The sequence below is a fragment of the Dactylosporangium darangshiense genome, assembly GCF_039537565.1.
Lineage (GTDB): Bacteria > Actinomycetota > Actinomycetes > Mycobacteriales > Micromonosporaceae > Dactylosporangium > Dactylosporangium darangshiense.
Map to the genome: position 1 here is coordinate 114,615 of NZ_BAABAT010000004.1, position 54,274 is coordinate 168,888.

64 protein-coding genes and 1 pseudogene (2 of these 65 only partly in view) are annotated in these 54,274 nt (G+C 71.9%); 30 read left to right on the plus strand and 35 right to left on the minus strand.

The features are described from left to right. On the plus strand, positions 1–860 hold the 3' portion of the coding sequence (locus tag ABD901_RS10315; RefSeq protein WP_345123808.1) for a PrsW family intramembrane metalloprotease. The gene continues 517 nt to the left of window position 1, outside the view; only the last 860 of its 1,377 coding nucleotides appear in the window; its start codon lies beyond the left edge, outside the window; the stop codon is at positions 858–860. A gap of 11 nt (positions 861–871) precedes the next feature. On the opposite strand, the gene ABD901_RS10320 is transcribed toward ABD901_RS10315, so the two are convergent. Further along, positions 872–1,180, minus strand: coding sequence for a GroES family chaperonin (locus ABD901_RS10320; RefSeq protein WP_345124581.1), 309 nt, complete (start codon positions 1,178–1,180; stop codon positions 872–874). Positions 1,181–1,354: 174 nt separating this feature from the next. Here ABD901_RS10320 and ABD901_RS10325 point away from each other — a divergent pair, with 174 nt between their 5' ends. Further along, on the plus strand, positions 1,355–2,611 hold the full coding sequence (locus ABD901_RS10325; protein ID WP_345123810.1) for an AI-2E family transporter: 1,257 nt from the start codon (positions 1,355–1,357) through the stop codon (positions 2,609–2,611). Positions 2,612–2,633: 22 nt separating this feature from the next. Here ABD901_RS10325 and ABD901_RS10330 read toward each other — a convergent pair whose 3' ends face one another. The 13 genes from ABD901_RS10330 to mtfM form a co-directional block, all read right to left on the minus strand. Further along, positions 2,634–3,371 carry an alanyl-tRNA editing protein gene (locus ABD901_RS10330; RefSeq protein WP_345123812.1) on the minus strand — a complete coding sequence of 246 codons (738 nt, stop codon included), beginning with the start codon at positions 3,369–3,371 and terminating at the stop codon, positions 2,634–2,636. A gap of 91 nt (positions 3,372–3,462) precedes the next feature. Continuing rightward, entirely contained in the window at positions 3,463–3,912 is a 450-nt protein-coding gene (locus ABD901_RS10335; protein WP_345123814.1) for a hypothetical protein, read from the minus strand. Then, positions 3,909–4,496: an RNA polymerase sigma factor gene (locus ABD901_RS10340; protein ID WP_345123816.1), complete on the minus strand. Its 588-nt coding sequence runs from the start codon at positions 4,494–4,496 to the stop codon at positions 3,909–3,911. The genes ABD901_RS10335 and ABD901_RS10340 overlap by 4 nt, the downstream gene beginning before the upstream one ends. A gap of 64 nt (positions 4,497–4,560) precedes the next feature. After that, positions 4,561–5,451: an alpha/beta fold hydrolase gene (locus tag ABD901_RS10345; RefSeq protein WP_345124582.1), complete on the minus strand. Its 891-nt coding sequence runs from the start codon at positions 5,449–5,451 to the stop codon at positions 4,561–4,563. A gap of 1 nt (position 5,452) precedes the next feature. Further along, a complete protein-coding gene (locus tag ABD901_RS10350; RefSeq protein WP_345123817.1) occupies positions 5,453–5,779 on the minus strand; it encodes a DUF2516 family protein in 327 nt (108 codons plus the stop codon). Positions 5,780–5,847: 68 nt separating this feature from the next. Beyond that, complete coding sequence (locus ABD901_RS10355) at positions 5,848–6,318, minus strand: hypothetical protein (protein ID WP_345123818.1); 471 nt, start codon at positions 6,316–6,318, stop codon at positions 5,848–5,850. Beyond that, entirely contained in the window at positions 6,315–6,734 is a 420-nt protein-coding gene (locus tag ABD901_RS10360) for a helix-turn-helix domain-containing protein (RefSeq protein ID WP_380137087.1), read from the minus strand. The genes ABD901_RS10355 and ABD901_RS10360 overlap by 4 nt, the downstream gene beginning before the upstream one ends. A gap of 70 nt (positions 6,735–6,804) precedes the next feature. Beyond that, the gene (locus tag ABD901_RS10365) at positions 6,805–7,758 is read right to left on the minus strand and encodes an asparaginase (RefSeq protein WP_345123819.1); all 954 of its coding nucleotides are present in this window, start codon (positions 7,756–7,758) and stop codon (positions 6,805–6,807) included. Continuing rightward, positions 7,751–8,584 (minus strand): beta-keto acid cleavage family enzyme, encoded by an 834-nt coding sequence (locus ABD901_RS10370; RefSeq protein WP_345123821.1) that lies wholly within the window; start codon positions 8,582–8,584, stop codon positions 7,751–7,753. The genes ABD901_RS10365 and ABD901_RS10370 overlap by 8 nt, the downstream gene beginning before the upstream one ends. A gap of 31 nt (positions 8,585–8,615) precedes the next feature. Beyond that, positions 8,616–9,680, minus strand: a complete 1,065-nt coding sequence (ygfZ, locus tag ABD901_RS10375) for a CAF17-like 4Fe-4S cluster assembly/insertion protein YgfZ (protein ID WP_345123824.1) — start codon at positions 9,678–9,680, stop codon at positions 8,616–8,618. Positions 9,681–9,688: 8 nt separating this feature from the next. Then, positions 9,689–10,099 carry a Fur family transcriptional regulator gene (locus ABD901_RS10380; RefSeq protein WP_345123827.1) on the minus strand — a complete coding sequence of 137 codons (411 nt, stop codon included), beginning with the start codon at positions 10,097–10,099 and terminating at the stop codon, positions 9,689–9,691. Between the two features lie 10 nt (positions 10,100–10,109). Next, on the minus strand, positions 10,110–10,697 hold the full coding sequence (locus tag ABD901_RS10385; RefSeq protein WP_345123829.1) for a heme-binding beta-barrel domain-containing protein: 588 nt from the start codon (positions 10,695–10,697) through the stop codon (positions 10,110–10,112). Then, positions 10,694–10,798, minus strand: coding sequence for a small membrane protein MtfM (mtfM, locus tag ABD901_RS10390; RefSeq protein WP_033363477.1), 105 nt, complete (start codon positions 10,796–10,798; stop codon positions 10,694–10,696). The genes ABD901_RS10385 and mtfM overlap by 4 nt, the downstream gene beginning before the upstream one ends. Before the next feature lie 12 nt (positions 10,799–10,810). Between mtfM and ABD901_RS10395 the strand changes: the two genes are divergently transcribed. Next, positions 10,811–11,185 (plus strand): DsrE family protein, encoded by a 375-nt coding sequence (locus ABD901_RS10395; protein ID WP_345123831.1) that lies wholly within the window; start codon positions 10,811–10,813, stop codon positions 11,183–11,185. Between the two features lie 94 nt (positions 11,186–11,279). On the opposite strand, the gene ABD901_RS10400 is transcribed toward ABD901_RS10395, so the two are convergent. From ABD901_RS10400 to ABD901_RS10420, 6 genes are all read right to left on the minus strand, one after another. Continuing rightward, entirely contained in the window at positions 11,280–12,065 is a 786-nt protein-coding gene (locus tag ABD901_RS10400) for a hypothetical protein (RefSeq protein WP_345123833.1), read from the minus strand. A 195-nt stretch (positions 12,066–12,260) separates the two neighbouring features. Beyond that, positions 12,261–12,572, minus strand: a complete 312-nt coding sequence (locus tag ABD901_RS10405; RefSeq protein ID WP_345123835.1) for a DUF1416 domain-containing protein — start codon at positions 12,570–12,572, stop codon at positions 12,261–12,263. A 20-nt stretch (positions 12,573–12,592) separates the two neighbouring features. Then, positions 12,593–13,444 carry a sulfurtransferase gene (locus ABD901_RS10410; protein ID WP_345123837.1) on the minus strand — a complete coding sequence of 284 codons (852 nt, stop codon included), beginning with the start codon at positions 13,442–13,444 and terminating at the stop codon, positions 12,593–12,595. Positions 13,445–13,653: 209 nt separating this feature from the next. Then, a complete protein-coding gene (locus ABD901_RS59000; RefSeq protein ID WP_425556675.1) occupies positions 13,654–13,746 on the minus strand; it encodes an Ms5788A family Cys-rich leader peptide in 93 nt (30 codons plus the stop codon). A gap of 31 nt (positions 13,747–13,777) precedes the next feature. Next, on the minus strand, positions 13,778–14,548 hold the full coding sequence (locus tag ABD901_RS10415; RefSeq protein ID WP_345123838.1) for an LmeA family phospholipid-binding protein: 771 nt from the start codon (positions 14,546–14,548) through the stop codon (positions 13,778–13,780). Between the two features lie 354 nt (positions 14,549–14,902). Further along, positions 14,903–15,952: a hypothetical protein gene (locus ABD901_RS10420; protein WP_345123840.1), complete on the minus strand. Its 1,050-nt coding sequence runs from the start codon at positions 15,950–15,952 to the stop codon at positions 14,903–14,905. Positions 15,953–16,266: 314 nt separating this feature from the next. Here ABD901_RS10420 and ABD901_RS10425 point away from each other — a divergent pair, with 314 nt between their 5' ends. The 6 genes from ABD901_RS10425 (at position 16,267) to pstB (ending at position 22,211) form a co-directional block, all read left to right on the plus strand. Next, positions 16,267–16,968 carry a winged helix-turn-helix transcriptional regulator gene (locus tag ABD901_RS10425; protein WP_345123842.1) on the plus strand — a complete coding sequence of 234 codons (702 nt, stop codon included), beginning with the start codon at positions 16,267–16,269 and terminating at the stop codon, positions 16,966–16,968. A 42-nt stretch (positions 16,969–17,010) separates the two neighbouring features. Then, positions 17,011–17,973 carry a mycothiol synthase gene (gene mshD / locus ABD901_RS10430; RefSeq protein WP_345123844.1) on the plus strand — a complete coding sequence of 321 codons (963 nt, stop codon included), beginning with the start codon at positions 17,011–17,013 and terminating at the stop codon, positions 17,971–17,973. Between the two features lie 241 nt (positions 17,974–18,214). Beyond that, a complete protein-coding gene (pstS, locus tag ABD901_RS10435) occupies positions 18,215–19,330 on the plus strand; it encodes a phosphate ABC transporter substrate-binding protein PstS (RefSeq protein WP_345123846.1) in 1,116 nt (371 codons plus the stop codon). A 99-nt stretch (positions 19,331–19,429) separates the two neighbouring features. Next, complete coding sequence (gene pstC / locus ABD901_RS10440) at positions 19,430–20,335, plus strand: phosphate ABC transporter permease subunit PstC (protein WP_345124583.1); 906 nt, start codon at positions 19,430–19,432, stop codon at positions 20,333–20,335. Further along, complete coding sequence (gene pstA / locus ABD901_RS10445) at positions 20,335–21,417, plus strand: phosphate ABC transporter permease PstA (protein WP_345123848.1); 1,083 nt, start codon at positions 20,335–20,337, stop codon at positions 21,415–21,417. The genes pstC and pstA overlap by 1 nt, the downstream gene beginning before the upstream one ends. 17 nt (positions 21,418–21,434) lie before the next feature. Next, positions 21,435–22,211, plus strand: coding sequence for a phosphate ABC transporter ATP-binding protein PstB (gene pstB, locus ABD901_RS10450; RefSeq protein WP_345123850.1), 777 nt, complete (start codon positions 21,435–21,437; stop codon positions 22,209–22,211). A 7-nt stretch (positions 22,212–22,218) separates the two neighbouring features. Here the strand turns inward: pstB and ABD901_RS10455 are convergent, their stop codons facing one another. Together ABD901_RS10455 and ABD901_RS10460 are read right to left on the minus strand one after the other, a co-directional pair. Continuing rightward, a complete protein-coding gene (locus ABD901_RS10455) occupies positions 22,219–22,983 on the minus strand; it encodes an NUDIX hydrolase (RefSeq protein ID WP_345123852.1) in 765 nt (254 codons plus the stop codon). Positions 22,984–22,992: 9 nt separating this feature from the next. Then, positions 22,993–23,433: a hypothetical protein gene (locus ABD901_RS10460; protein WP_345123854.1), complete on the minus strand. Its 441-nt coding sequence runs from the start codon at positions 23,431–23,433 to the stop codon at positions 22,993–22,995. Between the two features lie 18 nt (positions 23,434–23,451). On the opposite strand from ABD901_RS10460, the gene ABD901_RS10465 reads away from it, so the two are divergent. The 3 genes from ABD901_RS10465 to ABD901_RS10475 are packed head-to-tail and all read left to right on the plus strand — an operon-like array spanning position 23,452 to position 26,661. Then, entirely contained in the window at positions 23,452–24,429 is a 978-nt protein-coding gene (locus ABD901_RS10465; protein ID WP_345123856.1) for a Gfo/Idh/MocA family protein, read from the plus strand. A 49-nt stretch (positions 24,430–24,478) separates the two neighbouring features. After that, positions 24,479–24,805, plus strand: coding sequence for a type VII secretion target (locus ABD901_RS10470; RefSeq protein ID WP_345123858.1), 327 nt, complete (start codon positions 24,479–24,481; stop codon positions 24,803–24,805). Then, positions 24,802–26,661, plus strand: a complete 1,860-nt coding sequence (locus ABD901_RS10475; RefSeq protein WP_345123861.1) for a M91 family zinc metallopeptidase — start codon at positions 24,802–24,804, stop codon at positions 26,659–26,661. The genes ABD901_RS10470 and ABD901_RS10475 overlap by 4 nt, the downstream gene beginning before the upstream one ends. 6 nt (positions 26,662–26,667) lie before the next feature. On the opposite strand, the gene ABD901_RS10480 is transcribed toward ABD901_RS10475, so the two are convergent. Then, positions 26,668–28,821 (minus strand): ATP-dependent DNA helicase, encoded by a 2,154-nt coding sequence (locus ABD901_RS10480; protein ID WP_425556676.1) that lies wholly within the window; start codon positions 28,819–28,821, stop codon positions 26,668–26,670. Here ABD901_RS10480 and ABD901_RS10485 point away from each other — a divergent pair. After that, positions 28,774–29,274: a DUF402 domain-containing protein gene (locus ABD901_RS10485; protein WP_345123863.1), complete on the plus strand. Its 501-nt coding sequence runs from the start codon at positions 28,774–28,776 to the stop codon at positions 29,272–29,274. The two genes, ABD901_RS10480 and ABD901_RS10485, sit on opposite strands and share 48 nt — an antisense overlap. On the opposite strand, the gene sigJ is transcribed toward ABD901_RS10485, so the two are convergent. After that, positions 29,257–30,126: an RNA polymerase sigma factor SigJ gene (gene sigJ / locus ABD901_RS10490; RefSeq protein ID WP_345123865.1), complete on the minus strand. Its 870-nt coding sequence runs from the start codon at positions 30,124–30,126 to the stop codon at positions 29,257–29,259. The genes ABD901_RS10485 and sigJ overlap by 18 nt on opposite strands. Positions 30,127–30,529: 403 nt before the next feature. Here sigJ and ABD901_RS10495 point away from each other — a divergent pair, with 403 nt between their 5' ends. Next, entirely contained in the window at positions 30,530–31,156 is a 627-nt protein-coding gene (locus tag ABD901_RS10495; protein WP_345123867.1) for a DUF47 domain-containing protein, read from the plus strand. Between the two features lie 2 nt (positions 31,157–31,158). Next, the gene (locus ABD901_RS10500; protein ID WP_345124586.1) at positions 31,159–32,175 is read left to right on the plus strand and encodes an inorganic phosphate transporter; all 1,017 of its coding nucleotides are present in this window, start codon (positions 31,159–31,161) and stop codon (positions 32,173–32,175) included. Here the strand turns inward: ABD901_RS10500 and ABD901_RS10505 are convergent. Next, positions 32,149–32,523: a hypothetical protein gene (locus ABD901_RS10505; protein WP_345123869.1), complete on the minus strand. Its 375-nt coding sequence runs from the start codon at positions 32,521–32,523 to the stop codon at positions 32,149–32,151. The genes ABD901_RS10500 and ABD901_RS10505 overlap by 27 nt on opposite strands. A 111-nt stretch (positions 32,524–32,634) precedes the next feature. Here ABD901_RS10505 and ABD901_RS10510 point away from each other — a divergent pair, with 111 nt between their 5' ends. Genes ABD901_RS10510 through ABD901_RS10520 form a run of 3 tightly spaced genes read left to right on the plus strand, consistent with a single transcriptional unit; the run spans position 32,635 to position 35,326 of the window. Continuing rightward, a complete protein-coding gene (locus tag ABD901_RS10510; RefSeq protein ID WP_345123871.1) occupies positions 32,635–33,834 on the plus strand; it encodes a sensor histidine kinase in 1,200 nt (399 codons plus the stop codon). After that, positions 33,834–34,490, plus strand: a complete 657-nt coding sequence (locus ABD901_RS10515; protein ID WP_345123873.1) for a response regulator — start codon at positions 33,834–33,836, stop codon at positions 34,488–34,490. Before ABD901_RS10510 ends, ABD901_RS10515 begins: the two co-directional genes overlap by 1 nt. Positions 34,491–34,501: 11 nt before the next feature. Further along, the gene (locus ABD901_RS10520; RefSeq protein WP_345123875.1) at positions 34,502–35,326 is read left to right on the plus strand and encodes an EI24 domain-containing protein; all 825 of its coding nucleotides are present in this window, start codon (positions 34,502–34,504) and stop codon (positions 35,324–35,326) included. Here ABD901_RS10520 and ABD901_RS10525 read toward each other — a convergent pair. The 3 genes from ABD901_RS10525 to ABD901_RS10535 are packed head-to-tail and all read right to left on the minus strand — an operon-like array spanning position 35,286 to position 37,615. Continuing rightward, positions 35,286–36,044, minus strand: coding sequence for a maleylpyruvate isomerase family mycothiol-dependent enzyme (locus ABD901_RS10525; protein WP_345123878.1), 759 nt, complete (start codon positions 36,042–36,044; stop codon positions 35,286–35,288). The two genes, ABD901_RS10520 and ABD901_RS10525, sit on opposite strands and share 41 nt — an antisense overlap. Positions 36,045–36,103: 59 nt before the next feature. Continuing rightward, a complete protein-coding gene (locus ABD901_RS10530) occupies positions 36,104–36,853 on the minus strand; it encodes a class I SAM-dependent methyltransferase (RefSeq protein WP_345123879.1) in 750 nt (249 codons plus the stop codon). Between the two features lie 6 nt (positions 36,854–36,859). Further along, the gene (locus ABD901_RS10535; RefSeq protein WP_345123881.1) at positions 36,860–37,615 is read right to left on the minus strand and encodes an SDR family oxidoreductase; all 756 of its coding nucleotides are present in this window, start codon (positions 37,613–37,615) and stop codon (positions 36,860–36,862) included. 125 nt (positions 37,616–37,740) lie between these two features. On the opposite strand from ABD901_RS10535, the gene mshA reads away from it, so the two are divergent. The 4 genes from mshA to ABD901_RS10555 all read left to right on the plus strand — a co-directional run bounded on the left by mshA (position 37,741) and on the right by ABD901_RS10555 (position 42,331). Further along, positions 37,741–39,042: a D-inositol-3-phosphate glycosyltransferase gene (gene mshA / locus ABD901_RS10540; RefSeq protein WP_345123883.1), complete on the plus strand. Its 1,302-nt coding sequence runs from the start codon at positions 37,741–37,743 to the stop codon at positions 39,040–39,042. Continuing rightward, positions 39,039–39,536: a type III secretion system chaperone family protein gene (locus ABD901_RS10545; RefSeq protein ID WP_345123885.1), complete on the plus strand. Its 498-nt coding sequence runs from the start codon at positions 39,039–39,041 to the stop codon at positions 39,534–39,536. The genes mshA and ABD901_RS10545 overlap by 4 nt, the downstream gene beginning before the upstream one ends. 15 nt (positions 39,537–39,551) lie before the next feature. Beyond that, a complete protein-coding gene (locus ABD901_RS10550) occupies positions 39,552–41,030 on the plus strand; it encodes a glycosyltransferase family 39 protein (RefSeq protein WP_345123887.1) in 1,479 nt (492 codons plus the stop codon). A 296-nt stretch (positions 41,031–41,326) separates the two neighbouring features. Further along, the gene (locus ABD901_RS10555; protein WP_345123890.1) at positions 41,327–42,331 is read left to right on the plus strand and encodes an alpha/beta hydrolase family protein; all 1,005 of its coding nucleotides are present in this window, start codon (positions 41,327–41,329) and stop codon (positions 42,329–42,331) included. Here ABD901_RS10555 and ABD901_RS10560 read toward each other — a convergent pair. The 3 genes from ABD901_RS10560 to ABD901_RS10570 are packed head-to-tail and all read right to left on the minus strand — an operon-like array spanning position 42,328 to position 45,172. After that, on the minus strand, positions 42,328–42,651 hold the full coding sequence (locus ABD901_RS10560; protein ID WP_345123892.1) for an STAS domain-containing protein: 324 nt from the start codon (positions 42,649–42,651) through the stop codon (positions 42,328–42,330). The genes ABD901_RS10555 and ABD901_RS10560 overlap by 4 nt on opposite strands. A 33-nt stretch (positions 42,652–42,684) precedes the next feature. Then, entirely contained in the window at positions 42,685–43,914 is a 1,230-nt protein-coding gene (locus ABD901_RS10565; protein ID WP_345123894.1) for an MDR family MFS transporter, read from the minus strand. Between the two features lie 31 nt (positions 43,915–43,945). Next, a complete protein-coding gene (locus ABD901_RS10570) occupies positions 43,946–45,172 on the minus strand; it encodes an MDR family MFS transporter (protein ID WP_345123897.1) in 1,227 nt (408 codons plus the stop codon). 64 nt (positions 45,173–45,236) lie between these two features. On the opposite strand from ABD901_RS10570, the gene ABD901_RS10575 reads away from it, so the two are divergent. Further along, complete coding sequence (locus tag ABD901_RS10575; protein ID WP_345123899.1) at positions 45,237–45,989, plus strand: phosphoglyceromutase; 753 nt, start codon at positions 45,237–45,239, stop codon at positions 45,987–45,989. Positions 45,990–46,027: 38 nt separating this feature from the next. Here the strand turns inward: ABD901_RS10575 and phoU are convergent, their stop codons facing one another. Beyond that, complete coding sequence (gene phoU / locus ABD901_RS10580) at positions 46,028–46,684, minus strand: phosphate signaling complex protein PhoU (RefSeq protein ID WP_345123901.1); 657 nt, start codon at positions 46,682–46,684, stop codon at positions 46,028–46,030. Positions 46,685–46,890: 206 nt separating this feature from the next. On the opposite strand from phoU, the pseudogene ABD901_RS10585 reads away from it, so the two are divergent. From ABD901_RS10585 to ABD901_RS10595, 3 genes and pseudogenes are all read left to right on the plus strand, one after another. After that, a pseudogene (locus tag ABD901_RS10585) lies at positions 46,891–47,934 on the plus strand (ATP-binding protein); the annotation flags it as partial. A 77-nt stretch (positions 47,935–48,011) separates the two neighbouring features. Next, a complete protein-coding gene (locus tag ABD901_RS10590; RefSeq protein ID WP_345123903.1) occupies positions 48,012–48,695 on the plus strand; it encodes a winged helix-turn-helix domain-containing protein in 684 nt (227 codons plus the stop codon). 140 nt (positions 48,696–48,835) lie between these two features. Continuing rightward, positions 48,836–49,084 carry a hypothetical protein gene (locus tag ABD901_RS10595; RefSeq protein ID WP_345123904.1) on the plus strand — a complete coding sequence of 83 codons (249 nt, stop codon included), beginning with the start codon at positions 48,836–48,838 and terminating at the stop codon, positions 49,082–49,084. Here the strand turns inward: ABD901_RS10595 and ABD901_RS10600 are convergent. Further along, positions 49,055–49,900, minus strand: a complete 846-nt coding sequence (locus tag ABD901_RS10600; RefSeq protein WP_345123905.1) for a DUF3109 family protein — start codon at positions 49,898–49,900, stop codon at positions 49,055–49,057. The two genes, ABD901_RS10595 and ABD901_RS10600, sit on opposite strands and share 30 nt — an antisense overlap. A gap of 61 nt (positions 49,901–49,961) precedes the next feature. Here ABD901_RS10600 and ABD901_RS10605 point away from each other — a divergent pair, with 61 nt between their 5' ends. Both ABD901_RS10605 and ABD901_RS10610 read left to right on the plus strand, forming a co-directional pair. Next, complete coding sequence (locus tag ABD901_RS10605) at positions 49,962–50,891, plus strand: Ppx/GppA phosphatase family protein (protein ID WP_345123908.1); 930 nt, start codon at positions 49,962–49,964, stop codon at positions 50,889–50,891. Between the two features lie 40 nt (positions 50,892–50,931). Continuing rightward, positions 50,932–51,735: a sugar phosphate isomerase/epimerase family protein gene (locus ABD901_RS10610; RefSeq protein WP_345123911.1), complete on the plus strand. Its 804-nt coding sequence runs from the start codon at positions 50,932–50,934 to the stop codon at positions 51,733–51,735. Positions 51,736–51,976: 241 nt separating this feature from the next. Here ABD901_RS10610 and ABD901_RS10615 read toward each other — a convergent pair whose 3' ends face one another. Beyond that, complete coding sequence (locus tag ABD901_RS10615; protein ID WP_345123913.1) at positions 51,977–52,177, minus strand: cold-shock protein; 201 nt, start codon at positions 52,175–52,177, stop codon at positions 51,977–51,979. Positions 52,178–52,362: 185 nt separating this feature from the next. Continuing rightward, complete coding sequence (locus tag ABD901_RS10620; RefSeq protein ID WP_345123915.1) at positions 52,363–52,956, minus strand: CGNR zinc finger domain-containing protein; 594 nt, start codon at positions 52,954–52,956, stop codon at positions 52,363–52,365. Between the two features lie 78 nt (positions 52,957–53,034). Here ABD901_RS10620 and ABD901_RS10625 point away from each other — a divergent pair, with 78 nt between their 5' ends. Together ABD901_RS10625 and ABD901_RS10630 are read left to right on the plus strand one after the other, a co-directional pair. Beyond that, positions 53,035–53,955, plus strand: coding sequence for a proline dehydrogenase family protein (locus tag ABD901_RS10625; RefSeq protein ID WP_345123917.1), 921 nt, complete (start codon positions 53,035–53,037; stop codon positions 53,953–53,955). A gap of 108 nt (positions 53,956–54,063) precedes the next feature. Next, positions 54,064–54,274, plus strand: the 5' end (the start) of a protein-coding gene (locus tag ABD901_RS10630) for a basic secretory protein-like protein (protein WP_345124587.1). 1,205 nt of this gene lie beyond the right edge of the window; 211 of the gene's 1,416 nt are visible here — the first part of the coding sequence; it begins with the start codon at positions 54,064–54,066; its stop codon lies off the right edge, out of view.

Genomic DNA, 54,274 nt, shown 5'->3' on the forward strand with positions numbered 1-54,274 from the left:
TGTCGGCGACCGGCTTCGCGATGGTGGAGAACATCCTGTACCTCGGCTTCAAGGGGTACGGCGAGACGGCCGACAAGACCGGGCCGGTCTCGGGCGCGGCCGCGCTCGTCGCCATCTTCATCGTGCGGATCCTGATGACCGGCTTCGCCCACCCGCTGTTCACGTCGATGACCGGCATCGGGCTGGGCGTCGCGTCGCGCTCGTCCACCAAGGCGGTGCGCTTCCTCGCGCCGCTCGCCGGCCTGCTGGTCGCGATGATGCTGCACGGCTCGTGGAACTTCATGTCGGTCACCGCGTCGACGAGCGCCTGGGTGCTGCTCTACGGCTACTTCACGGTGATGATGCCGATCTTCCTGTGCATGGTCGGGTTCGCCCTGTGGCTGCGCGCCAACGAGGGCCGGCTCACCGAGCGGGTGCTGGGCGAGTACGCGCGGGCCGGCTGGTTCTCCCCGCCGGAGGTCGCCGCGCTCGGCACCCTCGGCCGCAGGATCTCCGCGCGCCGCTGGGCCAAGCGCGTGGCCGGCGACGCGGGCGCCAAGGCGATGCGGGCCTTCCAGTTCGACGCCACCCGGCTCGCTCTGCTGCGCGACGGGCTGCACCGCGGCCTGGACAAGGAGCCCAAGCGGCGGATGGAGGCGCTGGCCGAGGAGCGGCAGCTGCTCATCGCGCTGGACGCCTACCGTCAGGTGTTCGTCGGGCGGGACCCGCAGTCGCCGCGGGCGGTGTGGGACGGGGCGCGCTATCACATCACGTTCCCCGACGGCGTGGTGCGCGTGCTCGACGCGCCGCCCACTCCGGTCGTCCCGGTCCCGGTGACCCTGGCGGCGCCCCCACCCATGTTCCCGGCCTACTACCGGTAGCGGCCGGTTCCTTACAGGTAGAGGCCCGTGGAGTCCGGCTCGACCCGGCGGGCCGCGACCGCGTGCACGTCCCGCTCGCGCAGCAGCACGTAGTCGCGGCCCTGCAGCTCCACCTCGGAGCGGTCCTCGGGGTCGAACAGCACCCGGTCCCCGGACACGATCGAGCGCACGTTGGGCCCGACGCCGACCGCGGTGGCCCACGACAGCCGCTTGCCGACCGACGCAGTGGCCGGAATCACGATCCCCGACACGTGCCGGCGCTCGCCCTCGGCGCCCTCGAGCCGGACGAGGACCCGGTCGTGCAGAAGCCTGATCGGCAAGGCTTCCTCGGACGCAGCGGCGGACGTCTGGGCGGTGGATGACGGGTAGCCGGCCGCGGGTTGTGCTGTCACGCTTGCGACGCTACCGCCTGGGTGCGTGCCAACGCCGCGCGACCCGGACTACGGTGGGGTCCTGGCAGGTGGCGGGGTTGCGTGTCAAGGGAGGTTCGTTACGTGGGCCGGTTCGATACGGTGCGGGCGGGCCTGCGCCGCGCATACCTGCAGCGCCTGGAGGCCGCCAAGGCCGAGCGCGAGGCCGCCGCGGCCGCCGCGGAGCAGGCCGCCGTGCCGGATCCGCCCCCCGAGCCCGAGCCGGACCTGAGCCACACCACGACGACGAGCCGGGACGACGCCGAGGTGCCGCACGGCCTGCGCATCGCCGCCGCCTGGTCCTGGCGCCTGCTCATCCTGATCGCCGCCGGCGCGGTGCTGCTGTGGCTGGTCGGCCGCCTCAAGACCGTGCTGATCCCGCTGAGCATCTCGCTGCTGCTGTCGGCCCTGCTGGCCCCCGTGATGGGCGTGCTGCGCCGCCGCGTGAAGCTCCCGCCGTCGCTGGCCGCGTTCGTCGTGCTGATCGCCGGCCTGGCCACCGTGGCCGGCGTGCTGACCCTGGTCATCAGCGAGTTCGTCGACGGCTTTCCGGCCCTGTCCGACAAGGCGTCGATCGGCGTGCAGCAGATCCAGACGTGGCTGACGACGGGCCCGCTGCACCTGAGCGGCCGCCAGCTGGACGCCACCTTCGACGCCGCCACGACCTGGCTCAGCGACAACCGGGGCAGCCTGACCGACAGCGCCGTCAACACCGCGACGGCCACGGTCGAGTTCCTGGCCCTGATGCTGCTGATCCTCTTCGTCACGTTCTTCTTCATGCGCGACGGCAAGCGCATCTGGTACTTCCTGACCGGCATCCTGCCCACGCCGGCCCGCGACCCGATCCGCCGCGCCGGCGAGGCCTCCTGGCACACCCTGGTCGCCTACGTCCGCGCCACGGTGCTGGTCGCCTTCATCGACGCTCTCGGCATCGGCCTGCTGCTCTTCTTCCTGAACGTCGACTTCTGGTTCCCCCTGGCCACCCTGGTCTTCCTGGGCGCCTTCGTCCCGATCGTCGGCGCGACGGTCTCCGGCGCCGTGGCGGTCCTGGTGGCCCTGGTGGACGAGGGCGCCATCACCGCCCTGGTCGTCCTGATCGGCGTGATCGCCGTGCAACAGCTCGAGGGCCACGTGCTGCAGCCGCTGATCATGGGCCGCGCGGTCTCGGTCCACCCACTGGCGGTCATCGTGGCGATCGCGACGGGCGTGGTGCTGGCCGGCATCATCGGCGCGCTGGTCGCGGTGCCGCTGGTGGCGGTGCTGAACACCGGCATCCGCCACCTGGTCGAACACCGCCGCGAGCCCCCTCCGGACGCGGTGATCATCTCGTCGGACCCGTGATCGGGGGCTCGCGGGCCTGAGGTCAGTCGCTCAGGCGGACGCGGACGCGGCGGTTGGCCTTGCCCTTGCTCTCCACCTTCACCACCTGCAGGCGGCCGATCTGGGCCGTCGACGCGACGTGCGTGCCGCCGTCCGCCTGCGTGTCCAGGCCGATGATGTCGACGATGCGGATCTCCGACTCGTCGGCGGGGATCAGGTTGGACTGCGTCCGGATGATGTCGGGCAGGGCCAGGGCCTCGTCGCGGCCGAGCACCTTCGTCACCACCTTGCGGTCGGCGACGACCTCGGCGTTGACCAGCTCCTCGAGGCGGGCCTTGAAGTCCGGCGGCACCTCCGGCAGGTTGAAGTCCATCCTGGCCTCCGCCGGCTCCATCGAGCCGCCGGTCACCAGGGCGCCGAAGTCGCGGAAGACCACGCCGCACAGGACGTGCAGGCCGGAGTGGGTGCGCATGAGCTTGGTGCGGCGATCGTCCTCGACGGCGCCGGTCACCTCGGTGCCGGACGGTGGGAGCGGGTCGCCCTCGGCGGGCTGCAGGTACAGGTCGTCGGCCTTGCGAGTGCCGACGATGCGGGTCTGGACGCCCTGCCAGAGCAACACGCCGTGGTCCGGGGGCTGGCCGCCCCCGCCGGGGTAGAACGCCGAACGATCGAGCACGATGCCGTCCTCGGCCGACGAGTGCAGCACCGTGCAGGTCCACTCGCGAAGCGTCGGGTCGGCCAGGTCCAGCCGGTAGGTCCGGCCGTGATGTGTGACACCCATGAAAGCCGACTATATGCGGCGGGTCGGGCCTGCCCAGCATGGCGAAGAAGTCATGCAATACAGATTCCGTCAGCCCCGGTTCTGATACGAGTCAGAGGGTCACCCATTCGGTCACTACTGGCGAGCCGTTCGCGGGGTGGAGGTACAGCCGGAACATCCCCCGCGGCAGAGGGCGCAGCGCGAACCAGCCGAGATCGTCGACCTCGGCCTCGATCCGGGAGCCGTGGCGGGAGCGCAGCTCGATGCGGCCGGGCCCCGGCGGCACGACCTGGCCGACGAGGGCGTCCTCGCCGACCTCGACCTCGATGGTGAGGCGGCGGGCGGCGAACGTGAACGAGCGCAGCCGGGCGGCGCCGGGCTCGTCGCCGGCGGCGCGGACCGTGGCGGTCTCGGCGGCGGCGAACGTGGCGAGCTCCTCGTCCACGGTCCGCCAGGCGAAGGCGGCGCGCCCGGCCGCGAGGAAGGACTCCGGGACGGCGGCGGCCTCCCGGACCGCGGCCCCGAGGTCGCCGAGCAGGCGGTCATCGTCGCGGTCGCTCACGGCGTCACCTCCGAGCGGGCGTCCAGGAGCGGGGCCATCGCGGGATCGCGGCGCAGGCGGGACAGGCAGCGCTGGCGGTTGGGGCCGATCGCTCCGACGGCGATGCCGATCTCGGCGCTGATCTCGGCGTACGGCATGGGCGGGTCGGCGAAGAGCAGCGCCAGCAGGCGGCGGCAGCGCTGCGACAGGGCGGCGAACGCCTCGCGCAGCGCGATCGCGCGCTCCTGGGCCAGCAGCCACGCGTCGAACCCGGGGTCGTCGTCGGGGCGGCGCTCGTCGGGGGCGGCGGGGACCGTGCGCCGGTGCGCGCGCAGCACCCGCAGGCACTCGTTGCGCGTCGTGGTGGTGATCCAGCCGGGCATGGCGGCCGGCTCGCGGATCGTGGCCAGCCGCTCGACCAGCCGCAGCCAGACGGCGGCGCCGACGTCCTCGGTGTCGGCGTCCTGCAGGCGGTACCGCCGGCAGATCCCGTAGACCAGGGGCGCATAGCGGGCCACGAGCGCGTCCCAGGCGGCCTGCTCGCCGGCGCGCGCCCGCGCGACCAGAGCCACCAGCGTCGGGTCGTCGCGCATGGTCTCAATCATGCATGTCATGACGCCCAGACGGATGCGCGGAGCGGCGCCCTGATGCAATCAGGCGTTCGTCAAGTCAGGCATTGAGGAAGCTCGAGATGCGCGAGCGCAGGTCGGCCCGCTGGGTCCACAGGACGCCGGGACGGTCGTAGATGTGCAGCTGCACCTTCGGCAGCGCCGCGGCGAGCTGCTCGGCGACGGCGGCCGGGTGCAGGTCGTCGCCCCGGGCGCCGATCACGAGGCAGTCCGCGGTGACGGCGGAGAGGTCGGCCCGGTCGCCGATCGCGGCCTGCTCCGGCAGGCTCGCCAGGCCCGCGGCCAGGCCGTCGCGCATGAGCTGGTCGAGGCGCTGGCGCAGGAACGCCCAGACCGAGGGCGTGTTGCGCATCTGGGCCGGGACCTCCTGCGAGATCACGTCGGCCACCGCCGCGGCGTCGCCGGCCTCGATCGCCTCGAGCAGGGCGCCGAGGCGCTCCTGTGCGGCGACCGGCCGCGGCGCGTCGAGCACGGCGGGCAGGAAGAACACGGCGCGCTCGAACCGGCCGGGGTTGTCGGCCAGCAGCCGGGTCAGCGCGCCGGCGCCCAGGCTGACGCCGAGCGCCCGGGTGGCGCCGGAGAGGTCGGCGATGGCGCGAAGGTCGCGGGCCAGGTCCGTGTAGGTCCACACGCCGCCCGGCGCCGCCGACTGCCCGTGCCCGCGGAACTGGAAGAACACCTTCCGGCCGTGCACCGCGCTGCCCAGCGGGCGGGTCTCGGCGATGCCGCTGCCGAGGCCGTGCGCGAACACGGTCACCGGGGCGCCCTCGCCGGTGACCAGCTGCTCGAGCTCGACCCCGTGCGGGGTCGCGACGAGCTCGGTCGGCGGCGTGGGCAGGGTCGGCCGGCCGGTCTGCGGCCCCCGGGTCACGGGCGGGCGGAACCGATCGGGGCGCCCGTCCGGCGGGGGCGGCCAGCGGAAGTCCATCAGCTCACCAGGAGCCGTGGCCGTCGACCGCGTCGCGCAGGGCGGGGCGGATGTCGAGCAGGTACACCGCGAAGATCCCGGTCGCGATGAGCGAGAAGATGCCCAGGAAGCCCAGCCCCAGGTTGGGCGAGATCGCGGTGAGCAGCTCGCCGCCGCCGATGAGCGCGAGCCAGATGGACTTGGACATGGTGCCGATCGCCGGGAACGCGTCGTTGCGCTGCACCACGCAGTGCAGGAAGGCCGCGGCACCGAGCACGAGGCAGAAGATCCACACGGTGATCGAGATGTAGTTCTCGACCTGTGAGTAGAAGATCGGGACGGCACTCACCATGCAACGAGCTTATGCCGAAGCCCTCCGGCCCGTGCGAGACGGTGCCGGAGGGCTCCCGAGAAACACCGTTACTTCTTGGGGTCGGCCTTGGGCGCGGCCTTCTTGGCGACGGTCTTCTTCGCCGGCGGCGCGGCCGGCTCGGCCTGCGCGGTGGCGGTGGCGGTCACGGCCTTCTTGGCCGGCTCCAGCTCGACCTTCGCCCCGGCCTCGGCGCCGCGGGCGGTGCTCACCACGCGCTCGCCGCGGGCGACGAGGTCGGTGTAGACGGCCACGGCACGGTCCTGCGCCACCTGGGCGCCCGCCTGCGCGTTCGCCAGGAGGTTGGCGGCGTTGCGGCGGGCCACGCCGCGCAGCCGGTTGAGGTCGCCGCGGAGGTTGGCGTCCGCGACGTTGGGGCGCAGCTCCTCGGCGCGGGCGCGCAGCTGGGCGACCTGCTCGGGCAGCTTGCGCAGCTGCTGGTAGGCGAGGTCACCGGCGCCGGCGACCGCATACAGCGGAGTGGGGATCTTGCGAGTGGTGGTCTTCGTGGTGGTGGTCACTGCGACTCCTCGTGGGAACGTGTCGGCTCCGGTTCGGGCTCCGCCGCGGCGGCGTCCCCGCCGTCGTCGGGGGCCACGGCGTTCCGCGCGTTTTCCCGGCGGAACGTCTCGTAGATCTGGGTGAGCGACTGCTTCTGGGCGACCGTGAGGTCACCGTCCGCGGCGATCGCGGCGAGCACGTCGTGCCCCTCGCGCTCGAGCAGCCCGGCCCGCAGGTACATCAGCGGGGTCGACACCCGCAGTGCACTCGCGAGCTGAGCCAGCACCTCGGCGCTGGGTTTGCGCAGGCCGCGCTCGATCTGGCTCAGGTACGGGTTGCTCACTCCGGCCTGCTCAGCGAGCTGGCGGAGCGAGATGCGCGCGTTACGGCGCAGGTCACGGATGAACCCACCCAGGTCGCGCGGCTCTTCTGTCACGCTTACCGACGGTAGCGCGGCCTGCTAACTCTTGCAAGCGAAACGCTAGCCAGAGCTAGCGTGAACCGCCTCACCACCCCGAGCGAACCACGCCGACCTCGAGCCCGCCGCCGAACAGCGGAACTTCCACCCGGCCCGGCAGCGACACACCCAGGCGCGCGAACCCGGCGGCGAGCACCGGCAGCCGGGCCCGCATCCCGCCGTCGTCGATCTTCAGCGCGACCGCGCCGACGCCGGGCAGGGCGGCCGCCGCGACGCCCTCCGCGCCGCTCTTGAGCAGCAGGCCCGGCAGCGCGCGCATGAGCCGGGTGTCGTCCTCGCCCGGGTCGTCGCCGGAGACCAGGTGCGGGTGCGCCCGCATCGCGTCGGCGACGGACCGCTCGGGCGAGCCGGCCGGCGCGCCGACGAGCCGCAGGAACGCGCCGGCCAGGCCGCGCAGCGAGACGGCGAGCAGCGGCGCGCCGCAGCCGTCGACCCCGGTCGCGCGCACCGGCTCGCCGGTCAGCTCCTCGACCGCGGCGGTCAGCCCTAGCTGGAGGGGGTGCGCCGGGTCCAGGTAGGTCGCGAGGGGCCAGCCGTTGGCCTGCGCGGTGCGCAGCATCCCGGCGTGCTTGCCGGAGCAGTTCATGAACACCGGCTCGCGGCCGTGCCCGGCGCGGACCACGGCGTCGCGGGCGTCCTCGGACAGCGGGTAGTCCGGCGGGCACCGCAGCGCGTCAACCGGGATGCCCGATTCGTCCAACATGCGGCGGACGGCCGAAATGTGCACCTCATGCCCTCGATGGCTGGCCGCGACCAGCGCGAGGTCCGCCGCGTCCACCGTCAACCCCGCGCGCAGCAGGCCGACCGCCTGCAGGGGCTTGCTCGAGGAGCGCGGGAAGAAGCCGCCGAGCACGTCGCCGGCCCAGGCCGCGACCTCGCCGTCGGCGTCGAGCACGACGACCGAGCCGTGGTGGCGGCTCTCGACCACACCGCTGCGGACCACCTCGGCGACGAGCTCGCCGCCGGCGTACAGGTCAGACATGCTTGATCCCCAGCAGTGCGCGGGCGTCGTCGGCGGTCATCGGCGGGCGCTGTGCCAGGCGGGCGAAACCGCTGGCCCGGGCCACGAGCTGGGCGTTGCTCTCCACCGGCTGCCCCTTGGCGTAGGTGACCGTGTCCTCCATGCCGACGCGCAGGTGCCCGCCGGCGGCGAGCGAGGCCAGCAGCACCGGCAGCGAGGCCCGCCCGATGCCGGTCGCCGAGAACGTGGTGCCCTCGGGCAGGTCCCGCAGCGCCGCCTCGCATGCCGCGAGCGCGGCGACGGTGCCCGGCATGCCACCCGGCACCCCCATCACGAGGTCGACGTGGACGTGCCCGCCGGCCGGCAGCCCGTGCCGGTCCAGCAGGCGGCGCAGAGTTGCCAGCTGCCCGAGGTCGAAGATCTCGTACTCGGGCACGATCCCGCGATCCTGCATGCGCGTGTGCAGCTCCACGACGAAGGCCCAGCGGTTGAGGAACACGTCGTCGCCGAAGTTGACGGTGCCCATCGTGCACGAGGCCATGTCGGGCCCGGCCTCGAGCACGCGCAGCCGGTCCTCCTCGGGATCGGTGACCGCGCCGCCGCTGGAGAGCTGGACGATCAGCCCGGTCTCGGCGCGCAGCGCGGCGACGGCCTCCGTGAGCCGGCCGAGGTCGAGCGTGGGCTCCGCGGCGTCGTCGCGGAGGTGGACGTGGATCACGCTCGCGCCCACCGCCTCGCAGTCCCGGGCGGTGCGCACCAGCTCCTCGAGCGTCACGGGCAGCGCGGGAACGTCCGATTTGCGCGATTCAGCGCCGGTGGGGGCCACCGTGATCAACGTCGTTGTCATCACGGTGCCGATCCTGCCACGTGCCGCCTGGCTAATGCTCCGGGTCCATGGCGGCGGTGGAGAGGCCCACTCGCAGTACCGAATCCGGGGTCAGGTTCTGCTTCACCACCGCCAGGGCGATCATCCCCAGCTCGTAGTGGCGCACGGCAGTGCCCACGAAGCCGACCGGCCGTTCGCCGCCTTCCAGCATGACCGGGGTGTGCCGGGCCGGCAGCTCGTCGGTCGCGATGCCGTCGAGGTGCAGCAGCGCCAGCTTGCGCGGCGGGCGGCCCAGGTGATGCACCCGGGCGATGGTCTCCTGGCCGCGGTAGCAGCCCTTCTCCAGGTGCACGGCGGGTGCGGTCCAGCCGACCTCGGCCGGCAGCGTCTTGTGGTCGGTCTCGAAGCCGGCGCGCGGGCGCCGGGCGGCCACCCGCATCGCCTCGAAGGCCCAGACGCCGGCGAGCGGCACGCCGGCGGCCTCGACGACGTCGGGCACGGCCGGGCGCGGCACCAGCAGGTCGGCGCCGTAGGGCATCCGGCGGGCCCAGCCGCCGAACTGCAGCGCCGCCGCCGAGTACACGGCGGTGGGGCGCGGCGGCACCGAGCCGGTCGCGAACTTGGCGTCGGGCACGGCGAGCAGGTCGGGCGGCAGCAGCGGCCCGACGCCGAGCGCGATGAGGGCCTCGTCGGTCTGCGGCCCGACGATCGACAGCAGCGCCCAGTCGGCGCTCACCTCGGCCGGCTCGACCCGCATGAGGAAGCGCATCCGCTCCAGGAACGTCAGCAGGCCGGGCGCGTCGCCGGTGTCGAGCCAGGTGGCGTCGCCGTCGTCGGTCAGCACCGCGTGGTGCTCGACGTGGCCGTGCGGCGAGAGGACCAGCAGCTCGGAGCCGGTCATCGGGGCGAGGTCGCTCAGGTGCTGGGTGGTGAGGCTGTGCAGCCAGCCCAGCCGGTCGGCGCCGGGGATCGCCAGCACGCCCCGGTGCGAGCGGTCGACCAGACCCGCGGCGTTGTCCAGCAGGCGCTGCTCGCGGGCCGGGTCGCCGTAGTGTGCGACGGCGCCGGCATCGGGGTCGGTCGGGTCCAGGGCGGCAACGGGTACTGCGGTGGGCATGGTTCTCCTCAGCTGGGACCGCACTGGTCGCAGAGCCCGAACAGCGCGACGTGCCCGATGTCGAGGCGGAAACCCCGGCTGGCCCGTAGCTCGCCGGCGAGCCCGTCCAGCACCGGCGACGGCAGCTCCTGCACCGAGCCGCAGCCCCGGCACACCAGGTGGGCGTGCTGGTGCTCGTCGACCGCGTGATAGGTGGGCGCGCCGTGTGTCAGGTGGGCGTGCGTGATCAGCTCGAGCTCCTCGAGGAGCTCGAGCGTGCGGTACACGGTGGTGATGTTGACCCCGGCGGCCTTCTCGGCGACCTCGGCATGGATCTGCTCCGGCGTGGCGTGGCGCAGCCGGTAGACCGCCTCGAGCACGAGCTGCCGAGGCGCTGTCAGCCTCAGCCCGCGCGATCGGAGCATGTCCGCGAGGTCCATGGATACAAATCTAGCCCGCGACCCGCTCCAGGCGCGCCGAGAGGTGGACCTGCAGCGGCTGGCCCATCGCGGCCATGTCGAACGTGTACAGCAGCGCGCCCTCGACGATGCCGTAGAGCCGCTGGCCGCCGCGCACCTCCTTGGCCGTCGCGGTGCGCCCGACGCCGTCGGTGGCCATCTGCCACTGGGTGGTGCCGCGGGCCTGTCCGGCGTACAGCTCGACGATCCCGTTGGGCGCCGACAGCAGCACCTCGAGGTCGTCGGTCGCCTTGCCGTCGACCATCACCGGGCGCCACCAGCCGACCTCACGCTGTGCCGGGCGGATCGGGTTGGCGTCGGCGTCGATGATCCAGGAGCGCGACTCGTAGAACAGGAACGGCCGCCCGTCGTGGCTGAAGCGGACCTCCTGGCCGTAGTGGAAGCCCTCGATCGTCGGGTAGTCGCCCTGACCGCGCCCGCGCCACACGCCCACCAGCGGCAGCAGCCCGAGCAGCGCCGGATGCAGGTCCGGCCCCGAGCGCAGGTCATGCGTCTCCTCGAACGGATATTCCCCGACCGGAGCCAACCCCGCCCACGGCGGCGGCTGCACGTCAGTCACCAACGCCCCCTCGACACCCGAACCGCAAGGTAGATCAGGCCGCCGGCCAGCGCACCCATGCCGGCGACGAGCAGGCTCACGAACCCGATCTCCGTAACCATCACCGGAATCCTATGCTGCGAGACATGGCTCGTACTCTCGTCGTCAAGGCAACCGCCGGACTGGACGCCCCGGAACGCTGTTCGCAGGCCTTCACCGTGGCCGCGACCGCAGTAGCGGGCGGCGTCGCGACCTCGCTGTGGCTCACCGGCGAGTCGGTGTGGTTCGCGCTGCCCGGCCGGGCCGCCGAGTTCGAACTGCCGCACGCGGCGGCGCTGTCGGACCTGCTCGAGGCGATCCTGGCCGGCGGCAGCGTCACGGTCTGCACCCAGTGCGCCGCGCGGCGTGACATCGGCCCCGAGGATGTCATCCCCGGGATCCGGATCGCCGGAGCGGCGGCGTTCGTCGAGGAAGCGCTCCAGGACGAAGCTCAGGCGCTTGTGTATTGATATCTACTCGGGTCCGTGCAACTGACGACCGTTGTTCCCACCAGACACCGGTCGATGCTGGCGCATCTCCCTGCCATCTCCGCGGTGCCAAGGGCTAACAACCCGCGGTCGAGCTCACCACCAGGGAGTCGTCCTCGGCGCGCAGGGCCACGCCGGCCACGCCCGCGCGGAAGGCGAAGGACTTCGGCTCGTCGTGGACGACCGCCGAGGCGGGCACCGTGGCCTTGGCCTTGGCGGCGTCGCCGGACGTGACCGCCTCCACGGTCCACAGCGCGCCGCCGCCGGGGCAGGTGAGCCGGTGCGTGCGCCACTGCGAGGCGGGCTTGCCCAGCGTGTCCAGCACGGCCTGCACCGGCGCCCGGTTCGCGTTCTGCGACGCCGGCGTGGCCTCGACCACGGCCGCGTCCTGCACCCGGCAGCCGGTGTCCGCGGTGAACCGCAGCACGCCGGCCCCGGCTGTGCTGCCGCGCACCGACACGAAGTTGCCGGCGTCGGCGGTCAGCAGGTGCAGGTCGCCGCCGTGCGCGACGGCGGCCTTGTACTGCGCCGGCAGGGCGCCCTTGACGCGGTCCAGCGTGTCGGCCTCGGCGCCCTTCTTGACGTACACCATGAGATCCCGCGCAAACCGCGTGCCCTCGCGGGCCGTCGTCACCCGGCAGCTCATCTCCGTGCGGCGGTACGCGCCGAGCGCCGCCACCGACGCCTGCTGGTCGAGGCCGGCGTAGACGTGCCCCAGCGCGGCGTCGACGGTCGGCAGGGCGTCGGCGATCGTGGTCTGCTCGCGGGCGGTCGGGCGATCGTTGGAGTACGAGTACAGCGCGAGCCCGGCCACGACCACGGCCCACGCGACGACTCCGGTGACGATCCAGCGACGCTTCACGCCGGCAATCCTTGCAGCCGCAACGCGTGACGCCGCCCGCCGGGGTTGGGCCCGGCGAGCGGCGTCACGTTGTTTCTCGTGCTGTCTTGGGCTAAACGGGCGTTCAGCCGCTTGGCCGATCTGCCTGGTTCAGCCGATGGGTTGCTCCGGCCGATTGGGTTAGCCCGGCCGATTGGGTTGGTCCGGCCGATCTGCTCAGCCGACGGAGACGGCGACCTCGTTGATGCCGCGGTTCGCGGCCAGGGAGGCGTCGCCGTTGCCGGCGCGGGACAGGGCGCGCAGCGTCCAGTTGCCCGGGGCGGCGAAGAAGCGGAACTGCCCCGCCGGCGAGGTGACGACCTCGGCGGTGAACTCGCCGGTCGAGTCGAGCAGGCGCACGTACGCGCCGCCCACCGGGCCGTCGCCGGAGCTCACGACCCCGGTGATGACGGTTTCCTTCTCGACGTCGACGCTCGCGGGGAGCGGGGTGCTCTGGTCGGGCGCGGCGCAGCTGTCAGCGGTGCTCATCGTGTGTCTCCCTCTCCCTCTCAGGCCTGACCGGGCTCGTCGCCCAGCGCCACCGGCACGCCGACCAGCGAGCCGTACTCGGTCCACGAACCGTCGTAGTTGCGCACGTCGGCGTGGCCCAGGATCTCCTTGAGCACGAACCAGGTGTGCGAGGAGCGCTCGCCGATGCGGCAGTACGCGATCGTCGGCTTGCCGTTGTCGAGCCCGGCGGCGGCGTAGATCTCGGCCAGGTCGGCGTCGGACTTGAAGGTGCCGTCCTCGTTGGCGGCCTTGCTCCACGGCACCGAGATCGCGGTCGGGATGTGACCCGGGCGCTGCGCCTGCTCCTGCGGGAGGTGGGCCGGGGCGAGGAGGCGGCCGGCGAACTCGTCGGGGGAGCGGACGTCAACGAGGTTGGACACGCCGATCGCCTGGACGGCGTCGTCGCGGAAGGCGCGGATCGACAGGTCCTGGTCGTGCACGGCGACGTAGGTCGTGGCCGGGCGGGCGACGTCCTCCTTGTTCAGCGGGCGGGCGTCGAGCTCCCACTTCTTGCGGCCGCCGTCGAGCAGCTTGACGTCGCCGTGGCCGTACAGCTTGAAGTACCAGTACGCGTAGGCCGCGAACCAGTTGTTGTTGCCGCCGTAGAGCACGACCTTGTCGTCGTTGCCGATGCCCTTGGCCGACAGCAGCGCCTCGAACTGCGCCTTGTTGACGAAGTCCCGGCGGACCTGGTCCTGCAGCTCGGTCTTCCAGTTGATCCGGACGGCGCCGGGGATGTGCCCGCCGTCGTAGGCCGTGGTGTCCTCGTCGACCTCGACGAACACGACGCCGGGCGTCTCGATGTTCTGCTCGGCCCAGTCGGCCGTGACCAGGGCGGATTCGCGACTCATGGGTGTTCTCTCTCCCAGGAACGTTGGTTTGGGTTCGAGTCGCCACACGGGCATGAAGCCGCGCGCGACCCGAGGGGGACGGATCACGGTTTCGGCGATGAGTCTGTTGCCATTGCCAGGCGGACGATGAGCTTCTCGCCGGCCAGACCCATCGGTCTGGGGCGCCGCTGCCTCGAGCCGTTATCAGAGCACGCTGCAGGGCCGCACCATCAAGGGCGGCAACACAGGCAGGTGGCCACGCGGCACAGGTCGACCGCGCGCCTACGGGTGAGCAGCATGCTCATGGTCTGGGAGCCTAGCATCGCGGACCGTGCGGGCCCAGGGTCCGCTCGGTCACTGCCCCGTGAGCTTGACGTCGGCGGCCGAGGCGGTGACCAGCAGCCCGGCGTCGGTGGTCTGCACCGAATTGACGACCAGGTTGTAGGGCAGCCCGGGCAGCTTGACGGTGACCTGCAGCCGGTTCTGGTAGGTCTTGATGAGGTTGTTGACCTGCGCCGGCAGGCTGCCCTGGTCGGTGCTGACCGACTCGAGCTTGAGGCGCACCTTGCCCGCCTCCACGATCATGCTCCCCTTGGCGATGATCGTCGCGTTGAACCCCTGGAACGAGATCGGCACCCGCATCTCGATCTTGTTGTTGACGACCTTCAGGTCGACCTGCGAGGGATCGGTTGCGGCGGGCATCCCCGCCACCTCCAGCAGCGGCCGCACGTTGTCCCAGCTCATGGAGGCGTTACCGGTCACGATCCCGGCCGTGACGTCCCCCTTGCCGTTCATGAGGTCCTGGGCATCCGCCTTGATGGACTTGGCCTCGACGGTGAGCGTGTCCAGCTTGACGTTGTTCACCTGCGGCCGGTCGAGCTCGATCGTGATCTTCTGGTACTCCCCGGCGATGACCTGCGTCAGGAACGGAAAGCCATTGATCTTGACGTGCGGATCGCCTTCGTACGTCACCTCGTTGGCGGCCAGCTGCGCCTTCGTCTCGTCGGTGATCCGATTCTCGGCCACCCCCGCCGCGACACGGTCCACGATGGCGAGCACCCCGACCAGAATGATCAGCAGAACAACCAGCGTGATGCCGACCTTGGCCCGTCGTCTCGCCGCCACGGCACTCCCTCCGTCTTGTGGTCCCAGCCGTTCGTACCCACACACGAGGATTTCGTACCGGACCTACTCCGGCGACCCTCGCCACTCACTTTTGGCGCGAATCCACGAGCTCCACCGGTGATCTACACCGTTTCGCCACGATCGCGCTGCGCCAATGATGCCGCCCAAGCCTGGACACTCCCTGCAAGCCCCGCGCCGACGCGCGCACGCCTTTTCGCCAACCCGTTGACCGCGGGCACACTGGATACCCTACTTTTTCGCCTTTCGGGTGATAAATCGGGCATGGTGGCGCATTGAATGCTGTGGACTGGTTCGCCGGACCCGTGGAGCGTGCGGCTTGTTATAAGCGGCTTGTTATAAGAGGAGCAGGGTGCTGGCGACGTACGCGGCCGGGGCGGCGAAGGCGATCGCGCCGATCGGGCCCTGGATGTGGCGGGCCAGCCACAGCGTCGGCTCGTCGCCGTCGATGATGCGGCTCGCCTCGGCGTAACCGACCGACAGGTCGACCATGACCGCGACGATCGCCGTCGCCAGGCCGGCCAGGGCGCTCGGCAGCGGGCTCAGACCGTCCAGGTAGTTGCCGATCGCGCCCGCGGCCGCGGTGCCGACCATCGCGCCGAGCACCACGCCGGCGCCGCCGCGCGGGATCTGCGGAGCGATCCGCGGCAGGGGTGCGATCGCGTCGGCGAAGCGGGCGATGAAGAGGGCCAGGCCGGCCGAGGCCAGGCAGGCGACGATCGCCTGCGTGCCGTGTGCGTTGCGGCCGAGCACGACGAGACTCGCGAAGGAGACCACGCCCAGCGTGACCACGAGCGACGAGCCCAGCGACTCGGTGACGCGCTGGCGGCCCGCCGGGCGGGTGAGCTGGCCGACCACCCCGATGATGAAGCCGGCCGCGGTGACGTAGGCCAGCGGCGCCAGGGACGCGGGGCGGGTCAGGACGGAGGCCACGTCGGTGCCGATGGCGACGGCGATGCCCACGGCGCCGACCACACCGGGAGCGGGCGGGCGGCTCGCGATCGTCCAGACGCCGACGAACAGGGCCTGCACGCCGAAGACGATCACCGCGTAGGACTCGTGGGAGGTCTGTGCGCCGACGATCAGGGAGATCGCCACCAGCGCGGCGAAGCCGGCCACGCCGAGTGACACCAGGCGGCGGACCCTGGGCAGCGCGGCGTCGTCCTCGGGGGACTCGTCGTCCGGCTCGCCGGGCGGCTGGTCGTCCGCCTCCGCCGGGGCTCGCCGCTCACGGGCGGGGCGCTCCCGGCCGGACCGCGCCGGACCGCCACGGCCGGCGCTGCCGCCGTCGGGGCCGGGCTCGTCGCGGCGACGGCGACGGGAGGCCGACCCGGCGGCGGGGGGCCAGGCGCCGAAGTCCTCGGCGGGTGACGGGGTTGCGGGCACGCACCGATCGTGCCAGAACGGGCCGGATCCGGGCGCGGCGGGATGACGGGCGGGATGACGGGCGGGGTGCCGGGCGCACGAAATGCAACTCGCGCGCGCATACCATGTTGGCGCAAATGGTGGGATGTGGCTCAGCCGACTGTCTCGAACTGCGGTTCGACGGGTCTCAAAACGTGAGTACTCAGATATTCTCGTTCGGGATAGACCGACTATCGCCCGTCAGAGTTGCCGGGACGGAAACGAGCCGCCGCCCTGTGCCAGGGGCGCCACAGCGCCCGAGGGAAATCAGTGCGCCGCGGCCACGGAGGTGACTCGTGGAGATTCTGCTGCTGACCGCGGCGCCCGCGGGCCAGGTGGTGCTGCCGGGCCTGGACCTGCTGCCCCACACGGTGCGCACCGCCCCCCGTGATGTCCGCACGCTCGTGAGCGGGCCCAGCCCGGACGCCGTCGTGGTCGACGCGCGCACCGAGCTCGCCGACGCCCGCGCCACCTGCCGGATGCTGCACGCCACCGGGCTCGGCGTGCCGCTGCTGGCCGTCGTCACCGAGGCCGGCCTCGTCGCGCTGCACGCCGACTGGGGGGTCGACGACGTCATCCTGGCCTCGGCCGGGCCCGCCGAGATCGAGGCGCGGCTGCGCCTGGCGGTCGGGCGGCTCAACTCCGCCGCGGCCGCGTCCGGCGGCATGATCAAGGCCGGCGAGCTGTCCATCGACCCGGACACCTACGCCGCGAAGCTCAAGGGGCGCCCGCTCGACCTGACGTACAAGGAGTTCGAGCTGCTGAAGTTCCTGGCGCAGCACCCGGGCCGGGTGTTCACCCGCGACCAGCTGCTGCGCGAGGTCTGGGGCTACGACTACTTCGGCGGTACCCGCACGGTCGACGTGCACGTGCGGCGGCTGCGGGCGAAGCTCGGCTCGGAGTACGAGTCGATGATCGGCACGGTGCGCCAGGTGGGCTACAAGTTCGTCGTCCCGCCCGCGCGCCCGCTGCACGACGGTGAGCCGGTAAGGGTCTAAGGCCTTTCCATAAGTTACGGGGCGAGGGCATACCCTGAAGCGATGATCCCATCGCCCACGGTCAAGCGCGTCGAGCACCTCTCATCCGAGCAGGTCGAGCAGGTCCTGGCCCTGATGAAAGCGGCGGGCGACACCGACGGCGCGCTGCCGCTGTCCGAGCATGTCGTGCTGCACCTCCGGCACGGTGGCGAGGCTCCTGCGGTACACCTGCTGGCCCTCGATGAGACGGCCGGCCAGATCGTCGGCTATGCACACGTCGACACCACCGACGCCGTCGAGGGCGCCTCGGCGGAGCTGGTCGTGCACCCGCTGCAACGCCGGCGGGGGCTCGGGCGCGCCCTGGTCAGCGCGGCCATGGCCGTCGCCGACGAGCGCGCCGACGGCCGGCTGCGGCTGTGGGCGCACGGCGACCACCCGTCGGCCTCGGCGCTGGCGATCCGGCTCGGCTTCGACCGTGCCCGGGTGCTGCTGCAGCTGCGCCGCTCGCTGTTCGCGCCGCTGGAGGAGGTCGCGCTCCCCGCGGACGTGACGCTGCGCGCGTTCCGGCCGGGCGAGGACGACGAGGCGTGGCTGGCGCTGAACAACGCCGCGTTCGCCGACCACCCCGAGCAGGGCAAGTGGACGCTGGACGACCTGCACGTGCGGATCCGGGAGCCGTGGTTCGAGGCGGCCGGGTTCCTGCTGGCGCAGGCCGAGGACGGCCGGCTGCTGGGCTTCCACTGGACCAAGGTCCACGGCGAGGAGCACACGCACCCGCATGATGGCGAGGAGCCGCATGCACATGAGCCGATCGGCGAGGTGTACGTTTTGGGCGTGGCGCCCGACGCGCACGGCGCCGGGCTGGGCAAGGCGCTGACCCTCGCCGGGCTGTGGCACCTTCGCGGCCGCGGGCTTGCGCAGGTCATGCTGTACGTGGACGAGAGCAACACGCGGGCCCTGGCGCTGTACACGCGGCTGGGGTTCGTCCGGTGGTCGAACGACGTGTCGTTCCAGCGCTCGCTGTGACGGACGTCGCGCCGCAAAACGGACAGCCCGCATCACCGTTGGGCAGTTCACCCAATGGACAACTCGCCTCCGACCAGGCGTCATCTGCGGCCCGGCACCTGTTCACCCCACGTTCACCCTTCTCCAGAGGCGTGGTTACCTCGCCCTCTTAGCGTCCCTTCCAGTCGACGACCCGCGTCGGCCTTCCGGGCACCTCCCCAGGAAACGGAAGTCTCGGTACATTCCCGACGAAGGGACCGCAGTGAACCTCAAGCGGCACGGCCTCATCGCCGGCATCGCGATCACCGCGACGCTCGCGCTCGCCGCGTGCGGCTCGGACAACGAACCCACCCCCGCCGCCACCAACGGTGGCAGCGCCCCGGCCGGCAGCACCGTTGCGTGTGCCACCGGCTCTCTTACGGCTCAGGGCTCGACCGCGCAGAAGAACGCGATGGACGAGTGGATCAAGGGTTACCAGTCCAAGTGCTCGGGTGCCAAGGTCGACTACCAGGGCACCGGCTCCGGCGCCGGCATCACCGCCTTCTCGGGCGGCACGGCCGACTTCGCGGGCTCGGACTCGGCGCTGAAGGACGGCGACGAGGCGACCAAGGCCGCCGCTCGCTGCGGTGGCGCCCCGGCCCTCAACCTCCCGATGGTGACCGGTCCGATCGCGATCGCGTACAACGTCGACGGCGTCAAGGACCTCCAGCTCAAGCCGGAGACCCTGGCCAAGATCTTCAGCGGCGCCATCAAGACCTGGGACGACGCGGCCATCAAGGGCGACAACCCGAGCGCCACGCTCCCGTCGACCCCGATCCTCGCCGTGCACCGCTCGGACTCCTCGGGCACCACCGACAACTTCACCGGTTACCTGACCTCGGTCGCCCCGAGCGCGTGGACCGCCGGCAAGGACAAGGTATGGAAGGCCCAGGGCGGCCAGGCCGAGAAGGGCTCCGACGGTATCGCCGCGGCCCTGAAGAAGTCGGCCGGCTCGATCGGCTACGTCGAGTGGTCGTTCGCCAAGGCCAACTCGCTGAGCACCGCCAAGATCTACAACGGCTCGGGCGAGTACGCCTCGCTGACCGCCGACGCGGCCGGCAAGACCATCGCGGGCGCCAAGGTCACCGGCACCGGTGACGACCTGAAGCTCTCGATCGACTACGCCACCAAGGAGGCCGGGGCCTACCCGATCGTCCTGGTGACCTACGAGATCGTCTGCAGCAAGGGCAGCGCCACCGACAAGCTCGCGCTGATCAAGGGCTTCCTCGGCTACACGGTCAGCGCCGAAGGCCAGGGCTCGCTGGAGAAGCTGGGCTACGCCCCGCTGCCGGAGACGGTCCGCGCCAAGGTCGAGTCCTCGATCAAGAACCTGGCCTGACAGGAAGACTCGTTGAGCCAGCAGACTCTGCCCTCCACCTCCGCCGGTTCGCCCGGCGGAGGTGGTGGTCTTCCGCCGCGCAAGCGGTTCAGCGGTGACATGTTCTTCCGCGGGACCGCGACGGCCGCCGGCTCGATGGTGCTCGTCATCATCGCGGCGATCGCCGTCTTCCTGGTCGTCAAGGCCATCCCAGCCATCAACAAGGACACGGTCAACTTCTTCACCTACAAGGAGTGGTTCACCGACGGCGACCAGCCGAAGTTCGGCATCGCCGCCACGGTGTTCGGCACGGTCCTGACCGCTGCCCTGGCGCTGCTGATCTCGGTGCCGGTGGCACTGGGCATCGCACTGTGCCTGTCGCACTACGCGCACCGGCGGGTGGCCACCACGCTCGGCTTCGTCATCGACCTGCTCGCCGCCGTGCCCAGCGTCGTGTTCGGCCTCTGGGGCCGCGACTACTTCTACGAGCCCATCACGGACCTGTCGAAGTGGCTGCACGACGTGTTCGGCTGGCTGCCGATCTTCGGCAGCGGCGGCCCCTACGGCAAGTCGGTGCTGCTCGGCTCGGTCGTCCTGGCGATCATGATCCTCCCGATCGTCACGTCCCTGTCCCGCGAGGTCTTCCTGCAGACCCCGCCGGAGAACCAGGAGGCCGCGCTCGCACTGGGCTCGACCAAGTGGGAGATGATCCGCACGGCCGTCCTGCCGTACGGCCGCGCCGGCATCATCGCCTCGGTCATGCTCGGCCTGGGCCGCGCCCTCGGCGAGACCATCGCCCTCGCACTCACGCTGGGCAGCGTCTTCGCCGTGAACTTCGACTTCCTGGGCCCCGGCGGCATCACGATCGCCTCGAACATCGCCAACCGGTTCGGTGAGGCCAACGACCTCGGTCGCGGCGCCCTCATCGCCTCCGGTCTCGTGCTGTTCGTGATCACCCTGATCGTCAACATGGGCGCTCGCGCGATCGTCTACCGGCGCCGTGAGTTCGTCGGAGGGTCTGCGTAATGGCCGTCGAGTCCCCCTCCCGCCTGAGCGTGACCGACGCGCGCCAGCTGCGGACCAAGTCCCTTCCGGCGTGGACGGCGGCCGTGGTGGTCGTCGCGGCGATCGCCGTGTCGTTCGTGCTGATCAACCTCACCGGCGCGGGCGGCATGGTGCTGACCGGCGTCGTGGCGGCGATCCTGTTCGTGGCCTTCATGGGCATCGCGGCGACCATCGTGGAGGGCAGCCGTTCGGCGCGCAACCGCATGGCCACCGTGCTGATCTACGGCGCGTTCGTCCTGGCCCTGCTGCCGCTGCTCTCCGTGGTCTGGACGCTGATCACCAAGGGCAGCAAGCGCCTGGACGGGAACTTCTTCCAGACGTCGATGAACAACATCGGCGCCTTCGACGAGAAGGGCGGCGCCTACCACGCCATCGTCGGCACCCTGGAGCAGGCGGGCATCGCCACGCTCATCACGGTGCCGCTGGGCATCCTCGGCGCCATCTACATCGTCGAGTACGGCCGCGGCTTCCTGGCCAACGCGATCCGCTTCTTCGTCGACGTCATGACGGGCATCCCGTCGATCGTGGCCGGCCTCTTCGTCCTGTCGTTCTGGGTGTTCACCATCACCCCGCTCTGGAACGACGGCAAGGCCGCCTACTCGGGCTTCGCCGCCGCGCTGTCGCTCAGCGTGCTCATGCTGCCGACCGTGGTGCGCTCCACCGAGGAGATGCTGCGGCTGGTGCCGGGTGCGCTGCGCGAGGGTTCCTACGCGCTCGGCGTGCCCAAGTGGAAGACGATCACGAGCATCGTGCTCCCGACGGCGTTGCCGGGCATCGTCACCGGTGTCATGCTCGCGGTAGCGCGTGCCGCGGGGGAGACGGCGCCGGTCCTGCTGGTCGCCGGTGGTCTCAACTCGATCAACTTCAATGTGTTCAGCGGCAACCAGTCCTCGCTGTCCCTGTTCATCTTCGAGCAGGCCGGCGTCGCCTCGGAGTTCGCTCCCGGGCGGGCCTGGACGGCGGCCCTCACCCTGGTCGTGCTCGTCCTGGTACTGACCGTCGCGGCGAAGCTGCTCGCCCGCCGTAACAAGCTCGCCCGATAATCACTGGAGCGCCCCCCATGGCAAAAAGGATCGAAGCTCACGGCGTCACGTCGTACTACGGGTCGTTCAAGGCGATCGACTCCGTCTCGATGACGATCGAGCCCAAGTCGGTCACCGCGCTGATCGGGCCGTCGGGCTGCGGCAAGTCCACCTTCCTGCGGTCCATTAACCGGATGCACGAGGTCCTGCCCAACGCGCGCATCGAGGGCCAGCTCCTCATCGACGGGCAGAACATCTACGACCGTGACGTCGACGTCACGGCCGTGCGCCGCATGATCGGCATGGTGTTCCAGCGGCCCAACCCCTTCCCGACGATGTCGATCTTCGAGAACGTCGTCGCCGGCCTGCGCCTCAACGGCGTGCGCAAGAAGTCGGTGCTGGAGGAGACGGCGGAGAAGGCGCTGCGCAGCGCCAACCTCTGGAACGAGGTCAAGGACCGGCTGGGTCGCCCCGGCGCGGGCCTGTCCGGCGGTCAGCAGCAGCGCCTGTGCATCGCCCGGACGATCGCGGTCGAGCCGCAGGTCGTGCTGATGGACGAGCCCTGCTCGGCCCTCGACCCGATCTCGACGCTCGCGATCGAGGACCTGATCACCGAGCTGAAGAACCAGTACACGATCGTGATCGTCACGCACAACATGCAGCAGGCGGCCCGTGTGTCGGACCGCACCGGCTTCTTCTCGATCGACAAGACCGGGGAGCCGGGCCGGCTCATCGAGTACGACGACACGGCGAAGATCTTCACCAACCCCTCGGTGAAGAAGACCGAGGACTACATCACGGGCCGCTTCGGCTGATCGCCGATCACGCGGTGGGGCGGATGGCGTCGGCCGGGTTCCGGGCCGGCGCCGCCGCCAGAACCGCGTCGATGCCGCCCGCACCGGCGAGCTCCAGCAATGTGTACTGCGTGGGCGGCAGCATCGTGTAACGCCCGTCGGCGGCCTCTCCCGGCGCGCACCACACGGTGTCGTCGGCCTCGCCGCCCACGTCGCGCGGCACCTGCCCCTTCGGCAGCACGGCCACGAAGAAGTACGTGTCGAAGCGCCGGGGCTCGAACTCCGGCGTGATCCAGCGCGACCACGGCACCAGCAGGTCGCTGCGCAGCACCAGGCCGTTGCGGTCGAGGAACTCGGCGAAGCCCAGCTCCCGCGCGATGAGCGCCAGCCGCGCCTCCTCCCAGTCCGGCCCGCTCACGTCGCCGACCACGGTGTCCGGGTCGGGGCCGGCCAGCAGGACGCCGGACTCCTCGAAGACCTCGCGCACCGCCGCGCACACGACCGAGCGGGCGACCGACTCCTCGAGCCGCAGCCGCGCCGCCCAGTCCCGCGGCGCCGGCCCGGCCCAGCCCGGGTGGACCGCGGCGTCGCGCGGATCGACGCCGCCGCCCGGGAAGACGTACATCGACGCCGCGAACGTCATCGTCGCCACCCGGCGGATCAGGTAGGCCTCGAACGGCTCCCGCAGCAGCACCACGGTGCTGGCCAGGCGCGGCTCCACGGGCACGCCGCCGCGCTCGGCGAAGCGCCGGGCCTGCTCGGCGAGGGCGGGCGGAAGCTGAAACTCGACCATCAGCCCAACTTACGGCGTCGCCTCGTGCCCCGGACGGCCGTGGGTGCGCCGGCGCTCCTTCATCTCCGCCTCGTACAGGTGCCGCCGCCCGCCGACGAGCTGCTCGCGGGCGGTGCGGTCCAGCTCGCGGAACAGCGCGTAGTACCCGTCGTCGAACTCCTCGACGAGCTGGAACGTCCAGCGGCCCTCGATGACGTTGCGCCCGAGGAGCTCGGTGCCGACCCGCTCGGCCAGGTCGTCGTGCCCGGCCGCGCGCAACAGGTCCACCGCCTCGTCGAGCATGAAGTCGGCGTGGCCGATCAGCTGGTGCAGGTCGTACAGGCGGCCGCGGGCCCGCTCCACCGTCTCCAGGGCCTCGCTGAGCTTGCCCAGGGCCTCGACGGTCTTGTCGGAGACGCCGGCGGGGCGGCGATGAGCCTCGCCCGGGCCATCGGTTGCTGATCTGCTCACCTGCCTAAGCTACGTCGCATGAGCGATCGCATCCGCTGGGGCATCCTGTCGACCGGCTCCATTGCCGCCACGTTCGCCGAGGACCTCCGGCTGTTGCCGGATGCGGAGCTGGCGGCGGTCGGCTCTCGCAGTACCGAATCCGCGGAAAGGTTCGCCCGGGAACACGGCGCGGCCAGGGCGCACGGCTCGTGGCAGGCCCTTGTCGAGGACCCGGGCGTGGACGCGATCTACGTCGCCACGCCGCACAGCGCGCACTACGAGGCCACCATGCTGGCACTGCGGGCCGGCAAGGCGGTGCTGTGCGAGAAGCCGTTCACGCTCGCGGTCGCCGAGACCGAGGAGATGATCGAGACCGCGCGGGCCGGCGGCGTGTTCCTCATGGAGGCCATGTGGATGCGCTGCATCCCGGCGATCCGCAAGATGGTCGAGCTGGTGCGCGACGGCGCGATCGGCGAGCCGGTGTCGGTGCACGCCGACTTCGGCATGCACGGCCCGTTTCCGGAGACCTCCCGGCTGCGCGACAGGCGCCTCGGTGGCGGCGCCCTCTACGACGTGGGCATCTACCCGGTGACGTTTGCGCACCTCTTCCTCGGCACGCCGGCGACGGTCCAGGCCTGGGCGCGGATGAGCGACGGCGGCGTCGACGAGAACACCGGGATGCTGTTCGGCTACGACGGCGGCGCGGTCGCGGCGCTGACCTGCTCGCTGTTCGGCGACACCCCGCGGCGCGGCGCGGTCACCGGCACGCTCGGGCGCATCGAGGTCGAGCGCGACTTCTTCCACCCGGCCTCCTTCACGCTGTGGCGCGACGGCGCGGCCGAGGTGTTCGAGCTGCCCTACGAGGGCCGCGGCTACCAGTTCGAGGCCGCCGAGGTGCACAGCTGCCTGCGCTCGGGCCTGCTCGAGAGCCCGCTGGTCCCGCTGTCGGAGACGCTGGGCATTCTGCGCGTACTTGACGACATTTCCGGAATTATCGGACTTGACTATTCCAACTGAAGGCTGAACGGGGCGGACGCAGCGTCCCGGCGTCGCTACCGTCCGCCGTATGTCTGACGAAGTCCGGGCCGAGCCCGACGCGCTGATCGGGCTCGCCGACGCCTGCCTGACCGCCGCCGACGACCTCGGCGCCCACTACCGCTCCGGCCTGCGCGACCTGGTCCCGGCCGCCGCCGCCTTCGGCAACACACGCGCGTCGGACGCGACGGCCCGGACCGCGCGGGAGGCGCGCGCGGCCGCCGAGACGGCCGTGCGCGACCACGTGGACATCCTGGAGGGCGACGCCGACCGCCTGCTGCAGGCGGCGTTCGCCTACCGCGCGGCCGACGAGCGGTCCGGCCGCCGGCTCGACGGCTCGCGGCGGGCGCCCGCATGAGGGCCGCCGACCAGATCGACGTGGCCGACGTCTGGGACCTCGCGGCACGGCCCGAGGCGTTCGGCCGGGCCGCGCTGGCGTGGCGGGGGATCGGGGCCGATGCGCGGTCGGCTGGCGAGACCCTCGATCGCGCCGCGGCGCCCGTCGTCGGTGGCGCGTGGCAGGGAGCGGCGGCCGAGGGGTACCGGGCGCAGTACCGCCACCTCGCCGAGAGCCTCGAGGAGCTGACCCGGGCGGCCGAGGACACCGCGGCCGCCTTGGCCGGGGCGGGGGCTCTGCTGCGCGGCGGCCAGGAGCAGCTCGACCGGGCCTGGGAGCGGGTGGCCGGCGCGGTGGCGCATCGCCGCGGCGGCGGGACCGTGACGTTCCGGCCGGCCGACGAGGGGCAGGCCGCCGCCGTCCGGGCGGCGATCGACGCCGCCGGCGCGGTGCGGGCCGACGTGGAGCGGGGCCTGGCAGACCAGGACGCCGCGCTCGCCCGCGCCAGGGCCGCCTGGCGGATGCTCGGCGACGAATGGACACTGCGGCTGACCGGGGTGATACCGGTGTGGACGCCGCCAACGGAGACGGGCCTGGACTGGCAGCGCGTCGGGGACCTGTTCGTCGTGCAGACCGGCGCCGAGGCCGACTCCGTGATCGTCGAGGACGGCTACGTGGTCCTGGGCCGCGAGCGGGTGGCGATCCCGGCCGGCACCCGGCTCGTGCTGCGCACCGGCGCGGGCGCCGACACCGTGTCGGTGACCTCGCGGGCGGGCGCGACGGTGCTCGGCGGGGACGGCGACGACCGGCTGGACGGCGGCGACGGCGACGACCGGATCATCGCCGGCCAGGGCGCGGACCTGGTCCGGGCCGGCGCCGGCGACGACCGGGTCAGCCTGGGCCCGCTCGACCCGCACGGGGCCGCGCGCAAGGACACCGAGGAGGGTGCCGACCTCGGCGCCGGCGACGACCTGCTCTGGGGCAGCCACGGCAACGAGTCGGACCGCGGCGGCGAGGGCGCCGACGTCCTGCTGGGCGGCGACGGCAACGACTACCTCGACGGCGGCGCGGGCGGCGACACGATCACCGGCGGCTCCGGCGGCGACACGCTCTACGGCCTCGGCGGCGACGACGCCCTGCTCGGCGACGACGGTGCCGACTACCTGGAGGGCGGCGCCGGCGCCGACCGCCTCGACGGCGGCGCGGGCCGCGACGTGCTCTCCGGCGGCTCCGGCGACGACCTGCTGGACGGCGGGGAGGGCGCGGACGCGCTGTACACGGGGGAGGGCCGCGACACCGTCGACGGTGACGGTGACGGCGACACGGTCTACGGGCAGGGCGAGGACGCATCCGGCTGCGCCGAGCGGCTCGTCGCCACCCCGACCGGCGGCGACCTCGTCGACTGGGTGCGGATCGGCGGCGACGAGGAGTACCGGCAGCGGGTGCGCGCCGACCTGGAGCTGCTGGCCGCCTCGCCGGACGGCCGCGCGATGCTGGCCGCGCTGCACGACAGCGGCGCGCCGCTGAGCATCGAGCCGACCACCGACCACAACGGCTACGCGCCGGTCCCTGTCGACAGCCGCACGGTCATCCAGTACAACCCGGCCTTCCAGGACCTGCCCAGCGGACTGCGCATGCCACCCGTGGTGGTGCTGTTTCACGAGATGGCCCACGTCTACGACTACGACCACGGCACCGACGACTGGAGCGACTACCGCAACTCCAAGGCGCCCGACGACACGAAGGTCGTCGAGCGCCAGGCGGTGGGGCTGCCGATCGACGAGCAGGACCGGCTCGACCCGCGGCACCCGCTCGAATACACCGAGAACGGCCTGCGCGCCGAGATGGGCCTGCCCCGTCGCGACTCGTACCGTTAGCCGCCGCTACGAGGTGGCCAGGCGCTGCAGGGCGCCGCGGACGACGTCGGGCTTCGTGGTGTACCAGAAAGGGGGGAGCGACTTGCGCAGGAACGGGCCGTAGCTCGGCGCGTGCTCCAGCCGCGAGTCGAGGACCGCCACGACGCCCTTGTCGGCCCGCGAGCGGATCAGGCGGCCGACGCCCTGCGCCAGGCGCACGGCGGCGATCGGGACGCTCACCGCGGCGAAGCCGGAGCCGCCGGCGGCCTGCACGGCGTCGGAGCGGGCCGCGGACAGCGGCTCGTCGGGGCGCGGGAACGGCAGGCGGTCGATGATGACGAGCTGGCAGGCGTCGCCGGGCACGTCCACGCCCTGCCACAGCGACATGACCCCGAGCAGGCAACTGTTGCGGTCCTGGCGGAACTTGCGGACCAGGATCGGCAGCGCCTCCTCGCCCTGCAGCAGGATCGTGATGCCGGGCGTGCGGGCGCGCAGCACCTCCGCGGCGCGCTCGGCCGCCTTGCGCGAGGAGAACAGGCCCAGTGCCCGCCCGCCGAGCGCCTGCACGAGCTCGACCATCTCGTTGGCGGCGGGCTCGGACAGGCCCGACGTCTGCGGCTTCGGCAGGTGCGCCGCGACATAGAGGATGCCCTGCTTGGCGTAGTCGAACGGCGAGCCGACGTCCAGCGACGTCCAGGCGAGCCCGGCGGTGTCGCGGGCCTCGTCGGCCCGCACGACGGCCGCGCGGGCCTCCTCGGCCGGCGTGGGGGCCTCGACGGGGCGCTCCACGGCGACGGGCAGGCCGAGGGCGCGGGCCACGGTCTCGAACTGCCCGCCGAGGGCCAGCGTCGCCGAGGTGGCCACGACCGTGCGCTCGCTGAACAGGTGGGTGCTCAGCGTGCCGGCGACCGACAGCGGCGCGATGACGACGGCGCGCCGGCCGCGCTCGTCGCGCTCGACCCAGGTCACGTCGTGCTCGGCGTTGGCGATCATGCGCTGCGCGATCTTCGTCAGGTCGGCGACCATGGTGCGGGCCTGCTGCTTACGGACCGGGTCGGCGTCGTCGGCGCGCACCTCGCCGATCGCCTCGACGGTCTTGCGCCCGCCGCCGTCGAGCAGCGTCAGCGCCTCCAGCAGCACATCGGGCAGGGCGCCGACGACCCGGCCGGCGGGCACCTCGGCCAGCGCAACGGTGAGCACGTCGCCGGCCTCCATGAGCCGGTCGGCGACCTCGTCGTCGACATAGGGCCGGCACCGTCGGGCGGCCCGCTCCAGCAGCTCCGGCGTCAGCTCGGCCTGCGAGGCGGAGCTGACCCGGTCGGCAAGCTCGTGCGCCTCGTCGACGACGAGCAGCTCGTGCGGAGGGATGATCTGCCGGCCGGTGAGCATGTCGACGGCGAGCAGGCTGTGGTTGGTGACGACGATGTCGGCCTCGCGGGCCCGGGCGCGGCTGGCCTCGGCGAAGCACTCGGCGCCGTAGGGGCAGCGCTGTGCGCCGACGCACTCGCGGGCCGGCATGGAGACAAGCTTCCACGCCCCGTCGTCGACGCCGGGGTCGAGCTCGTCGCGGTCGCCGGTCTCGGTCTCCATCGCCCAGTCGCGCAGCCGGTCGATCTGCTTGCCGAGCCGGCCCGCCTCCCCGAGCCACTTCGTCGGCTTGGCCTCGCCGACGTCGAACAGCCCGTCGTCGGGCTCCTCGGCCGACGTGCCCTCCAGGCGGGCCAGGCAGACGTAGTGGTGGCGGCCCTTGAGCACGGCGAAGGTCGGGCGCCGGCCCAGCATCGGCTCGACGGCGTCGGCGAGGCGCGGCAGGTCGTGGTCGACGAGCTGCGACTGCAGGGCGAGTGTGGCGGTCGACACGACCACCGGCCCCTCGACGAGCAGCGAGGGCACCAGATAGGCCAGCGACTTGCCGGTGCCTGTGCCTGCCTGGACCAGCAGGTGCTCCTCCCGCTCGACCGCCGTCTCGATCGCCTTGGCCATCGTCTGCTGTCCGGGGCGCTCGGCGCCGTCGGGCACCGCGCCGACGGCGGCGCCGAGCAGGTCGATCACTTCCGGTCGGGCGCGACGGGTCTGAGGGGAGGCTGTCACGTTCGAGCACGCTACCCCCTGCGTACGACAGAATCTTTTCCCATGAAGCGTGTCCGGGTGGTCTGGCGCAAGTTCGACGGATCGTTGCATTGGAACTACGAGACCGACCTGCTCGGCGAGGACGAGCACGGCATCTGGCTCGGCGCGGGCACGGGCACCCCGGTGCACCGCGGCACCACCTCGACGGGCCCGGTCGAGTCCCCGCACGTGCTGCTCTTCCCCCGCGACGCGTGGTGGACGGCGTGCTTCAACGCCGAGCCGCACCGCGTCGACATCTACTGCGACATCACGACGGTCGCGCACTGGCCGAGCGAGACCGAGGTCACCGCGATCGACCTCGACCTCGACGTGATCCGCCGCCGCAGCGGCGAGGTGATCCTGGCCGACGAGGACGAGTTCGCCGCGCACCAGATCCGCTACTCCTACCCGGCCGACGTCATCGCCGAGGCCCGGGCCAGCGCCGACTGGCTGATGTCGGCCGTCGCCGACCGCCGCGAGCCCTTCGGCACGGCGTGCCACCGCTGGCTAAAGCTCGTCGGGTAGCTTCTGCGGGTTGAGCTGGTTGTAGACGCCGGTGATCCGCCCGTCGGGGTCCACCGCGAGCGTGGTCGCGGCGATCAGGGCGCCGCCGCCGCGGACCAGCAGGCCCAGGTCGCCGTTGACCAGCACCGGCTCGATCGTCCAGCCGTCGCGTTCGGCGCGGCGGAAGAGCCCGGCGACGAGCCGGGCGACCGCGTCCGCGCCGAGCACCGGCCGCCGGGCCGCCGAGGCCAGGCCGCCGCCGTCGCCGAGCGCCACGACGTCCGGCGCGAGCACCTTGACCAGCGCGTCGAGGTCGCCGTCGCGCGCCGCGGCGGTGAAGGCGGCGAGCGCCTCGGCCTGGCGGGCCCGGTCGGTGGTGTGCCGCCGCTCGCCCGCCGCGACCGCCCGACGGCCGCGCGAGGCCAGCTGCCGTGCATTTTCCGCGGTGGTACCAAGGGTGCTCGCCACATCGGCGAAGGGCACCCCGAAGACGTCGTGCAGCACGAACGCGACCCGCTGCTCCGGGCCCAGCGCGTCGAGGACGAGCAGCAGCGCGAAGCTGACGCTCTCGGCCAGCGCCACCGTCTCCGCGGGGTCGGCGCCCTCGTCCGGCATCCGCTCGATGATCGGCTCGGGCAGCCACGGCCCGACGTAGGCCTCCCGCCGCACCCGCGCCGAGCGCAGCTGGTCCAGGCAGAGCCGGCCGACGACGGTGGTCAGCCAGGCGCGCAGGTCCTCGACGGCGGAGGTGTCCGCGGCCTGGTAGCGCAGCCACGCCTCCTGCACCGCGTCCTCGGCGTCGGCCCGCCGGCCCAGCATCCGGTACGCGACGCCGAAAAGGTGCCCGCGGTGCTCGAAAAACGCGTCCGTCACACACCCAATTCAACCAGCGTGCGAAATGCGCGTTAAATGCCATTTTGGCCACGCACGACGCCTTGGCCTCCGCTGCCGCCGGAATCGTGGGCCTCACGGCGAGCGGGTTGCCGGCGCCGACGTCCGGCCGGACGGTGCTGACCCGCCGGCCACGCGTGTCGCCGGCAACCCGCTCGCTGGAGCCCGGTTCCTGTGCCGCCCGGCGCGGCGGACCTACGAGCACCGTGCGGCACCGGTCCGGTACGCAACGGAACGGGCGACCCCGGTGGAGTTGAATCATGGGTGAACGTAAGATGAACCGCCAACCGGCGAGGGGCCGCGGTGCGGCAATCACGCGCAAGGAGACTTAGCATTCTCGGTTCAAGCGTTTCCCGGGCTTCCTGCTGATGTTTCGAGGTTTACTGTGCGGTTCAGGCTGCGTCCCAGCGACGATTCGTTCTACGAGTTCTTCAGCCGCGCTGCGCAAAACCTCGTGAAGGGCACGGACCTGCTCTCCGAGCTCGCGCTGCCCGGTGTGGACGTCGCGTCGGTGAGCGAGCGCCTGGTCGAGGTCGAGCACGACAGCGACGCGATCACCCACGAGCTCTACAAGAAGATCAACTCGAGCTTCATCACGCCGTTCGACCGGGAGGACATCTACCGGCTCGGCTCGCAGCTCGACGACGTGATGGACCACCTCGAGGCGGTCGGCAGCCTGCTGTATCTCTACGGCCTCACCAAGCTGCCCGCCCTGCCGCGCGAGATCCACGAGATCGTCAAGGTGCTCGACCAGCAGTCCCGCCTCACCGCCGAGGCGATCCCGCGGCTGAAGTCGATGAAGGATCTCGAGCAGTACTGGGTGGAGTGCAACCGCCTGGAGAACGAGGGCGACAGCGCCTACCGCATGGCACTCGTGCGCCTGTTCTCCGGCGAGTACGACGCGCTGACGGTGCTGAAGATGAAGGAGGTCGTCGACGAGCTCGAGGCGGCCTGCGACGCCTTCGAGCACGTGGCGAACACCATTGAGACCATCGTGGTCAAGGAGTCCTGACCATCGGCTCGCAGTTTGCCGCCGTCCTCGCCGTCGTCGTGGTGGCGCTCATCTTCGACTACACCAACGGCTTCCACGACGCCGCCAACGCCATCGCCACGTCCGTGTCGACCCGGGCCCTCAGCCCGCGAGCCGGGCTCATCATGGCCGCGCTCGGCAACTTCATCGGCGCACATCTGGGCGGCCACGTCGCCAAGACGGTCGGCGGCGGGATCATCGCCCCGCCGAGCGGCCTGACCGGTCTCGGCGTCGTCTTCGCCGGCGTCGTCGGGGGCATCGCCTGGAACCTCATCACGTGGTACTACGGGCTGCCGTCCTCCTCCACGCACGCGCTCTTCGGCGGCCTCGTCGGCGCCGCGCTCTGCGCCGCCTGGCTGGGCGCCGACGCGAAGGTGCTGTGGTCCGGCATCTTCGACAAGGTCATCGTGCCGATGGTCGCCTCGCCGCTGACCGGCTTCGTGCTCGGCGCCGTGTTCATGGTGGCCCTCGCGTGGCTGTTCCGGCGCGGCAACCCGCGCCGGCTCAACCGCGGCTTCCGCCGGGCGCAGACCGTCTCGGCCGCCGCGATGGCCGTCGGTCACGGCATGCAGGACGCGGCCAAGACGATGGGCATCATCGTGCTCGCCCTCTACGTCGGCGGCTATCAGTCGAGCACGAACGACATCCCGGAGTGGGTGTTCCTGGCCTGCTCGACGGTGCTGGCCCTGGGCACGTACTCCGGCGGCTGGCGCATCATCCGCACCCTGGGCCGCAAGGTCATCGACCTGGACCCGCCGCAGGGCTTCGCCGCCGAGACGGTCGCCGCCGGCGTGCTGTTCACCACCTCGCAGCTGGGCCTGCCGATCTCGACCACGCACACCATCACCTCGGCCATCATGGGCGTCGGCGCGACCAAGCGCCTCTCGGCCGTGCGCTGGCAGGTCGCCGGCAACATCGTCATCGGCTGGGTGCTGACCTTCCCCGGCGCCGCCCTGATCGCGGTGCTGGCGTACCTACCGGCTCGTCTCCTGTTCTCCTGACGGCGACGTCCGGAGCCGGCGGGCGCCGCGGGGCAGGGTGAGGATCACGCCGAGCAGGAGCAGGCCGCACACGACCTGTTCGAGCTTCAGCCACAGCGGGAACGGACCCGGCACGGCGACGATGACGGCGATCGCGATCGTCATCACGATCGAGACGATCCGCAGGCGGCGCACGTCGCCGCGCAGCGCGAAGACGTTCGTGAGCGCGGCGCTGCCGACGACGATCGAGCCGCGGACCCACACCGCCTCGTTCACCACGGCGGCGTGGTGGCGCAGCACGATGATCACGGCGAGGGTCAGCAGGCTGAGGCCGAAGTAGCCGGCGGCCAGGATTCGTGGGGTTCGCATGCCGTACAGGCTCGCCGCGGCGGGCCTCCGCGCGCATCGGCGCGGCGGTAGAGACGGCGTCTCCAACCACGGTTGGATGTGGCCGGCCCGCCGGGCGGGTTGAATGGGCCCGTGGCCGGTGACAACACATCCGCGCTCGCCGCCCTCGACGCGGGGCGGGCACAGCACGCCGCCGTCGTGCGCTGGCTGCGCCCCCTCGCACCGCTGGTCATGGCCGTCGTCGTGTGGTCGGCCTGCACCAGCGAACCCACGCCGGCGCTGTCCGGGTCCGGCCGGCCGGTGCTGATCGCCCTGATCGCCTTCGTGCTGTCCGGCGCCGGCGCCGTGACCACCCTGGCCCTGTCCGGCGCCGGCGCCACCCGGAGGGGGCCGCGCCGCGCGCACATCGCCTGCGTGGCCGCCCTGCTGGCCGCCTCGGCCGCGCTGGTGTGGCTGCAGCCCGACGGCGTCGGCGTGGCCGGCATCTTCGTCGGCCTGTCGTTCCTGGCGCCGGTGCTGCGCGGGCACATCTGGGTCCCGGTGATCGTCGTGTCGCTGGTGCTGCTGGCCGTCGCGGTCACCGCCGCCCGGCACGAGCCGCTGACCTCCGCCGTGCTCGACGCGGTGATGGTCGGCGCCTTCTACGGCATGCTCGTCTTCGCCACCCGCCTCGGCCAGGCCAACCGGCAGGCCGAGCGCCTGGTCGAGGAGCTCGAGCGGGGCCGCGCCGCGCAGGCCGAGGCGGCCCGCCTCGCCGAGCGGCAGCGGCTGGCCCGCGAGATGCACGACGTGCTCGCACACTCGCTGTCCGGCCTCATGCTGCAGCTGGAGGGCGCCCGGCTGCTCGCCGCCCGCTCGCCCGACGACCCGCGGCTGCCCGCCGCGCTCGAGCGGGCACAGCAGCTGGGCCGGGCCGGGCTCGACGAGGCGCGCCGCGCGATCGGGTTGCTGCGCGATGCCGACCTGCCGAGCCTGTCCGCGCTGACCGCCGGCTTCGCCCGCGACCACGGCGTGCCGTGCGCGTTCGATCAGGAGGGCCCGGAGCGGGCGCTGCCGTCGCCCGCCCAACTCGCCGTGTACCGCGTCGCGCAGGAGGCCCTGACCAACACGGCCAAGCACGCGCGGCCGTCGCGGGTCGCGGTGCGGCTGGAGTACCACTCCGACGCCGTCCGGCTGACCGTCGAGGACTTCGGCGAGCCGCCGCCCGCGCCGAGCCCCGGCATCGGATACGGTCTGACCGGCATGCGGGAGCGTGCGGAGCTGCTCGGCGGCACCCTGCAGGCCGCCCCGACGGACACGGGCTTCCGTGTGGAGCTGGAGGTTCCGGCCTAGTGGCGATCCGGGTGCTCGTCGCCGACGACCAGCGGGTCGTCCGGGAGGGGCTCGCGCTCGTGCTCGGGCTGCTGCCCGACGTGGACGTCGTCGGCGCGGCCGCCGACGGAGCCGAGGCGGTGACCCTCGCGGAGCGGCTGCGGCCCGACATCGTCCTCATGGACCTGCGCATGCCGCGCTGCGACGGGGTCGAGGCGACCCGGCGGTTGCGGGAGCGGGCGCCGGACGTCCGCGTGATCGTCCTGACCACGTACTCCGACGACCGCTCGGTCCTCGACGCGTTGCGCGCCGGCGCGCGCGGCTACCTGACGAAGGAGGCCGGCGGTGAGGAGATCCGCGAGGCGCTCTTCCGGGTCCTGGACGACGGTGCGGCGATCGATCCTGCGGTACAACACCATCTGCTCAACGCCATCGCGCAGCCCGGCGCCGTCGCCGCGCCGCCCGGCCCGCCGCCCGACGGGCTCACGCCGCGCGAGGCCGAGGTGCTCGGGCTGATCGCGGCCGGGCTGTCCAACCTCGAGATCGCCGGGCGCCTGCACATCAGCGAGGGCACGGTCAAGAGCCACATCAACCACCTGCTGGCCAAGATCGACGCGCGGGACCGGGCGCAGGCGGTCGCCTATGCGTATCGCCACGGGCTGGCGTCGCACCGGTAGGCTGCGTGCCTGTGGCACAGGGACAGGTGAAGACGGCGGGATCGGACTTCGTCACCGGGCTGCGGCTGCTGGGCCGGGGCTTCAAGCGCTACGGCGCCAACCCCCGCTTGCTGCTGCTCGGCGCCATTCCGGCGGTCATCACGTGCGCGCTGTTCGTCGTCGGGTGGGTCTTCCTCATCCTGTACATCGACGAGATCGCCTCCGCGCTGACCTGGTTCGCCGACGACTGGTCCGACGGATGGCGGCGGCTGGTCGAGGTCGGCGCGGGCGCCGGCGTCCTCGTGGTGGCGGCGCTGATCTCGGCGCTCACGTTCACCGCGCTGACCCTGCTCATCGGCGACCCGTTCTACGAGGTCATCTCCGAGCGCATCGAGGAGGGGCTCGGCGGCACGCCCGGCGCGGTCAACCTGCCGTGGTACCGCACGCTGTGGCCCAACCTCGTGGACTCGATCCGGCTGATCACGCTCGGCATCGTGATCGCCATCCCGCTGTTCCTGCTCGGGTTCGTCCCGGTCGTCGGCCAGACCGTGGTCCCGGTGCTCAACGCGATCGTCGGCGGGTGGCTGATCACCGTCGAGCTGACCGGCATCCCGTTCAACCGCCGCGGGCTGCGGCTGCGCGACCGGCGCAAGATCCTGCGGGCCAACCGGTCGATGGCGCTCGGCTTCGGCATCCCGGTGTTCCTGGTCCTGCTGCTGCCGATCGTCGCGATCATCGTCGTGCCCGCCGCGGTCAGCGGCGCGACGCTGATGACCCGGCGGCTGCTGGGCCTCAACATCGACGCGGTGCCGCCCGTTACGCCAGCAGGCCTCGTAGAAGGGTCCCGTCCCCGCTGACCAGCAGCGTGTCGAAGGGGACCCGGCCCCACAGGGCGAGCGCCAGGTCGCTTGCCGGGCCGCTCGCCGTCGCGCGCTCGTGGTGGTCGTCGTCGTCGAGCAGGGTGTCGGTGTCGAGCAGCGCGAGGCCGGCGCCGCGCAGCCTGACGTACCACACCTGATCGACGTCCGTGGCGTGCAGCGCGATCATGCCGGCGCGGTCCTCGGGGCCGCTGCGCCGCCCCGAGGGCAGCCACGAGTCGAGGACCTCGGTGACGTTGTCGCTGGCCAGGCGCGCCTCGATCGGCTCGGCCAGCCCGCCGGCCATCTGCGCGTCCCAGCGGTGGATCGCCGTCTCGTGCGCCATGCGCCGGTGCCAGAACGACGCCTTCTTCGCCTGTGGCGCGAAGTTCCAGGCCGGCAGGTCGGGATCGACGGCGTCGAGCGCCGCCACGACCTCGGTGAACGCGTCGTTCCACGCCGTCGCCGGGTCAACGCCCTCCGGCGGCGGATCGGTGCGCCGCGGCTCCGGCCGGTCGAGCACGCCTCGGGCGACGTGGCCGGCGACGTAGGTGTACACCAGGCTCAGATGCCACGCGAGCTCGCCGAGGCTCCAGCCCGGACAGCTCGGCACGGGCGCCTCGATGGGCGTGCCGCTGTTGAGGGCGGCCCGGAATGCGTCGCCCTCGGCGCGCAGTGCCGCGAGCCAGATGTCCTTGGTGAGCTGAGGTTTGCTCATAGCCAACAAGATTAGGGCACCGGCCGATGCGTCCGCGGCGCGCCGAGCCCGCGATCCGGTCAGCCAGGTGACACGGCCGAGTACGGCACCGTCACCTCGCCCAGCCGCCAGCGGGCCGGGCGGTCGAGCACCGGCCAGCCCGCCTCCCGGGCCGACTCGACGGCCCGCCGCCAGCGCTGCCGCGGCCCGAACACCGACAGCGGCGCCGCCGCTTGCCAGCCCGCGTCCAGGGCCGCCAGCAGCGCGTGGATGCGCTCGCCGGGGACGTTGTGGTGAATGAGCGCCTTGGGCAGCCGCTCGGCCAGCGTGCCGGGCGTGTCGAGCGTGGCGAGGCGGGCGGCCAGGGTCAGGCTGCGCGGGCCGGCGGGGGAGACCAGCACCCACGCGGCGAGCCGGCCTAGCTCGTCGCAGGTGCCCTCGACGAGCAGCGCGCCCGTCGCCGTCATCGCGGCCCATGCGGCGGGCACGTCGACCTCGTCGTACTGGCGCAGGACGTTGAATGCGCGCACCAGCGTGGGCCGCAGCCCGGCCAGCTCGAAGCCGCCGAGGCGGAAGTCGAGGCCCTCCGTCGCGAAGGGCCGGGCGGCGGCCACCCGGGCCGGGTCGATCTCCAGGCCGACCACCGGCACGCCGAGGCGGGCGTGCAGCTCGATCGCGGTGATCGGCGAGGCGCCGTAGCCGAGGTCGACCACGAGCGGGTCCGCCGCCCGGCGCAGGGTGCCGCCGAGCGTCGATGCGATCCAGTTGTCGACCCGGCGCAGGCGGTTGGGGTTGGTGGTGCCCCGTGTGATCGACCCGACCGGCTTCACGTCGCCCTACAGGACCCGGTGCACCTTGTGCTGGGCCGCCTGCGCGAGCGGGCGCACCACGAGGCGGTCGATGTTGACGTGGTGCGGGCGGGTCGCGGTCCACGCGATGCAGTCGGCGATGTCCTCGGCGACGAGGGGCTCGGCGACGCCGGCGTACACCGCGGCGGCCTTCTGCGCGTCGCCCTCGAACCGCTTGAGCGCGAACTCGTCGGTGCGCACCATGCCGGGGTCGATCTCCACGACGCGGATCGGGCGGCCGTTGAGCTCCAGGCGCAGCGTCTCGGCGACGGCGGTCTGTGCATGTTTCGCGGCCGTGTACCCACCGCCGCCCTCGTAGACGACCAGCCCGGCGGTGGAGCTCAGCACCACGATGGTGGCCCGGCCCGAGCGCTCCAGCAGCGGCAGCAGCGCCTTGGTGACCCGCACGGTCCCGAGGACGTTCACGTCGAACATCCACAGCCAGTCGCCCAGGTCGGCCTGCTCGACCGTCTCCGCGCCGATGGCCCCGCCGGCGTTGTTGACCAGCAGCTCCACGGTGCCGTCCAGCGCGCCGACGGCCTCGGCGAGGGCGGCGACGGACTCGTCGGAGGTCACGTCGGCCGCCACTGCGGTCGCCGACTTGAGCCCGGCGACCAGGTCGTTGAGCCGGTCCTCGCGGCGCGCGACGGCAACGACGTGGAAACCCTCGGCGTCCAGCCGGCGGGCGGTGGCGGCCCCGATGCCGCTGGAGGCGCCGGTCACAACAGCGATACGAGTAGACATGTGGCCATCCTGCACGAAAGGGCCCGAAAGTCAGTGACGAACGCAACGGTGGGTAGACGGCCGCCCGCGAGGGAACATGGACGGTTGGGAGGATGTAACCCCCCGGCAACAGACAGGAGCACGACGTGGCGCGGGTCGACTCGCTGCACGGCCATACCCCGCAGGCCCGCCGTTCCCTGCCCAGGCGCGTCGCCACGCTGTCGGTGCACACGTCGCCGCTGGACCAGCCGGGCACCGGTGACGCCGGCGGCATGAACGTGTACATCGTCGAGGTGGCCCAGCGCCTGGCCCGGGCCGGCGTCGAGGTGGAGATCTTCACGCGCGCGACCACGAGCGAGCTGCCCCCGGTCGTCGAGATGGCGCCCGGCGTGCACGTGCGCCATGTGATCGCCGGGCCGTTCGAGGGGCTGGCGAAGGAGGACCTGCCCGCGCAGCTGTGCGCGTTCACCGGCGGCGTGCTGCGCGCCGAGGCGGCCCGGCCCTACGGCTGGTACGACCTCGTGCACTCCCACTACTGGCTCTCCGGCCAGGTCGGGTGGCTCGCCAAGGACCGGTGGGGCGTCCCGCTGGTGCACACCGCGCACACCCTGGCCAAGGTCAAGAACCACCTGCTCGCCGACGGCGACAAGCCCGAGCCCAAGGCCCGCGTGATCGGCGAGGAGCAGGTCGTCGCCGCGGCCGACGGCCTCGTCGCCAACACGCCGGCCGAGGCCGAGGAGCTCATCAAGCTCTACGACGCCGACCCGCGCAAGGTCAGCGTCGTCCCGCCCGGTGTCGACCTCGAGCGCTTCACGCCCCGCCCGCACCGCAAGCGCGCCGCCCGCGAGCGCTTCGGCCTGCCGCTGGACGCACACGTGGTCGCCTTCGCCGGGCGCATCCAGCCGCTCAAGGCCCCCGACGTGCTGCTGCGCGCCGCCGCCGAGCTGCACGCCAGCGACCCGAAGCTGCTCGTGGTCATCTGCGGCGGCCCCAGCGGCTCCGGCCTGGACCGGCCCACCGCACTCATGGACCTCGCCCGCGCCCTCGGCATCGCCGACATCGTGCGCTTCCTGCCGCCACAGTCGCGCGACTCGCTCGCCGACCTGTTCCGCGCCGTGGACGTCGTCGCCGTGCCCAGCTACAACGAGTCGTTCGGGCTGGTCGCGATCGAGGCGCAGGCGTGCGGCACCCCGGTCGTCGCGGCCCGCGTCGGCGGCCTCGCCACCGCCGTGCGCGACGGCGTCTCCGGCCTCCTCGTCGACACCCACCGCCCGGCCGACTGGGCGGCGGTCCTCGGACCCCTGCTGGCCGAGCCGGCCCGGCGCGCGGCGCTGTCGCTCGGCGCGGTCAGCCACGCCCGCGAGTTCTCCTGGGCCCACACGGCCAGCGGCCTGCTCGCCGCCTATCGCGACGCCCTGGCGTTCCACCGGGAGGCGGTGGCGGCGTGACCGCGAAGCCGGAGATCGCCGCCCTCATCGAGCGGGTCGCCACCGAGCGCGAGATCGCCTGGGAGAGCACCGGCGACCACGCCTACGTGGTGACCCTGCCCGGCACGCACAAGCAGAAGACCAACTGCAACCTCATCGTCGGCGAGCACGCGCTGCGCATCGAGGCGTTCGTCATGCGCCACCCCGACGAGAACCGCGAGGCGCTGTGGGAGTGGCTGCTGCAGCGCAACGCCCGCATGTACGGCGTCGCCTTCAGCGTCGACGCCAACGGCGACGTCTACCTGGTCGGCCGGCTGCCGCTGCACGCGGTCACCGAGGACGAGCTCGACCGCCTGCTCGGCGCGGTGCTGACCTACGCCGACGAGAGCTTCGACCCGATGCTGGAGATCGGCTTCGGCTCGGCCATCCGCCGCGAGTGGGAGTGGCGCGTCAAGCGCGGCGAATCCCTCGACAACCTGCGCGCATTTACGGACTTCGTAAATCGCGCGGGGTAGTTAGCATTCACGGGTGTGATCGAGCGATCCCCCCTTGCGTGGAAGCCCGTCGGCGCTGTCGCCGGCGGTGCGGCGCTGGCTCTGCTGCTCACCATCAACCGATACGACTATCACCGCGACGAGCTGTACTTCCGCATGGTCGGGGCCCACCCCAAGTGGGGCTACGTCGACCAGCCGCCGTTCACACCGCTGCTGGTGAACCTGTGCACGCAGGTCTTCGGCGACACCGTGTGGGCGATCCGCATTCCCGGCGTGCTGTTCATCGCGGCCGCCTCGATCCTGCTCGCCTTCGTGGCGCGGGAGATCGGCGGCGGTGCGCTGGCGCAGAGCCTGGCCGCCGCGGGCGTGTGGACCACCTTCCCGCTCACGGCCGGGCACATCACGATCACCGCGGCGCCCGACCTCGTCATGTGGCTGCTGGTCATCCTGTGCCTGATGCGCGCCCTGCTGCGGGAGCGGCCGCGGTACTACCTGCTGGCGGGCCTGTTCGCCGGGCTGGCGCTGTACAACAAGCATCTCGTGATCCTGCTGCTGCTGACGTTCGCGGCCGGGCTGCTCGTCGTGGGGCCGCGCAAGGTGCTGCTGTCCAAGTGGCTGTGGGCCGGGGCGGGGATCGCGGTAGTGGTGGGGCTGCCCAACCTGCTGTACCAGATCGCCAACGACTTCCCGCAGATCTCCATGGCCGGCGCGCTGGCCAAGAACAAGGGCGACGATGCCCGGATCACGCTGGTGCCGTTGCAGCTGCTGTGGCTCGGGCCGCTGTTCGTGCCGGTCTGGATCGCTGGGATCGTGACCCTGCTGCGCCGGACCGAACTGCGCCCGGTGCGGGCGTTCGCGATCGCCTATCCGCTGATGATCGTGGTGCTCTTCGTCATCGCCGGGCAGCCGTACTACAGCTTCGGCCTCCTGGCCGCCCTGTTCGCCATCGGCGCCGTGCCGACCGTGCGCTGGCTGCGCGAGAGCCGGGCCCGGCGCGGGCTGCTGCTCGCAGCGGTCGTCGTCAACTGCGGCGTGGCCGTCCTCTCGTCGCTGCCGGTGCTGCCGATCACGGTCATCGCCAAGACGCCGATCCCTTCGGTCAACATCGGCATCGCGGACGAGATCGGATGGCCGCAGTACGTGGCGCAGGTCAAGGCGGTCTACGACGCGCTGCCGGCCGAGGACAAGGCGCACGCGGTCCTGTTCGCCGGCAACTACGGCGAGGCCGGCGCCCTGGACCGCTACGGCAAGCCTCAGGGCCTACCGGATGTCTACAGTGGACAGAACGAGCTGTGGTACCTCGGCCCGCCGCCCGAGTCGGCGACGGTCGTGGTGTGGGTGACCGAGGGCGACGGCCCGCTGCACCAGACGTACTTCGGCTCGTGCGAGACCAAGGCCGCCCTCGACAATGGTTACGGCGTGGACAACGAGGAGCAAACAGCTCGCGTCTACGTCTGCCGCGATCGGAAGCTCACGTGGGCTGAGCTGTGGCCGAAGGCCCAACATTTCGATTGATTTCGATTATTTCGGGTGTGTGAGCGAGCCGACAGCGCTGTTACTTGTCGCTCGATTCATCGCCCGCGTAACGTCGGCTTCGGATCCGGCGATTCCTGAAGTTGGGGAGCGGCGGGGGTGTTCGGGCCGAAAGGCCCACTCGCGGTGACGTGTCCGGGCGGGGCGCGTCACTGCAACCGGCGGCACACAGCGGGTGCCGTGGACTGGGGGTGCACCGCACCCGCTGCCGCCGGGCGAGTTCGAAACTTAAGGCGCGCGTAAAGACGCGCCCGGCTCGACAGCCGTAATTTCCTCGCATGCGCGTTGCGCCCATGCGTCTTCTCGCCGCCACCATTCTTCTGGCGGGTCTCGCCGGATGCGGCAGCAAGGCAGCCGACGGTTCGACGCCGGCCGACGCGGAAGCCGCACCAACCGTCTCCACCGATGTGCTCGGCGGTGCGTCCGTCGATCCTGGGGAGTCCGGGCTCAGCGGGCTGTCGGCCGCGGGGGCCTCTGCGGGCGCGACGAAGACCGCGGGCGGCGCATCCGGGAAGGCGCCGACGCAGACGTTCGCCGTCGCCACGGCGCAGTTCACGTTCACGCGCGCCGGGCGGACATTGCGGACCATGGTGCTGTACCCGAAGACCGCCGGCCGCTACCCGCTGGTGCTGTGGAGTCACGGGCTGCACGGGTCGCCGGAGGGGTACCAGGGCGTCACTCAGAAGATCGCCGCCGCCGGCTTCGTCGTCGCCGCGCCCGCGTACCCGTTCACCAACGACAAGGCCAACCCGTTCAACCAGAACGACATGGCCAACCAGCCCGCCGACGCCTCCGCCGTCATCACCGAGGTCCTCAAGCTCGACGCGCAGGCCGGCTCGCCGCTCGCCGGCCGCATCGACACCGCCCACGTCGGCGCCGCCGGCCACTCGGCGGGCGGCTACACCACCGCCGGCCTGCTGTCCGGCAACACCCGCGACGCCCGCCTCAAGGGCGCGATCATCGTCTCGGGCGGCTCCATGGGCGGCAAGTTCTCCGGCGCCGCCACGCCGGTCCTCTTCATACACGGCGACGCCGACGCCACCGTGCCGTACAGCAGCGGAAAATCCCTCTACGACGCCTGCACGTGGCCGAAGGCGTTCCTGACGCTGCTCGGCGGCGACCACGGCGCGGCGCTGTGGGGCACCACCCCGGCCGCCACCGCGGTCACGAAGACCACCCTCGACTTCTTCCGCTACAGCCTCTACGGCGACGCCTCGGCCCGCTCCCGCCTGCGCTCCGACGCCACCGCCGCAGGCGCCGCGAAGTACGACGGCACCCTCTAGGCGCGCGGCAGGGCGAAGACGTCCAGCAGGCCCGTCAGCTCCAGCTGGGCGTACGCCAACGGGCGCGGGTTGCGCAGACGCAGGGTGCAGCCGGCGCCGTTGGCGAGCTTCCAGCAGCTCACCAGGGCGCCGATGCCGGCCGAGTCCAGCAGGGTGACGGCGTCGAGGTCCAGGACCAGGGCGTCGGGCCGGAAGACCGGCAGCACCGCCTGCACGGCCTCCGTGACCTGCTCGCGGGTGGCGATGTCCAGCTCGCCGGCCAAGCGGATGACGACCGTGTCCGGTGATGTTGGCTCCAGGGTCGCCGACAAGCCGTCCAAGTCACGCCTCCCGCCGTCGTGGAAGCGAGGTGACTACCCGGCGACGGGCACCGCAAACCTTTCCGCCTCCAACTGCTCGGCCACCCGGCGTTCGCGGGCCGGCTGGATCAGCAGGTGGCCGGCGGCAGCGAGCAGGCCGAGCGAGCCGCAGACGATCCAGTGCCAATTGCCGAGGTACTGCAGGCTGACGCCGCCCGCCGCGGGAGCGATGAAGCTCGCGGCCGGGAAGGTGAGATAGAACACGCTCTGGTACCGCCCGCGCAGCGCCTCCGGGGAGAGCTCGGCGATGACGGCGGCGTTCGGCGGTGCGGCGATCATCGAGCCGATCGTCCACACCGACGCGGCGGCCAGGTAGCCGGCCACGCCGTCGGCGAGCGACACGGCGGCGAAGCCCAGGCCCAGGAACACGTTGGCGATGGCGAGCGCGGTGCCCTTGCGCCAGCGGTCGATGAGGCGCGGCACGAAGAGCTGGCCGATGACGATGAGCAGCGCGGCGTAGGCGACGACCGAGCCGTACACCGACGGGCGCAGGCCGTCGCCGGTGATCGCCAGCGGCAGGATCGTCGACGTCTGCGTCGAGAGGATCGCCAGCAGCAGCGACAGGCCGACGAACGACATGTACGCGCGGTCGGTCAGCGCCGTGTGCAGCCCGCCCGCCGGGCGCGCCGACGAGACCCGGTGCGCCGGGCGCGTCTCGCGCACCTTCCACAGGATCAGCAGAGCCGTCAGCAGGGTGCCGGCCGCGTCGACGGTGAACAGCAGCGTGAAGCTCACCTCGGCGAGGGCGCCGGCGAGCACCGAAGCGACCGCCATGCCGAGGTTGAACGCCCAGAACTGCAGGTTGAACGCGCGGCTGCGGTCGTCCGCCGGTGTCACGTCCACGATCGCGGCCACGAACGCCGGGCCCGGCATGGAGTGCATCAGGCCCAGCAGGGCCGCGAGCCCGGCGATGAGCGGGATCGGGCGGGCGAAGATCAGGCCCGACAGCACCGCGACGGCGCCGAAGTGGGCCAGCAGCAGCGTCGAGCGGCGGCCCCAGCGGTCGGCCAGCACGCCGCCGCACAGCACGCCGGCGATGCCGCCGATGCCGTACGCGCCGACGACCAGGCCGGCGACCGGCACCGACAGGTGGCGCGCGGAGGTGAGGTACAGCGACAGGACCAGCGCGACGAAGCCGCCGACGCGGTTGATGAGCATGCCGGTCCAGAGGTACCAGTACAGCCTGGGGAGCCCGCCGACGGTCGACCGGTACCAGCTGCGCACGTGCGAACTCCTTTGTTAAGGCTCCTAACAGTTAGATCTTAACCAGCGCGTTCTCGGCCGCCGGAGGGGCCAGGGCCGCCACGCGCCGCTCGCGGGCCCGCGCCGACGACAGGCTCCAGGCGGCGGCCACAAGCGTCGCGCCGAAGCAGCCCAGCCAGAGCGCCGTGTTGCCGCGCAGGTCGCGCACCAGGCCGCCCAGCGTCGGCGCCAGGAACGACGCCAGCTGCCAGGACAGGCCGAAGAAGCCCTGGTAGCGCCCGCGCATGCTGACCGGCGACAGCCCGGCGAGCAGGGCCGAGTTGGACGGGGCGTTGAGCATTTCGCCCGCCGTCCAGACCAGGACCGTCCCGGCGTACAGCAGCGGCGTGTGCGCGAACGCCGTGAGCCCGAACCCGAGCCCGATCAGCACCGCCGAGACCGGCATCACATACGCCGGCCGCCGGGTCGACAGCAGCCGGCTCACGCCCATCTGCCCGGCCACGATGAGCACCCCGTTGAACGCGATGACCAGGCCGAACGTGCGGCTCGGCAGGCCGTCGGCGATCATCGCCAGGGGCAGCATCGACATGTGCTGCAGCATCACCAGCGCGATGAGCAGGTTGCAGGCGACGAAGCCGAGGAACACCCGGTCGCGCAGCACGGTGCGCAGGCCGCCGCGCTCGTGCTCCTCGTGCGGTGCGAGCGCCGGGCGGGTCTCGCGGATGCGCCACGCGATGAGCAGCGCCGCGGCCGCGGTGGTGGCGGCGTCGCCGGCGAAGAGCGCGAAGTACCCGGCCTGCGCGGCGAAGCCGGCCACGACCGCGGCGACAGCGAAACCGAGGTTGATGGCCCAGTAGTAGGTGCTGAACGCCCGCATCCGCTGCCCGTCGGGCACGATGTCGGCGATCATGGCGCCCAGTGGCGGGCGGGCGGACTCGGCGGCCGCGCCGAGCAGCACGGCGGCGGCGACGATCTCGACCGGCCCGCGTGCCAGGCCGAGCACCAGCATGAGCACCGCGGACGTGCCGAGCGACAGCAGCGCGGCCGGGCGGCGGCCCCAGCGGTCGGCCAGGTGCCCGCCGACCGTCACGCCGATCGCACCGCCGACGCCGTACAGGCCGATGGCCAGGCCCGCCGCGGACTCGCTGAAGCCGCGCTGGGTGGTCAGGTAGATCGCCAGGAAGATGATGACGAACCCGCCGGCTCGGTTGATCAGCGTGGCCGCCCACAGCACCCAGAACTGGCTCGGCAGGCGTTGTTTTTCCGTAATGAGTGCCACGGTCTCGCATCCTTACATCCCGGCCCTGTGATGTCGAAGTGATTCGGTACGAGAGGATGAGGTCATGAGCGAAGTCGGGACACTGGTGCTCTTGCGGCACGGTGAGAGCGAGTGGAACGCCAAGAACCTGTTCACCGGCTGGGTCGACGTGGACCTCAGCGCCCAGGGAGAGGCCGAGGCCCGTCGGGGCGGCGAGCTGATCCGTGAGTCCGGTCTGCTGCCGGATGTGGTGCACACGTCAGTGCTGCGCCGTGCCATCCGTACCAGCGAGATCGCCCTGCACACCGCCGACCGGCACTGGATTCCCGTCCAGCGCAGCTGGCGGCTCAACGAGCGGCACTACGGCGCTCTGCAGGGCAAGAACAAGAAGCAGACGCTGGAGGAGTTCGGCGAGGAGCAGTTCATGCTCTGGCGCCGCTCCTACGACACGCCCCCGCCGCCCATCGCCGACGACGACGAGTGGTCGCAGGCGGGCGACCCGCGCTACGCGGCGCTGCCGCCGGAGCTGCGCCCGCGCACCGAGTGCCTCAAGGACGTCGTGGCGCGGATGCTGCCGTACTGGTACGACCGGATCGTCCCGCAGCTGCTGGAAGGCAAGACGGTCCTCGTCGCCGCGCACGGCAACTCGCTGCGGGCGCTGGTCAAGCACCTCGACGGCATCTCCGACGAGGCGATCGCCAAGCTCAACATCCCGACGGGCATCCCGCTGCGCTACGACCTGGACGCGGCGCTGAAGCCGATCACGGCCGGCGGGACCTACCTGGACCCGGAGGCGGCCAAGGAGGCGGCCGCCGCGGTGGCCAACCAGGGCCGATAGTGCGTTGGAGGGGGCCTCGAGCCCCCTCCAATCCTTCGTTACCGCTCCCGGGTGTCCAAGGTCTCGCCCGTGACGAGGAACACCACGTGCCGGCCGGCGTTCACGGCGTGGTCGGCGTAGCGCTCGTAGAAGCGCCCCAGCAGCGCCGAGTCGACGGCGGACTCGGTGTCCTCGGTCCACTGCGGGCTGAACATGATCCCGAAGAGGCCCGTGTGCAGCTTGTCCATCGCGTCGTCGTCGCGCTCGAGCTGCGCGGCGGCGACGATGTCGAGGTTGGAAATGGCGCTGGAGATCTTGCCGGCGATCCGGTCGGCGACCTCGCCCATCTGCTCGAACGTCTCGACCAGCGGCTCCGGCACGGCCCGGGCGGGGTGGCGGCGCAGCGCCGTCTTCGCCACGTGGTCGGCGAGGTCGCCCATCCGCTCCAGGTCCGCGGCCAGGTGTAGCGCCGTGAGCAGCAGCCGCAGGTCGGAGGCGACCGGGGCCTGGCGGGCGCACAGGTCGTACACCTTGTCCTCGACGAGCCGATAGAGCGCGTTGACCTCGGCGTCGCGGGCGATGACCTCTTCCGCGTCGGTCTGGTCGGCGTTGAGCAGGGCGTTGGTGGCCCGCTTCATCGCCGAGCGCACCGCGTCGGCCATCCACACCAGCAGCTTGTTGACCTGCAGCAGATCGGCACGGTATTCGTCGCGCATAGAACTCCAATCGTTTTGTACCCCAACATAGGGCCAGAAGCCGGTCGTGCCGATGAACAGTGACCGCCAGCACGGTGAACACTGGACGTCTTGAGCCCGATTCGTACCTCCGTGTGCTCTGGATGCGGTAGCGGGTCTCCTACCATCGGAGCGTGGATTGGAAGTTCCGGCAGCCGAAGACCGAGGGCCCGGCCGTGGCCGAGGTCCTCGACGCGCTGCAGGTCGGGGTTCTCGTGCTCGACGAGGGCGACAGGCCCGTGCTCGCCAACGCGGCGGCACGGGAGATGGGTCTCGTCCGCCAGCGCCAGGTCGGCTCGGATGCCATCGAGGAGGCGCACACGATCGTGCGCACCCTCGCCGGTCAGGTGCGGCGCACGGGCATCACCCGCGTCGTCGAGCTCGACCTGCCCCGCCTGACGCACGGCGAGCCCCTCGGGGTCAACGTCCGCGCCGTCGCGCTCGGCTCCGGCCGGGTCGCGATCGAGGCCGCCGACGTGACCGAGGCGCACCGCGTCGCGCGGGTGCGCCGTGACTTCGTCGCCAACGTGAGCCACGAGCTCAAGACCCCCGTGGGCGCGCTGCAGCTGCTCGCCGAGGCGCTGCTGGACGCCACCGACAAGGACCCGGCCGCCGCGATCCGGTTCGCCGAGCGCATCAAGCACGAGTCGGCGCGGCTGGGCCGGCTCGTCTCCGAGTTGCTGGAGCTCTCCCGGCTGCAGGGCGCCGAGCCGCTGCCCCAGCCGGAGCCGGTCGACGTCGACAAGATCACCGCCGAGGTGCTCGACCGGGCCAAGACCCCGGCCTCGGTCAAGGAGATCGAGCTGCGCTTCACCGGCGTGCGCGGGCTGACCGTGTACGGCAACGAGAACCAGCTCGTCACGGCGGTGGTCAACCTGGTGGAGAACGCGATCGCGTACTCGCCGGAGCGCACGACGGTGACGGTCACCACGCGGGAGGACAACGGCCTCGTCGAGATTGCCGTCGCCGACCAGGGCATCGGCATCGAGCCGCGCGACATCGACCGCATCTTCGAGCGGTTCTACCGCGCCGATCGGGCGCGCTCCCGGGCCACTGGCGGCACCGGGCTGGGCCTCGCGATCGTCAAGCACATCTCGACCAACCACGGTGGCCGGGTCACGGTGACCAGCACCGTAGGAGTTGGCTCGACGTTCACGTTGCGGCTGCCCTCGCGTCCGACAGAGGCCGCGTTGTCGCTACCGCCGTCAGTTGAGATCGGAGGGGCCCCATGATCGTTATGCAACAGCAATCTTCCACCCGCGGTTCGCAGCGCAGTGCGGCTCCCCGGCAGCTACGAAAGGACAGCACGTTGGCGCGCGTACTCGTGGTCGAGGATGAAGAATCGATCTCCGACCCGTTGTCGTACATGCTCCGTCGAGAGGGCTTCGAGGTCTCCATCGCGGCGACCGGCACCGAGGCGCTGACCGAGTTCGACCGCACCGGCGCGGACATCGTCCTGCTCGACCTGATGCTGCCCGAGATGTCCGGCACCGAGGTGTGCCGGCAGATGCGGCAGAAGTCCAATGTGCCGATCATCATGATCACGGCGCGGGACAGCGAGATCGACAAGGTGGTCGGCCTGGAGATCGGCGCCGACGACTACGTCACCAAGCCGTACTCGCCCCGCGAGCTCGTGGCGCGCATCCGCGCGGTGCTGCGTCGCCAGGTCGACGCGGTCGGCGAGCTCGCGCCGCCGACGCTGTCGGCCGGCCCGGTCCGCATGGACGTCGACCGGCACGTCGTCACCGTCGCCGGCGACGCGGTGCAGCTGCCGCTGAAGGAGTTCGAGCTGCTCGAGCTGCTGCTGCGCAACGCCGGGCGGGTGCTGACCCGCGGCCAGCTGATCGACCGCGTCTGGGGCGCCGACTACGTTGGCGACACCAAGACCCTCGACGTGCACGTCAAGCGGTTGCGCTCGAAGATCGAGCCGGAGCCCTCGGCGCCGCGGTACATCGTCACCGTGCGCGGCCTCGGGTACAAGTTCGAGCCGTAGGCCCGGCCGGCCCGCATTCGCCACGGATTCGCGGTTACGTCCTGCGCCCCTGCATCGCACGGGCGCAGGACGCAACTCACCCGGGCGAGACTCGAGGAGTCTGCCGCGCGGGCCGCCGGCCTGCCGTAGCGTTCTCGCCGGTGCGCAGCTTCAATACCGGCCCGGCCGGCATGCTCATGATGGTCATCGGCCTGCTGCTGGCGGGAAGCTCGGCGTGGACGGCGCTCTACCGCACGAGCTGGCGTGCCTCGGTGCCGAGCATCCTCATCGGGCTGTCGCTGGTGGCCGTCGGCTACTCGCTGGTCGCCCGGGCCCGCAAGGCCCGCTCGCGCTCAGATCAGTCGCACTCGGATCAGCACTCAGATCGGTCGAATGGGGATGAGCTTTAGCGCCGCGGTCGTCGCCGGGTGCGGCGCGATCATGCCCTGCTCGGCACGGGCCGCGCACAGCTCCGCCAGCCGGGCGTAGGCCGGCTTGCCGATCAGCGCCGTCAGCTCGGGCTCGTACTCCTGGTACATCCGCTTCGTGCCGACATGCGCCTCCGGCGACGAGGTGCACCACCAGTGCAGGTCGTGCCCGCCCTCGCCCCAGCCGCGGCGGTCGAACTCACCGAGCGTCGAGACGAGCACCTTCGTGCCGTCCGGGCGCTTGCGCCAGTCCTGGTCGCGGCGCACCGGCAGCTGCCAGCACACGTCCGGCTTGTACTCCAGCGGGTGCACGCCGTCGCGCAGCGCCTGGCCGTGCAGCGCGCAGCCGCCGCCGCCCGGGAAGTCCGGGTCGTTCTGGAACACGCAGCCGCCGCCCGGGCGCGTGGCCGTGCGCAGCGCCTTGTTCTTGCCGTCGATCGTGTCCATCTCGGTGTACCGCTTGAAGCCCCGGCGGTAGTACTGCCAGTGCTCGGCGGTCAGCTTCTTCGCCGCGGCGCGCACCCGCTCCTGGTCGTCCTCGTCGGTGAAGAAGGCGCCGTGCGAGCAGCAGCCCTCCTCCGCGCGGCCCTCGATGATGCCGTGGCACCCGCGGCCGTAGATACACGTCCAGTTGGACAGCAGCCACGTCAGGTCCGCGCGGACGAGGTGGTCGGCGTCGGCCGGGTCGGCGAACTCCACCCACTCGCGCGGGAAGTCGAGGTCGACCTCGAGACTGCGCGGGTCGTCCGGATCGCTCTGGATGTCGCCCGGGACCTCGACCTCGACGTGAATGTCCATTCGAAATAGCGTACGCCGTCCTGCGCACCGCGCCGAAACCCCACGCAGCTACGGTTTACGGATGCGACTCGGCGTGCTCGATGTGGGCTCCAACACGGTCCATCTGCTCGTGGTGGACGCACACCACGGCGCGCACCCGTGGCCGGCACACTCGCAGAAGGCGGAGCTGCGCCTGGCCGAGCGCATCGGCAAGGACGGCGACCTGACCAGGTCCGGCGCCGACAGCCTCATCGCCTCGGTCGCGCAGGCGCGCGACGCCGCCGCCCGCCTGGAGACCGACGACCTGCTCGCCTTCGCCACCTCCGCGGTCCGCGACGCGAAGAACTCCGCCCGCGTCCTCAAGCGTGTGCGCGAGGAGACCGGCGTCGACCTGCAGGTGCTCTCCGGCGAGGCCGAGGCCATCATGACGTTCCTGGCCGTGCGCCGCTGGTTCGGCTGGTCGTCCGGTCGCCTGCTGGTCATGGACATCGGCGGCGGATCCCTCGAGCTGGCGGCGGGAATCGACGAGGAGCCCGATGTGGCTTTGTCGGTACCCCTGGGAGCCGGCCGCCTGACTCGTGAACGGTTGCAGGGCGACCCGCCCACGCCCGCCTCCGTCGAGGCGCTGTGCGAGCACGTGGAGGCGGAGGTCGGCAAGACCGCCATGCGCCTGATGGCCGGCGGCTGGGACCGCCCGGTCGCGACCTCGAAGACCTTCCGCACCCTGGCCCGCCTGGCCGGCGCGGCCCCGTCGGGCGCCGGCCCGCGCGCACCGCGCCGCCTGACCCGCACCGGCCTGCACCAGGTCCTGTCCTTCATCCGCCGCATCCCGTCCTCGGGCCTGGCCGAGATCGACGGCGTGAGCCCCGGCCGCGCACACCAGATCCTCGCCGGCGCCGTGGTAGCCGAGGTCACCATGCGGACTCTGGGCATCGACGAGGTCGAGATCTGCCCCTGGGCCCTGCGCGAAGGGGTGATTCTTCGCCGCCTGGAAGTACTGGAGTCGAGTTGATCGACAGGAGACGCTACCTGGGTCGGGCTAGCCTGGTGGTGTGAGTCGTCAAGTGCCGGTCCTCTTGTCCACCTCCTCTGTCTTCCCCGAGCCGACCGCGGCCGGCTTCGAGATGGCCGCCGCGCTCGGCTACGACGGCGTCGAGGTCATGGTCTGGTCCGACGCCGTGAGCCAGGACGCCGGCGCGCTGGTCGGCCTCTCCCGGCACTACGGCGTGTCCGTACGTTCGGTGCACGCCCCGTGCCTCATGGTCACGCAGCGGGTGTGGAGCCCCGACCCGTGGGAGCGCCTGCGCCGCGCGGCCGAGCTCGCCGACACGCTGGGCGCGGACACGGTCGTGGTGCACCCGCCGTTCGCCTGGCAGCGCGACTACGCCCGGACGTTCCAGTCGGGCCTGCTGCGCCTGGGCCGCCAGTTCCCGCACATCCGCTTCGCCGTGGAGAACATGTTCCCGCTGCGCGGCGTGGGCCGCGAGTTCGTCCCTTACGCGCCCGGCTGGGACCCCACCTTGACCGGCTTCGACGCCTACACGCTGGACCTGTCGCACTGCGCCGCGTCACGCACGGACGCGATCGCGCTGGCCGACACGATGGCCGGCAACCTGGCACACGTCCACCTGGGCGACGGCACGGGCAAGGGGAAGGACGAGCACCTGGTGCCGGGCCGCGGCAACCAGCCCTGCGCCCAGCTGCTGACGTCGCTGCACGCCCGCGGCTTCACGGGCTCGGTCGCGGTCGAGGTCGGCACCCGCAAGGCGGGCAGCCGCAGCGAGCGCGAGGCGGATCTGGCCGAGTCACTGCGCTTCGCCCGCCAGCACCTGACGACCCCGTCCCCGGTCGCCTGACCCCGGCGCGGGTCACGCCGACAGCGCTGCGGGGTTGCGGTCATACCCGCAGGGCCGTCTGCCGCAGTCCGCATTTTCTCTCCACGATCATGGAAAACCGGCCCCTAGGAGGGCCGAAAACGCGTGATCGTGGAGAGAAAACGCCGCTACGCACTCGGCCGCGCCCATCGCACCCTGAGGGGGCGCAGCGGACGCGGCCGAGGTGGTCTCGAGTTCGAGGGGGTGCGATTGCGGCGAGCTTCTATATTCTGCGGACGGACTCGGCCTGCGGGCCCTTGGGGCCCTGCTTGATCTCGAATTCGACGCGCTGGTTCTCTTCGAGGCTGCGATAGCCGTCTGCGACGATCGCGGAGAAGTGGACGAAGACGTCGTTGCCGCCGTCGACGCTGATGAAGCCGAAGCCCTTCTCAGCGTTGAACCACTTCACGGTTCCCTGAGCCATGGTGCTGTTTCTCCTTTGTAGGGCGTTGTGATCCGGTGACGTACCCGGTGTCGGGGGCCGGCGACGTCACACAGCCGGCCCTGCATCGCCCAACCCCGCGCGTCCGATTTGTCGGACACGCGGTAAAGCGAACCACGTGACGCAAGATATCCCAAAGGTACCAGCGCCGTGCGGTTTTCCAGGACTTATGCGGTTACGACCGCCCGGTCGGAGTCGTCCACGGGGATCGGCGGAACGGCTCCGGACAGCGACGCGCCCGTCTCGGCGGCTCGCTTGCGCGCCCGGTGGGCCGCGACGTGCGAGCGGGTGGCGCAGCGCTCCGAGCAGAAGCGGCGGCAGCAGTTCGAGGACGTGTCCAGATACACGTTGCCGCAGCGCTCGTCGGCGCAGACGCCGAAGCGGGTGCTGCCGTGCTCGCACAGCCACACCGCCAGGCCCCAGGCGGCCCCGGCCAGCAGCTCCGAGCTCACCGACGAGCCACGGCCGGTCACGTGCATGTGCCAGTCGTGGGTGTCGTGCCCGGAGATGCGCGGTTGCATCGGGTATGCCTCGAGGAGTGCGTTGAGCTCCGCGACGGCGGCGACGTCACGGCCGGAGGAGCCGTGCTCGAACACCTCCCGGAGCCGCTTGCGGGCGCGCCGGAAGGCGATCAGATCGCGTTCCGTCGCTTCCGCGGTCTGCCAACTGTCCTCGCCGAAGAGGGCGGCGAGGTCCTGCATGCTTTCGAGCGGCGCGTTGACGATGTCGACGGCGGTCCGCGCATACGCGTCGAAGTCCACCCGACCAAGGTAGTCAAGAAATGCCACACTGGCGACCGGGCGTCACCGGACGTCTCCAGTTCTGTCTACGCTCGGCACATGCTCAGATCGGCTATTCTCGCCGCCGCCCGCTCAAACAGGGTCGAGCGGCTCGTTGAAACCGCCCCGGTCAGCCGCAACATCGTGCGCCGCTTCATCGCCGGGGAGCAGGCGGACGAGGCGCTACAGCGCACTCGCGAGCTGGCTGCCGACGGCCTCGCCGTCACCATCGACTACCTCGGCGAGGACACCACCAACCCGCACCAGGCCGAGGCGACCCGCGACGAGTACCTCAAGCTCCTCGACGCCCTGCACGCCGCCGAGCTGACCCCGGCAGCGGAGGTGAGCCTCAAGCTCTCCGCGCTCGGCCAGGTCTTCGACGAGAAGGTCGCGCTCGAGCACGCCCGGGCGATCTGCGCCAAGGCGTCGGAGGCCGGGACCACGGTCACGCTCGACGCCGAGGACCACACGACGACGGACTCGACGCTGGACGTGCTGGCGCAGCTGCGCGCCGAGTTCCCGACCACGGGCGCGGTCGTGCAGTCGTACCTGCGCCGCACCGAGGCCGACTGCCGGGAGCTGGCCGTCGAGGGCTCGCGCGTGCGCCTGTGCAAGGGCGCATACAAGGAGCCCGAGTCGGTGGCCTACCAGACCCGCCTCGACGTCGACAAGTCCTACGTGCGCTGCCTGAACGTGCTGATGTCCGGCGGCGGGTACCCCATGATCGCCACACACGACCCGCGCCTGGTGGCCATCGGCGAGGACCGCGCGAAGTGGTTCGACCGCAGCCCGGACGAGTTCGAGTTCCAGATGCTCTACGGCGTGCGCCCCGACGAGCAGCTGCGCCTCGCCCGCGCCGGCTACACCGTGCGGGTCTACCTCCCCTACGGCACGCAGTGGTACGCGTACATGATGCGCCGCCTCGCCGAGCGCCCGGCCAACCTCGGCTTCCTGGCCCGCGCCCTGCGCTCGCGCGGCTGAGCAACGAGCTGACCGACGGCGGGATTCGGCTACTATCCGACATCCCGCCGGGTCTCGTCCGTATGGGCGACGCGGCGACTTGACGGGTTCACGTACGGTCCGGCAGTGATGGAAGGGGATGCGTGGCGAGACGCGGACGCTGGCCGTAGCGCCGACGCCGACACCGCGACCTTCCCCGCCGTCCCGCGCCGGCGCGAGCCCGAGCAGGCACCCGGACCGCGCCGCAGCACGACCATCAAGCTCGCCCTCATCGGGGCCCTCGCATGCGTGCTGCTCGCGCCGCCGGCCGCCCTGGCCTACACCACGGTCCGCGACGAGG

What these genes read in the sequence shown, in the direction of transcription:
- ABD901_RS10330 (WP_345123812.1), bottom strand. Translation starts at nt 3,371, where the DNA reads ATGGGTGTCACACATCACGGCCGGACCTACCGGCTGGACCTGGCCGAC.
- ABD901_RS10340 (WP_345123816.1), bottom strand. Translation starts at nt 4,496, where the DNA reads ATGATTGAGACCATGCGCGACGACCCGACGCTGGTGGCTCTGGTCGCG.
- ABD901_RS10350 (WP_345123817.1), bottom strand. Translation starts at nt 5,779, where the DNA reads ATGGTGAGTGCCGTCCCGATCTTCTACTCACAGGTCGAGAACTACATC.
- ABD901_RS10365 (WP_345123819.1), bottom strand. Translation starts at nt 7,758, where the DNA reads ATGTCTGACCTGTACGCCGGCGGCGAGCTCGTCGCCGAGGTGGTCCGC.
- ABD901_RS10370 (WP_345123821.1), bottom strand. Translation starts at nt 8,584, where the DNA reads ATGACAACGACGTTGATCACGGTGGCCCCCACCGGCGCTGAATCGCGC.
- ygfZ (WP_345123824.1), bottom strand. Translation starts at nt 9,680, where the DNA reads ATGCCCACCGCAGTACCCGTTGCCGCCCTGGACCCGACCGACCCCGAT.
- ABD901_RS10380 (WP_345123827.1), bottom strand. Translation starts at nt 10,099, where the DNA reads ATGGACCTCGCGGACATGCTCCGATCGCGCGGGCTGAGGCTGACAGCG.
- mtfM (WP_033363477.1), bottom strand. Translation starts at nt 10,798, where the DNA reads ATGGTTACGGAGATCGGGTTCGTGAGCCTGCTCGTCGCCGGCATGGGT.
- ABD901_RS10395 (WP_345123831.1), top strand. Translation starts at nt 10,811, where the DNA reads ATGCTGCGAGACATGGCTCGTACTCTCGTCGTCAAGGCAACCGCCGGA.
- ABD901_RS10405 (WP_345123835.1), bottom strand. Translation starts at nt 12,572, where the DNA reads ATGAGCACCGCTGACAGCTGCGCCGCGCCCGACCAGAGCACCCCGCTC.
- ABD901_RS10410 (WP_345123837.1), bottom strand. Translation starts at nt 13,444, where the DNA reads ATGAGTCGCGAATCCGCCCTGGTCACGGCCGACTGGGCCGAGCAGAAC.
- ABD901_RS59000 (WP_425556675.1), bottom strand. Translation starts at nt 13,746, where the DNA reads ATGCTAGGCTCCCAGACCATGAGCATGCTGCTCACCCGTAGGCGCGCG.
- mshD (WP_345123844.1), top strand. Translation starts at nt 17,011, where the DNA reads ATGATCCCATCGCCCACGGTCAAGCGCGTCGAGCACCTCTCATCCGAG.
- pstC (WP_345124583.1), top strand. Translation starts at nt 19,430, where the DNA reads ATGTTCTTCCGCGGGACCGCGACGGCCGCCGGCTCGATGGTGCTCGTC.
- pstA (WP_345123848.1), top strand. Translation starts at nt 20,335, where the DNA reads ATGGCCGTCGAGTCCCCCTCCCGCCTGAGCGTGACCGACGCGCGCCAG.
- pstB (WP_345123850.1), top strand. Translation starts at nt 21,435, where the DNA reads ATGGCAAAAAGGATCGAAGCTCACGGCGTCACGTCGTACTACGGGTCG.
- ABD901_RS10455 (WP_345123852.1), bottom strand. Translation starts at nt 22,983, where the DNA reads ATGGTCGAGTTTCAGCTTCCGCCCGCCCTCGCCGAGCAGGCCCGGCGC.
- ABD901_RS10465 (WP_345123856.1), top strand. Translation starts at nt 23,452, where the DNA reads ATGAGCGATCGCATCCGCTGGGGCATCCTGTCGACCGGCTCCATTGCC.
- ABD901_RS10470 (WP_345123858.1), top strand. Translation starts at nt 24,479, where the DNA reads ATGTCTGACGAAGTCCGGGCCGAGCCCGACGCGCTGATCGGGCTCGCC.
- ABD901_RS10475 (WP_345123861.1), top strand. Translation starts at nt 24,802, where the DNA reads ATGAGGGCCGCCGACCAGATCGACGTGGCCGACGTCTGGGACCTCGCG.
- ABD901_RS10485 (WP_345123863.1), top strand. Translation starts at nt 28,774, where the DNA reads ATGAAGCGTGTCCGGGTGGTCTGGCGCAAGTTCGACGGATCGTTGCAT.
- ABD901_RS10480 (WP_425556676.1), bottom strand. Translation starts at nt 28,821, where the DNA reads ATGCAACGATCCGTCGAACTTGCGCCAGACCACCCGGACACGCTTCAT.
- ABD901_RS10505 (WP_345123869.1), bottom strand. Translation starts at nt 32,523, where the DNA reads ATGCGAACCCCACGAATCCTGGCCGCCGGCTACTTCGGCCTCAGCCTG.
- ABD901_RS10525 (WP_345123878.1), bottom strand. Translation starts at nt 36,044, where the DNA reads ATGAGCAAACCTCAGCTCACCAAGGACATCTGGCTCGCGGCACTGCGC.
- ABD901_RS10535 (WP_345123881.1), bottom strand. Translation starts at nt 37,615, where the DNA reads ATGTCTACTCGTATCGCTGTTGTGACCGGCGCCTCCAGCGGCATCGGG.
- ABD901_RS10555 (WP_345123890.1), top strand. Translation starts at nt 41,327, where the DNA reads ATGCGCGTTGCGCCCATGCGTCTTCTCGCCGCCACCATTCTTCTGGCG.
- ABD901_RS10575 (WP_345123899.1), top strand. Translation starts at nt 45,237, where the DNA reads ATGAGCGAAGTCGGGACACTGGTGCTCTTGCGGCACGGTGAGAGCGAG.
- phoU (WP_345123901.1), bottom strand. Translation starts at nt 46,684, where the DNA reads ATGCGCGACGAATACCGTGCCGATCTGCTGCAGGTCAACAAGCTGCTG.
- ABD901_RS10600 (WP_345123905.1), bottom strand. Translation starts at nt 49,900, where the DNA reads ATGGACATTCACGTCGAGGTCGAGGTCCCGGGCGACATCCAGAGCGAT.
- ABD901_RS10605 (WP_345123908.1), top strand. Translation starts at nt 49,962, where the DNA reads ATGCGACTCGGCGTGCTCGATGTGGGCTCCAACACGGTCCATCTGCTC.
- ABD901_RS10615 (WP_345123913.1), bottom strand. Translation starts at nt 52,177, where the DNA reads ATGGCTCAGGGAACCGTGAAGTGGTTCAACGCTGAGAAGGGCTTCGGC.
- ABD901_RS10625 (WP_345123917.1), top strand. Translation starts at nt 53,035, where the DNA reads ATGCTCAGATCGGCTATTCTCGCCGCCGCCCGCTCAAACAGGGTCGAG.